General features: G+C 65.4%; 36 protein-coding genes and 1 pseudogene (1 of these 37 only partly in view). 29 read left to right on the forward strand and 8 right to left on the reverse strand.

Going from position 1 to position 42857, the window contains the following annotated elements; genetic code table 11:
• The 3 genes in view from BVH03_RS02910 to pcaC are tightly spaced (at most 57 nt apart) and all read left to right on the forward strand, a layout consistent with a single transcriptional unit that may run on beyond the window.
• Window positions 1–659 carry the 3' portion of a 3-carboxy-cis,cis-muconate cycloisomerase gene (locus BVH03_RS02910; RefSeq protein WP_075959802.1) on the forward strand. It extends 706 nt beyond the left edge of the window, so the window shows 659 of its 1365 coding nt (coding positions 707–1365); the start codon falls outside the window, past its left edge; the stop codon is at window positions 657–659.
• A 25-nt stretch (window positions 660–684) separates the two neighbouring features.
• A complete protein-coding gene (gene pcaD, locus BVH03_RS02915) occupies window positions 685–1476 on the forward strand; it encodes a 3-oxoadipate enol-lactonase (RefSeq protein WP_075959803.1) in 792 nt (263 codons plus the stop codon).
• Window positions 1477–1533: 57 nt separating this feature from the next.
• Window positions 1534–1932 (forward strand): 4-carboxymuconolactone decarboxylase, encoded by a 399-nt coding sequence (gene pcaC, locus BVH03_RS02920; RefSeq protein ID WP_075959804.1) that lies wholly within the window; start codon window positions 1534–1536, stop codon window positions 1930–1932.
• Window positions 1933–1986: 54 nt separating this feature from the next.
• Here the strand turns inward: pcaC and BVH03_RS02925 are convergent, their stop codons facing one another.
• Entirely contained in the window at window positions 1987–3708 is a 1722-nt protein-coding gene (locus BVH03_RS02925) for an FAD-dependent oxidoreductase (RefSeq protein WP_075959805.1), read from the reverse strand.
• 157 nt (window positions 3709–3865) lie between these two features.
• Between BVH03_RS02925 and BVH03_RS02930 the strand changes: the two genes are divergently transcribed.
• Window positions 3866–5632, forward strand: a complete 1767-nt coding sequence (locus BVH03_RS02930) for an ABC transporter transmembrane domain-containing protein (RefSeq protein ID WP_075959806.1) — start codon at window positions 3866–3868, stop codon at window positions 5630–5632.
• A 141-nt stretch (window positions 5633–5773) separates the two neighbouring features.
• Here the strand turns inward: BVH03_RS02930 and folE are convergent, their stop codons facing one another.
• On the reverse strand, window positions 5774–6334 hold the full coding sequence (gene folE, locus BVH03_RS02935; RefSeq protein WP_075959807.1) for a GTP cyclohydrolase I FolE: 561 nt from the start codon (window positions 6332–6334) through the stop codon (window positions 5774–5776).
• A gap of 349 nt (window positions 6335–6683) precedes the next feature.
• Window positions 6684–7685, reverse strand: coding sequence for a type I glyceraldehyde-3-phosphate dehydrogenase (gene gap / locus BVH03_RS02940; protein ID WP_075959808.1), 1002 nt, complete (start codon window positions 7683–7685; stop codon window positions 6684–6686).
• Window positions 7686–7816: 131 nt separating this feature from the next.
• Here gap and edd point away from each other — a divergent pair, with 131 nt between their 5' ends.
• From edd to BVH03_RS02990, 10 genes are all read left to right on the forward strand, one after another.
• Entirely contained in the window at window positions 7817–9646 is a 1830-nt protein-coding gene (gene edd / locus BVH03_RS02945; protein WP_075959809.1) for a phosphogluconate dehydratase, read from the forward strand.
• A complete protein-coding gene (locus BVH03_RS02950; RefSeq protein ID WP_075959810.1) occupies window positions 9643–10608 on the forward strand; it encodes a glucokinase in 966 nt (321 codons plus the stop codon). Before edd ends, BVH03_RS02950 begins: the two co-directional genes overlap by 4 nt.
• A gap of 44 nt (window positions 10609–10652) precedes the next feature.
• On the forward strand, window positions 10653–11387 hold the full coding sequence (locus tag BVH03_RS02955) for a response regulator (protein ID WP_075959811.1): 735 nt from the start codon (window positions 10653–10655) through the stop codon (window positions 11385–11387).
• The gene (locus BVH03_RS02960) at window positions 11377–12834 is read left to right on the forward strand and encodes an ATP-binding protein (RefSeq protein WP_075959812.1); all 1458 of its coding nucleotides are present in this window, start codon (window positions 11377–11379) and stop codon (window positions 12832–12834) included. The genes BVH03_RS02955 and BVH03_RS02960 overlap by 11 nt, the downstream gene beginning before the upstream one ends.
• Before the next feature lie 232 nt (window positions 12835–13066).
• Window positions 13067–14302, forward strand: coding sequence for an AGE family epimerase/isomerase (locus tag BVH03_RS02965; RefSeq protein ID WP_075959813.1), 1236 nt, complete (start codon window positions 13067–13069; stop codon window positions 14300–14302).
• Between the two features lie 113 nt (window positions 14303–14415).
• Entirely contained in the window at window positions 14416–15684 is a 1269-nt protein-coding gene (locus BVH03_RS02970) for an ABC transporter substrate-binding protein (protein ID WP_075959814.1), read from the forward strand.
• Window positions 15685–15800: 116 nt separating this feature from the next.
• On the forward strand, window positions 15801–16709 hold the full coding sequence (locus tag BVH03_RS02975) for a carbohydrate ABC transporter permease (protein ID WP_075959815.1): 909 nt from the start codon (window positions 15801–15803) through the stop codon (window positions 16707–16709).
• Complete coding sequence (locus tag BVH03_RS02980; RefSeq protein ID WP_075930537.1) at window positions 16702–17532, forward strand: carbohydrate ABC transporter permease; 831 nt, start codon at window positions 16702–16704, stop codon at window positions 17530–17532. The genes BVH03_RS02975 and BVH03_RS02980 overlap by 8 nt, the downstream gene beginning before the upstream one ends.
• 46 nt (window positions 17533–17578) lie before the next feature.
• Complete coding sequence (locus BVH03_RS02985; RefSeq protein WP_075959816.1) at window positions 17579–18694, forward strand: ABC transporter ATP-binding protein; 1116 nt, start codon at window positions 17579–17581, stop codon at window positions 18692–18694.
• Window positions 18695–18831: 137 nt separating this feature from the next.
• Window positions 18832–20034 carry a maltoporin gene (locus tag BVH03_RS02990; protein WP_371915335.1) on the forward strand — a complete coding sequence of 401 codons (1203 nt, stop codon included), beginning with the start codon at window positions 18832–18834 and terminating at the stop codon, window positions 20032–20034.
• A gap of 170 nt (window positions 20035–20204) precedes the next feature.
• Here BVH03_RS02990 and BVH03_RS02995 read toward each other — a convergent pair whose 3' ends face one another.
• On the reverse strand, window positions 20205–21065 hold the full coding sequence (locus BVH03_RS02995; protein ID WP_177344885.1) for a MurR/RpiR family transcriptional regulator: 861 nt from the start codon (window positions 21063–21065) through the stop codon (window positions 20205–20207).
• 177 nt (window positions 21066–21242) lie between these two features.
• On the opposite strand from BVH03_RS02995, the gene zwf reads away from it, so the two are divergent.
• The 11 genes and pseudogenes from zwf (at window position 21243) to BVH03_RS27145 (ending at window position 33844) form a co-directional block, all read left to right on the forward strand.
• Complete coding sequence (gene zwf / locus BVH03_RS03000; RefSeq protein ID WP_075959819.1) at window positions 21243–22712, forward strand: glucose-6-phosphate dehydrogenase; 1470 nt, start codon at window positions 21243–21245, stop codon at window positions 22710–22712.
• Window positions 22699–23412 carry a 6-phosphogluconolactonase gene (pgl, locus tag BVH03_RS03005; RefSeq protein ID WP_075959820.1) on the forward strand — a complete coding sequence of 238 codons (714 nt, stop codon included), beginning with the start codon at window positions 22699–22701 and terminating at the stop codon, window positions 23410–23412. Before zwf ends, pgl begins: the two co-directional genes overlap by 14 nt.
• A 19-nt stretch (window positions 23413–23431) precedes the next feature.
• Window positions 23432–24091, forward strand: coding sequence for a bifunctional 4-hydroxy-2-oxoglutarate aldolase/2-dehydro-3-deoxy-phosphogluconate aldolase (locus BVH03_RS03010; RefSeq protein WP_075959821.1), 660 nt, complete (start codon window positions 23432–23434; stop codon window positions 24089–24091).
• Window positions 24092–24184: 93 nt separating this feature from the next.
• Window positions 24185–25003: a shikimate 5-dehydrogenase gene (locus BVH03_RS03015; RefSeq protein ID WP_075959822.1), complete on the forward strand. Its 819-nt coding sequence runs from the start codon at window positions 24185–24187 to the stop codon at window positions 25001–25003.
• Between the two features lie 401 nt (window positions 25004–25404).
• A complete protein-coding gene (locus tag BVH03_RS03020) occupies window positions 25405–25563 on the forward strand; it encodes a DUF3309 family protein (protein WP_004373322.1) in 159 nt (52 codons plus the stop codon).
• A gap of 108 nt (window positions 25564–25671) precedes the next feature.
• A complete protein-coding gene (locus BVH03_RS03025; RefSeq protein WP_075959823.1) occupies window positions 25672–26685 on the forward strand; it encodes a ligase-associated DNA damage response exonuclease in 1014 nt (337 codons plus the stop codon).
• A complete protein-coding gene (locus tag BVH03_RS03030) occupies window positions 26682–28421 on the forward strand; it encodes an ATP-dependent DNA ligase (RefSeq protein ID WP_075959824.1) in 1740 nt (579 codons plus the stop codon). Before BVH03_RS03025 ends, BVH03_RS03030 begins: the two co-directional genes overlap by 4 nt.
• Entirely contained in the window at window positions 28418–30994 is a 2577-nt protein-coding gene (locus BVH03_RS03035) for a ligase-associated DNA damage response DEXH box helicase (RefSeq protein ID WP_075959825.1), read from the forward strand. The genes BVH03_RS03030 and BVH03_RS03035 overlap by 4 nt, the downstream gene beginning before the upstream one ends.
• Complete coding sequence (pdeM, locus tag BVH03_RS03040) at window positions 30991–31650, forward strand: ligase-associated DNA damage response endonuclease PdeM (protein ID WP_075959826.1); 660 nt, start codon at window positions 30991–30993, stop codon at window positions 31648–31650. The genes BVH03_RS03035 and pdeM overlap by 4 nt, the downstream gene beginning before the upstream one ends.
• Before the next feature lie 376 nt (window positions 31651–32026).
• A pseudogene (locus tag BVH03_RS27140) lies at window positions 32027–32941 on the forward strand (methyl-accepting chemotaxis protein); the annotation flags it as partial.
• Between the two features lie 198 nt (window positions 32942–33139).
• A complete protein-coding gene (locus BVH03_RS27145; protein ID WP_371915336.1) occupies window positions 33140–33844 on the forward strand; it encodes a methyl-accepting chemotaxis protein in 705 nt (234 codons plus the stop codon).
• Between the two features lie 302 nt (window positions 33845–34146).
• Here BVH03_RS27145 and BVH03_RS03050 read toward each other — a convergent pair whose 3' ends face one another.
• Both BVH03_RS03050 and BVH03_RS03055 read right to left on the reverse strand, forming a co-directional pair.
• Window positions 34147–34929: a hypothetical protein gene (locus BVH03_RS03050; protein WP_075959828.1), complete on the reverse strand. Its 783-nt coding sequence runs from the start codon at window positions 34927–34929 to the stop codon at window positions 34147–34149.
• Window positions 34930–35034: 105 nt separating this feature from the next.
• On the reverse strand, window positions 35035–36015 hold the full coding sequence (locus BVH03_RS03055) for a S9 family peptidase (protein ID WP_075959829.1): 981 nt from the start codon (window positions 36013–36015) through the stop codon (window positions 35035–35037).
• A gap of 164 nt (window positions 36016–36179) precedes the next feature.
• Here BVH03_RS03055 and aroC point away from each other — a divergent pair, with 164 nt between their 5' ends.
• The 3 genes from aroC to BVH03_RS03070 all read left to right on the forward strand — a co-directional run bounded on the left by aroC (window position 36180) and on the right by BVH03_RS03070 (window position 39078).
• Window positions 36180–37271 (forward strand): chorismate synthase, encoded by a 1092-nt coding sequence (gene aroC, locus BVH03_RS03060; RefSeq protein WP_075959830.1) that lies wholly within the window; start codon window positions 36180–36182, stop codon window positions 37269–37271.
• Window positions 37272–37339: 68 nt separating this feature from the next.
• The gene (locus tag BVH03_RS03065) at window positions 37340–38485 is read left to right on the forward strand and encodes an MFS transporter (protein ID WP_075959831.1); all 1146 of its coding nucleotides are present in this window, start codon (window positions 37340–37342) and stop codon (window positions 38483–38485) included.
• A 47-nt stretch (window positions 38486–38532) separates the two neighbouring features.
• Complete coding sequence (locus tag BVH03_RS03070) at window positions 38533–39078, forward strand: hypothetical protein (RefSeq protein ID WP_075959832.1); 546 nt, start codon at window positions 38533–38535, stop codon at window positions 39076–39078.
• Here BVH03_RS03070 and BVH03_RS03075 read toward each other — a convergent pair.
• Window positions 39075–39572, reverse strand: coding sequence for a methylated-DNA--[protein]-cysteine S-methyltransferase (locus tag BVH03_RS03075; RefSeq protein ID WP_075959833.1), 498 nt, complete (start codon window positions 39570–39572; stop codon window positions 39075–39077). The two genes, BVH03_RS03070 and BVH03_RS03075, sit on opposite strands and share 4 nt — an antisense overlap.
• 2 nt (window positions 39573–39574) lie before the next feature.
• The gene (locus BVH03_RS03080) at window positions 39575–40453 is read right to left on the reverse strand and encodes a DNA-3-methyladenine glycosylase (protein ID WP_075959834.1); all 879 of its coding nucleotides are present in this window, start codon (window positions 40451–40453) and stop codon (window positions 39575–39577) included.
• Between the two features lie 184 nt (window positions 40454–40637).
• On the opposite strand from BVH03_RS03080, the gene BVH03_RS03085 reads away from it, so the two are divergent.
• A complete protein-coding gene (locus BVH03_RS03085; RefSeq protein WP_075959835.1) occupies window positions 40638–42716 on the forward strand; it encodes an LTA synthase family protein in 2079 nt (692 codons plus the stop codon).
• Window positions 42717–42857 lie beyond the last annotated feature (141 nt).

Raw genomic sequence — 42857 nt, forward strand, 5'->3', positions numbered from 1 at the left:
GCCTGGTCGAGTTCGCCAGCCTGCTCGGCCTGATCGCCGGCAGCCTGGGCAAGCTGGGCCGCGACCTCAGCCTGCTGATGCAGACCGAAGCCGGCGAGCTGTTCGAGCCCTCGGCGCCGGGCAAGGGCGGCTCCTCGACCATGCCGCACAAGCGCAACCCGGTGGGCGCAGCGGTGTTGATCGGTGCTGCCACCCGTGCGCCTGGGCTGGTTGCCACCATGTTCGCGGCCATGCCCCAGGAGCACGAGCGCAGCCTGGGGCTGTGGCATGCCGAGTGGGAAACGCTGCCGGAGCTTTGCTGCCTGGTCTCTGGCGCCCTGCAACAGGCGCTGATCCTGGTGCCGGGCCTGGAAGTGGACGCCGAGCGCATGGCTGCCAACCTGGAACTGACCCGCGGCCTGGTGCTGGCCGAAGCGGTAAGCATCGCCCTGGCGCAACGCATCGGTCGCGATGCTGCCCACCATCTGGTCGAGCAATGCTGCAGGCAGGCAGTGAAGGAGGGCGCGCACCTGCGCGACGTGCTCGGCGCCAATGCCGAGGTCAGCGCGCAACTGTCCGCCGAAGTACTGGACCGCCTGCTCGACCCCGCCCATTACCTCGGCCAGGCGCAGCGCTGGGTCGACCGCGCCGTGGCCCTGCATCGCAGCGCGAATCACTGAACCGTTTTCCCGTTAGGAGATTGTCATGCCTGTCGTTTCCCTCGCTGATGGCGACCTGAATTACCTGCTCGAAGGCCCGGCCGACGCGCCGGTGCTGGTGCTGTCCAATTCCCTGGGCACCAACCTGCACATGTGGGATGCGCAGATCCCTGCGTTCACCGAGCACTTGCGGGTGCTGCGTTATGACACCCGTGGCCATGGCCAGTCGCTGGTCACGCCGGGTTTCTACAGCATCGAGCAGAACGGCCGCGACGTGCTGGCACTGCTCGATGCCCTGAACATCGACAAGGTGCACTTCTGCGGCCTGTCCATGGGCGGGCTGATCGGCCAGTGGCTGGCGATCAACGCCGCCTCGCGTCTGGATCGCCTGGTGCTGTGCAACACCGGCGCCAAGATCGGCACCGACGAGGTGTGGAACACCCGCATCGACACCGTGCTCAAGGGCGGCGAGAAGGCCATGCGCGACCTGCGTGATGCCTCCATCGAGCGCTGGTTCACCGCGCCGTTCGCCAAGGCCCAGCCGGAGAAGGTCGAGCCGATCGTCACCATGCTGGCGCAGACCTCGCCCCAGGGCTACGCCGGCAACTGTGCAGCGGTGCGCGACGCCGACTACCGCGAGCAGATCGCCACGATCGACGTGCCGACCCTGATCGTGTGCGGCACCGGTGATGCGGTGACCACCCCCGAACACGGTCGCTTCATGCAAGCGCGTATTCCGGGCGCCGAGCTGGTCGAGTTCGATGCTGCGCATCTGTCCAACGTGCAGGCTGGTGAGCTATTCACCAGGCGCGTGCTGAGCTTTCTGCAAACCAATTGAGCTGCAGTGCGTGGGCGTCGTCGCACGCCCACGCTATCAAGAGAAATGGAGCTAACCATGGACGAGAAACAACGCTACGAGGCCGGCATGCAGGTGCGCCGGGCGGTGCTGGGCGATGCCCACGTCGACCGCAGCCTGGAAAAACTGACGCCGTTCAACCAAGAATTCCAGGAGATGATCACCCGCCACGCCTGGGGCGACATCTGGACGCGCCCGGGGCTGCCGCGCCACACCCGCAGCCTGATCACCATCGCCATGCTGATCGGCATGAACCGTGAGGGTGAGTTGAGGCTGCACCTCAAGGCCGCCAAGAACAACGGCGTGACCCGCGAGGAGATCAAGGAAGTGATCATGCAGAGCGCGATCTACTGCGGCATTCCGGCTGCCAACGCCACCTTCCACCTGGCCGAGGAGCTGTGGGACGAAGTCGGCGTCGAGTCGCTGAACAAGGCCTGACGTCGTAGCGATCTGCAGAGCCCCGCCCAAGCGGGGCTTTTTGTTGTCCGGCGATTACTCGTACTCACTGACGCCCCCCGCATGCCGGGCCGCGACGTAGCCGAAGGTCAGTGCCGGGCCCAGGTTGATGCCGCCTGAGGGATAGTGACCGCCGAACACGCTGGCCATGTCGCTGCCGGCAGCGTAGAGGCCGGGGATTGGCTGGCCATCGGCATCCAGCACCCGGGCGCTGCCGTCGGTCTTGAGCCCGGCGAAGGTGCCGAAGCAGCCGGGCTGCACCTTCACCGCGTAGAACGGGCCATGCTCGATAGGCGCCACGCAGGGGTTGGCGCCAGGGTGCAGCGGGTCGCCTTGTTTGCGGTTGAAGGCGGTGCTGCCGCGGCCGAACTGCGGGTCTTCGCCATTGCGGGCATGTCGATTGAAGGCAGCCACCGTGGTCGCCAGGCCCACCGGGTCGATGCCACAGTCGAGCGCCAACTGCTCGATGGTCGCCGCACGTTGCAGGTAGCCGCTGCGCAGCATGGGCCACAGCGGTACGGGTGCCGGGCGGGCGAAGCCCAGGCCATAAAGGCGCTGGAAGCGGTGATCGCAGATCAGCCAGGAACACACCGGCTGGTCCTCGGGCACCTGTTCGATCATCGCCGCCACGTAGTCGTAATAGCCGTTAGCTTCGTTGACGAAGCGCTCGCCGCTGGCCAGCACGCCGATGATGCCGGGCTTGCCGCGCTCGATGATGTGCGGGAAGTGGCCGATGCTGCCGTCGCGGTGCGGCACCCGGGACACCGGTGCCCAGGCGACCGGCGATTGCAGCCGGGTATCGACCTGGGCACCCAGCGCTTCGCCCAGGCGCAGGCCATCGCCCGAGCATGACATTGGTGGCAGGGCCAGATTGTCGACGCCGCTGGCATCGCGGGGAAACAGCTGCTGACGGCGCAGCGGATCGTTGGCAAAACCGCCGGCCGCCAGCACCACGGCACGGGCACCGATGAAGTGCTCGCCGTCCGCACGGCGCAGGGTGGCGCCGCTGATTCGGCCATCCTCCTGATGCAGGCTGATCACCGCTGCCGACTCGATCATCGTCACGCCCAGGTCGGCGGCCGAGCGGGCCAGGCGGGCGACCAGCGCGACGCCGTTGACCAGGTGCATGGCGCGGCCATAGCGGGCCAGGTGATAGAGGTGGGTGGCGAAACGACGGGCCACGTGCCACAGCGCTCTCGGTGAGCGGGTCATGCTCAGAAAGGCGGCCAGGTCGGCGCCGGCCATGATCGGCATGCCCATGAACGAGGTTTCGCGCAGCGTCCTGCGCAGGCGCGGCAGCAGGTCGAGCACTTCACGACCGTCATAGGGCGCGGCGATCACCTGATGGCCACCGGTGGCGGCGCCGGGCGTGTCGCCATGCATGTCGGGAATGCCGTTACCATCGACGAATTGCAGGGCGGTGTGCCGCTCGAAGAACGCCACCATCTGCGGGCAGGCGTCGAGAAAGGCCCTGGCTCGCGCTTCGTCGAAATGCTCGCCCAGCTCGTGGCGCAGGTAGGTGAACGGCTGCTCGATGTCTTCCTGGATGCCGGCCCGCTGCGCCAGCGGGTTGCGCGGAACCCAGGCCCAGCCACCGGACCAGGCGGTGGCGCCGCCGAACACGGCGTCCTTTTCCACCAGCACCACGCGCTGGCCATGCCACGCTGCAGTCACCGCGGCGGCCAGCCCGGCGGCGCCCGAGCCGACCACCAGCAGGTCGCAGTGTTGAGGAAGTGGAGTTGTGGCGGCGGCGGGCATAGGCGCTCCTGGCGGCTTATGATTTTTTTGGAATCGGGTTCCATATATTAAATGGAGCGCTGATCGCCGCCAAGCGCAGGGCCCCCGCTTGATGTTTGCGCTGATAGACCCCATTTGATGGGCTGTAACCCTCTTGCTATCAGCCTTCGAGCCCGCCATGAAATCGCTTTTGTCCGGTCGCCAGCGCGGTGCCCTGCGCACATCCTGGGCGTTTATCGCCCCTTATCGCGGGCGCGTGGTCGGTGCGCTGCTGGCGCTGCTGTTCACTGCCGCCATTACCTTGTCCATGGGGCAGGGCATCAAGCTGCTGGTCGATCAGGGCCTGGCCACTCAGTCGCCGGAAGCGCTGCGCCATTCGATACTGCTGTTCTTCGTGCTCGTGCTGGCCCTGGCGGTGGGTACCTACACGCGCTTCTACCTGGTTTCCTGGCTGGGCGAGCGGGTGGTGGCAGACATCCGCAAGCGCGTGTTCGATCACCTGGTCGGCCTGCACCCCGGCTTTTACGCCCACAACCGCGCCTCGGAGATCCAGTCGCGGCTGACCGCCGATACCACCTTGCTGCAGTCGGTGATCGGCTCGTCGCTGTCGATGGCGCTGCGCAACCTGATCATGCTGGTCGGCGGCATGATCCTGCTGGTGGTCACCAATCCCAAGCTCAGCGCCATCGTGTTCGCCGCACTGCCGCTGGTGGTCGCGCCGATCCTGCTGTTCGGCCGCCGTGTGCGTGAGTTGTCGCGGCAGAGCCAGGATCGCATCGCCGATGTCGGCAGCTACGTCAGCGAAGTGCTCGGGCAGATCAAGACGGTGCAGGCCTACAACCATCAGGCCGAAGACCGCCGGCGCTTCGGCCTGTCCGCCGAGGCGGCGTTCGACACTGCCCGCAAGCGCGTCGCCCAGCGCGCCTGGCTGATCACCGTGGTGATCGTGCTGGTGCTCGGCGCCGTGGGCGTGATGCTCTGGGTCGGTGGCATGGACGTGATCGCCGGGCGAATCAGTGGCGGCGAGCTGGCGGCATTCGTGTTCTACAGCCTGATCGTCGGCTCGTCGTTCGGCACCCTCAGCGAGGTGATCGGCGAGTTGCAACGCGCCGCTGGCGCCGCCGAGCGCATCAGCGAACTGCTCAGTGCGCGCAACGAGATCCATGCGCCGCTCGACGGTGCACTGATTCCGGCCCGGCCAGCGGAGGGCCGTATCGAGGTGCAAGGCCTGTCCTTCGCCTACCCGACGCGCCCCGACAGCCTGGCGCTGCAAGACATCACACTGGCGGTGGAGCCAGGCGAAACCCTGGCCATCGTCGGCCCGTCCGGAGCGGGCAAGTCGACGCTGTTCGACCTGCTGCTGCGCTTCTACGACCCGCTGCAGGGGCGCGTTCTGATCGACGGCCTACCTATCGAGCGCCTCGACCCGCACACGCTGCGCGAGAACTTCGCGCTGGTCTCCCAGCACCCGGCGCTGTTCTTCGGCAGCGTGGCCGACAACATCCGCTACGGTCACCCGGACGCCAGCGATGCGGACGTGGAAGCCGCCGCCCGCGCGGCCCATGCCCACGAATTCATCGAGCGTTTGCCCCAGGGTTATCAGACCCATCTGGGCGATGCCGGCCTGGGGCTTTCCGGCGGCCAGCGGCAGCGCCTGGCGATTGCCCGCGCCTTGCTGGTGGATGCACCGATCCTGCTGCTCGACGAAGCCACCAGTGCGCTGGACGCCGAGAGCGAGCACCTGATCCAGCAGGCGCTGCCCGAGCTGATGCGCGGCCGCACCACTCTGGTGATCGCCCATCGCCTGGCCACGGTAAAGAGCGCCGACCGCATCGCGGTCTTCGATCAGGGGCGGTTGGTGGCACTGGGTAAACACGCCGAACTGGTCGCCAGCAACCCGCTCTATGCGCGTTTGGCCGAGTTGCAGTTCGTGGAAAAGACGTAGGGGCAGGCCTTCTGTGGGAACGGGCCATGCCCGTGAATCGCGCGCATGGCGCGCTCCCACATGCCGGTCGGGCGGGAGCATCTGCCTAGCCCCGCTATTGCGAGGTGTGGGGCAAGACGCTCTCCGTGCGAGCAAGGCGCTTCAGCTAACCAGGCTCAGGAACTCGCTGCGGGTCGCCGCGTTCTCGCGGAATTCGCCGAGCATCACCGAGGTGACCATAGAGGAGTTCTGCTTCTCCACGCCGCGCATCATCATGCACATGTGCTTGGCCTCGATGACCACCGCCACGCCCAGGGCGCCGGTGACCTGCTGGAGGGCCTCGGCGATCTGCCGGCTCAGGCTTTCCTGGATCTGCAGGCGGCGGGCGTACATGTCGACGATGCGCGCGACCTTGGACAGGCCCAGCACCTTGCCGCTGGGAATATAGGCGACGTGGGCCTTGCCGATGAAGGGCAGCAGGTGGTGCTCGCACAGCGAATACAGCTCGATATCCTTGACCACTACCATTTCGCTGGCGTCGGAGCTGAACAGCGCGCCGTTGGTGACTTCTTCCAGGGTCTTCTGGTAGCCATTGCACAGGTACTGCATGGCCTTGGCGGCGCGCTTGGGCGTGTCGAGCAGGCCTTCACGGGAAGCGTCTTCGCCGAGCTGGCCGAGAATGGCGGTGTAATGCTGTTCGAGGGTGTTGCGGCTAGAGTCCATGCGGCTTCCAGTGGTTTGCGGATATCGATTGGCGGCTGCCTGGCGCCAACGCCAGCGCGTTTACCGCGGCATCAAGCTCGGCCTAGTGGGCGAGGCGGGCAGCAATTGTAATCCGCTCGCAGCGATTTACCGAGCCTTTATGCCACTCGGTGCATCGCTGCGTCTGTCAGAACCTGTTCAAAGTCTCGCGAGCTAGAGCAATGCAAGGCGAAAACAGGCGAGGACCGGTCGGAGTCGCGCTCGACTTTACGAGCTGTAAATGAGCAGTCCGACTGGGCTGGCAATCCAGCCTGTTTTTAACGCCGCAGTGCCGACGCGCAGCAGGCTTTGAACAGGTTCTCAGCGCAGGTTATTTGGCGGCGTTAGCTGCCAGGCAGGTGTCGAGCATGCGGTTGGAGAAACCCCACTCGTTGTCGTACCAGGCCAGTACCTTCACCAGCCGGCCGTTCACCTTGGTGTGGTTGGCATCGAAGATCGAAGACAGCGGATTGTGGTTGAAATCGCACGACACCAGCGGCAGCGCGTTGTAGCCCAGCACCGGGGATTTTTGCGCCGCCGCCTTGAGCAGGGCGTTGATTTCCTCGACGCTGGTGTCGCGCTGCACCTGAATGGTCAGGTCGACCAGCGACACGTTGATCACCGGCACGCGCACCGCCATGCCGGTCAGGCGCCCGGCCAGCTCCGGCAGCACCAGGCCGACCGCTTCGGCAGCGCCGGTCTTGGTGGGAATCATCGACTGAGTGGCCGAGCGCGCGCGGAACAGGTCGCTGTGGTACACGTCGGAGAGATTCTGGTCGTTGGTGTAGGCGTGGATGGTGGTCATCAGCCCACTTTCGATGCCCAGCTCGCGCTGCAGCACCTGTGCCACCGGCGCCAGGCAGTTGGTGGTGCACGACGCATTGGAGATGATCTGCTGGTCGGCGCGCAGGCTGCCTTCGTTGACGCCGTAGACGACGGTCGCATCCGCGCCTTTGGCCGGCGCGGAGATGATCACCTTGCGGGCGCCGGCGGCCAGGTGGGCAGCGGCCTTGTCGCGATCGGTGAACAGGCCGGTGCATTCGAACACCACGTCGACGTCCAGATCCTTCCAGGGCAGTTCGGCAGGGTTACGGAGCGTGCTGACGGCGATGCGGTCCCCGTTGATAAGCAGATCTTGCCCGTCGACCTCGACGGATGCGTCGAAAATGCCGTGTACGCTGTCGTATTTGAGCAGATGAGCGTTGATGGCGCTGTCGCCCAGGTCATTGATGGCGACGACTTGCAGCTTCTCGCGATAGTTCTGGGTATAGAGTGCTCGGAGCACGTTACGGCCGATGCGACCGAAACCATTGATGGCAATTCGCAATGTCATGAGCGTCGATCCTTATATGTTGTTTTAAAAACAAGATTATTCTCATGAAAGTAGAAATCAAGCGTTTTATCTGTCAAGATTTTGATAAAAATACAATTCTAAGTGCTACCCGCTAGCCTGGAGTCGACACCATGCACCCCCGCATCCTCGAGGTAACCGACCGCCTGATCACCCGCAGCCGTGCCACCCGCGAGCGTTACCTGGCGCAGATGGCTGCTGCCGACAGCCAGGGCCCGCACCGCGGCGCGCTGCAATGCGCCAACTTCGCCCACGGCGTGGCCGGTTGCGGCTCGGCCGAAGACAAGCAGCGCCTGCGGCTGATGAACGAGGCCAACGTCGGCATCGTCACCGCCTACAACGACATGCTGTCCGCCCACCAGCCCTACGAACACTATCCGGAACTGATCAGGCAGGCCTTGCGCCAAATCGGCTCGGTGGGCCAGGTGGCCGGCGGCGTGCCGGCGATGTGCGACGGCGTGACCCAAGGTGAACCGGGTATGGAACTGAGCCTGGCCAGCCGCGAAGTGATCGCCATGTCCACCGCCGTGGCGCTGTCGCACAACATGTTCGATGCGGCGATGCTGCTGGGCATCTGCGACAAGATCATCCCGGGGCTGATGATCGGCGCCCTGCGCTTCGGTCACCTGCCGATGATCTTCGTGCCGGGCGGGCCGATGCCTTCGGGCATTCCCAACAAGGAAAAGGCCGAGGTTCGCCAGCTCTATGCCGAAGGCAAGGCGACCCGCGAGCAGCTTCTCGAATCGGAGATGAAGTCCTATCACAGCCCCGGCACCTGCACCTTCTACGGCACCGCCAACACCAATCAGGTGGTGATGGAGATCATGGGCCTGCACTTGCCGGGTTCGTCCTTCGTCAACCCCTACACACCCCTGCGTGACGCGTTGACGGCCGAGGCCGCCCACCAGGTGGTACGCCTGACGCGCCAGGGCGGCGAGTACACGCCGCTGTGCCGGATCATCGACGAGAAGGCCATCGTCAACTCGGTGGTGGCCCTCAATGCCACTGGTGGTTCGACCAACCACACCCTGCATATCCCGGCCTTCGCCCGCGCTGCCGGCATCCAGCTGACCTGGCAGGACATGGCCGATCTGTCCGCCGTCACGCCGACGCTGGCCAAGGTCTATCCCAATGGCCAGGCCGATGTGAACCACTTTCATGCCTGCGGCGGCGTGCCTTTCATGGTGCGCACGCTACTCGAAGCCGGCCTGCTGCACGAAGACGTCTACACCGTTGCCGGCCAGGGCCTGTCGCGCTACACCCAGGAGCCGTTCCTCGATGGCGAGCGTCTGGTCTGGCGCCAGGGCCCGGAGCAGAGTCTGGATCGCAACATCCTGCGCAGCGTGCCGGAGGCCTTCTCACCCGAGGGCGGGCTGCGGGTGCTGACCGGCAACCTCGGCAACGGCGTGGCCAAGGTATCGGCCGTGGCGCCGGAGCATCAGGTGGTCGAAGCGCCGGCCCGGGTGTTCGACACCCAAGCCGAGCTGGCGGAAGCCTTCAAGGCCGGTGAGCTGGAGCGCGACTTTGTCGCCGTGGTGCGCTTCCAGGGGCCCAAGGCCAACGGCATGCCCGAATTGCACAAGCTCACGCCATACCTGGGCATCCTCCAGGATCGCGGCTTCAAGGTGGCGCTGGTCACCGATGGGCGGATGTCCGGCGCGTCGGGCAAGGTGCCGGCGGCCATTCACGTCAGCCCCGAAGCCTGGGATGGAGGTCCGCTGGCACGGGTGCGTGACGGCGATCTGATTCGCGTCGATGGCGTGACCGGGCACCTGCAGATGCTGGTCGACGACATCGCCTGGAATGCCCGCGAGATCGCGCCGCGCCCACAAGGCACCGGCGTCGGTTGTGGCCGCGAGCTGTTCGCCTTCATGCGCGCCGCGTTCAGCCCGGCGGAAGAGGGCGCCAGCGCCTTCACCGCCGAACTGGACTCGCTGCGATGAGCCTGGCGCTGGTTGGTGACATCGGTGGCACCAATGCACGTTTCGCCCTGTGGCGTGACGGCGGCCTGCATGGCGTGCGGGTATCGGCGACTGCCGATCACGCCACCGTCGAGCAGGCCATCGTCGCTTACCTGGACGCCGAAGGTCTGGCCCTTGGTGAGGTGCAAACCATCTGTCTGGCCTGCGCCGGGCCGGTGGAAATCGACCCGTTCCGCTTCACCAACAACGCCTGGCGTATCGACCGTCAGGCGTTCTGCGCCGCGCTGCAGATACGCGAGCTGCTGCTGCTCAACGACTTTTCCGCCATGGCCCTGGGTATGACCTGCCTGCAGGACGACGAGTACATCACCGTTTGTCCAGGTGAGGCGCAACCAGGGCGCCCGGCGGTAGTGATCGGCGCCGGCACGGGCTTGGGCGTCGGCACCTTGCTGAGTTTGCCCGATGGCAGCTGGCACGCGTTGCCGGGCGAGGGTGGCCATGTCGACCTGCCGGTGGGCAGTAACCGCGAGGCGTTGATCTGGCAGGCACTGCACCGCCAGCTCGGCCACGTCAGCGCCGAGGCCGGGGCGCTCAGCGGCAACGGGCTGCTGGCCTTGTATCGCGCGACCTGTGCGGTGGATGGTCAGCCGGCATCCCTGCAGAGCGCCGCCGAGGTCACCCGTGCGGCGCTGGACGGGGAGCCATTGGCAGTCACAGTGCTGGAATCGTTCTGCTGCCTGCTCGGCCGTGTGGCGGGCAACAACGTGCTGACCGTGGGTGGGCGAGGCGGCGTGTTCATCGCCGGTGGTATGGTGCCGCGCTTCGCCGACTTCTTCATGGCCAGCGGGTTCTCGCGCAGCCTGCGCGACAAGGGCTGCATGAGCGACTACTTTGATGGCCTGCCGGTATGGCTGGTCACCGCGCCTTACCCGGGCCTGGTCGGCGCGGGCGTGGCGGTGGAGCAGCACCTGCGAAGGAACTAGCAACTCGTCTAGCATCGCCCATAACAAAAACAAGGATCATCGATGTGAGCCCAACTGGAAAATCCATCCTGCTGGTCGACGACGACCAGGATATTCGGGAACTGCTGCAAACCTACCTCGGGCGTGCCGGCCTGCAGGTGCGCACCGTGGCCGATGGCGCCGGGTTTCGTGGGGCGCTCTGCGAAGGCGGTGCCGATCTGGTCATTCTCGATGTGATGTTGCCCGACGAGGACGGCTTCAGCCTGTGCCGCTGGACCCGCGAGCACCAGCGTTTCGCCCAGGTGCCGATCATCATGCTGACCGCCAGCTCCGACGAGGCCGACCGGGTCATCGGCCTCGAGCTGGGCGCCGATGACTACCTCGGCAAACCGTTCAGCCCCCGCGAGTTGCTTGCGCGTATCAAGGCGCTGCTGCGACGAGCGAATTTCGCCCAGGAACGCGGCGCAGACGTGCTGGCGTTCGACGAGTGGCGCCTTGACATGGTCAGCCATCGGCTGTTTCACCTCGACGGCGAAGAAGTGCTGTTGTCCGGCGCCGACTTCGCGCTGCTCAAGCTGTTTCTCGATCACCCGCAGCAGATTCTCGACCGCGACACCATCGGCAATGCCACCCGCGGCCGCGAGATGATGCCGCTCGAACGCATCGTCGACATGGCCGTGAGTCGCCTGCGCCAGCGCCTGCGAGACACCGGCAAACCGCCGCGGCTGATCCGCACCGTACGTGGCAGCGGCTACCAGCTGGCCGCCGCCGTCAGTGCGCAGGCCGGCAATGCGCGCTGACTGGCGTCGGCTGCTGCCGATTCCACGTTCACTGCTCGGCCGCATGCTGCTCCTGACCCTGCTCTCGGTGCTGGCGGCGCAGACGTTGTCCAGCGCCATCTGGCTGTCGCAGTTGCGCGCCACCCAGCTCGAAGGGCTGATCACCACGGCACGCAGCCTGGCCCATTCGATGTCGGCCAGCGTGCGTTACTTCCGTTCGCTGCCGGTGGCCTACCGGCCGATGGTGCTCGACCAGTTGCGCAGCATGGGCGGCACCCGCTTCGTGGTCAGCCTCAACGACCGCCCCTTGAGCATGCACCTGCTGCCCGAAACGCCGCGCAAGCTGGCGGTGACCGAGGCGGTCAGCGAGGTGCTGCGCGCCTCGTTGGGCAACCAGGCGGACATTTCCGTGACCTTCGTCAGCCCTGATGACCTGCGCATCTTCAATGGCGGCCTGAAACTCGACGAATTGCCGCGCTCCTGGGCCCATTACGCCCTGACCCTGGAGCCGGTCAATCCGCCGGTGCTGGTCACCCAGATCCAGCTGGCGCCCGGCGAATGGCTGTATATCGCCTCGCTCTTGCCCGAGCCCTACACCAGCCTGGAGGAGCCTGTGCTGCCTACTCAGCAGCTGTGGTTCATCCTGCTCAGCAGCGGCTTCCTGCTGTTGTTCATCGGCATTCTGGTGCGCTGGCAGAGCCGGCCGCTCAAGCGCCTGGCGCGGGCCGCGCGGCACATGTCGCTGGGCGCCGACATCGAGCCGGTGGAGGAGGCCGGCGGGCGTGAAGTGGTGGAGGTGGCGCGGGCCTTCAACGCCATGCGCGAGCGCATCAGCCGCTACCTGACCGAGCGTGCCCAGCTGTTCAGCGCCATTTCCCATGACCTGCGCACGCCGATCACCCGCCTGCGCCTGCGCGTCGAGCTGCTCGACGACGAAACCCTGCAGACCAAGTTCGGCCGCGATCTCGACGAGCTGGAGCTGCTGGTCAAGGGTGCGTTGCAGTGCGTCAAGGACACCGACATCCACGAGAACATCGAGTCGGTGGACCTCAACCAGCTGCTGCACTGTCTGGTCGAGCCGTACCTGGCACCGACCGGCAATGGCCGCGTGACCCTGCATGGCGAGGCGGGGGCGGATTACCTCGGCAAGCCCCTGGCGTTGCGGCGCTGTATCGGCAACCTGGTGGACAACGCCCTCAAGTACGGCCACCGCGCCCACCTGCACGTCGAGGACGACGACGAGGCCTATGTGCTGCACGTCGACGATGAGGGGCCGGGGGTGCCCGAGCAGCGCCTCGAACAGGTATTCGAGCCGCATTTCCGCCTGGCTGGCCAGCAGCAGGGTTATGGCCTGGGCCTCGGCATTGCGCGCAACATCGCCCATAGCCATGGCGGCGAGGTGAGCCTGCAGAACCTGCGCGAAGGCGGACTGCGGGTAACCCTGCGCCTGCCGCGAATGCCGGATTGAATGTCACCGCTCCGTGACAAAGCAGCCGGCCTTCGTTACTTGGCGGTAGGTAGCCGCCAGTAGACTCGTCATGCGCCTTTCGCCGATTCGTATCCGCCGGTGCCTGCACAGCTTCTCGTAGCCTGGGTTGGCCAAAGGCGTAACCCAGGTTTTTGACGGAGCCGGTTATCGCTGCGCTCGAGCCGGGCTATCGACTGATGCGGCCATTTTCCGTCTGTATGGAACAACAACAATGACGATCACACCCGTACTCCCCGCCGACAGCTGGCTGGTGAAGCCCGCCCACCAAGCCTGGCTGAATGCCGAAGGTTTGCGCCTGCTGCCGTTCGCACGCGCGGCGAAAGTCGAGCATGGTTTCGCCGCCCTCGATGCAAGGGGCGCGCTGGCGCCCGATGCCATCGCTGAGTTGATCCACACCACACGCATGACCCACTGCTTCGCCCTGGCCCATCTGCAAGGCATTGTCGGCTACGGCGAGCTGGTCGATCACGGCGTCACTGCGCTGCAGGGCCGGCTGCGTGACGAGGTGGCCGGCGGCTGGTTCGCCGACGTCACCCGCGAGGGCGACAAGAGCGCCTACCTGCACGCCTTCGTGGCCCTGGCCGCCAGTTCCGCTCGAGCGGCCGGCAGACCAGGGGCCGAGGCGCTGCTGGCCGAGGCGATCAGGATTCTGGAAGCGCATTTCTGGAGCGAGGAGGAGGGCGCGCTACGGGAGAGCTTCAGCCGCGACTGGTCGCAGGAAGAGGCCTACCGCGGCGCCAACAGCAACATGCATGGCGTGGAAGCCTTTCTCGCCCTGGCCGACGTTACCGGCGACAGCGTCTGGCTGCAGCGCGCGCTGCGTGTCGCCGAGCGATTGATCCACCGACATGCCGCCTCCCGCGGGCACGTGGTGGTCGAGCATTTCGACCACCAGTGGCAGGCGCTGCCCGACTACAACACCGACAACCGCGCCGATCCGTTTCGCCCCTATGGCAGCACGCCCGGCCACAGTTTCGAATGGGCGCGCCTGCTGCTGCATCTGGAGGCCGCCCTCACCTGCGCCGGGCTGGAAGCGCCCGCCTGGCTGCTGGACGATGCACGCGGTCTGTTCACCAGTGCCTGTGGCGATGCCTGGTTGGCCGATGGCGCGCCAGGGCTGGTCTACACCCTCGACTGGCAGGCGCGGCCCGTGGTGCGTGCACGGCTGCACTGGGTGCAGGCCGAGGCCAGCGCGGCGGCAGCGGCGCTGCTGCGGCGCACCGGCGAGCCGGACTACGAGGCCTGGTACCGGCGCTTCTGGGAGTTCACCGCCAGCCATTTCATCGATCTGCAAGAGGGCAGCTGGCACCATGAGCTCGATACCGGCAACCGGCCGGCCGCCAGCATCTGGCCGGGAAAGCCTGATCTGTATCACGCCTACCAGGCCGTGCTGCTGCCGCGCGTGGCGCTGGCGCCGAGCCTGGCCACGGCGTTGGCCGCCATGTAACGGCATTGTGACATTCGCGCATCGCTTCGTTACCTGGTGGCCCGCCAACCCTGATTACACTCCCTGCAACGCAAGCGCCATGACTTGCCGCTAACAACAAGAAAGGTACTTCGATGAACGCGATCACCCGTCTCGCTACTGCCGTTTCTCTCGCCTCCCTGTTCCCCCTCACCGCGCTGGCGGCCGACTCCAAAGGTACGGTCGAAGTCGTGCATTGGTGGACGTCCGGTGGCGAAGCGGCAGCCGTGAAGGTCCTGCGTGAGCTGGTCGAGAAGGACGGCTACACCTGGAAGGACAGTGCCGTGGCCGGTGGTGCCGGCTCGGCCGCCATGACCGTGCTGAAGACCCGCGTGGTCTCCGGCAACCCGCCAGGCGCCGCACAGATCAAGGGGCCGGATCTGCAGGAGTGGGGCGCGCTGGATCTGCTCGCACCGCTGGACGACGTGGCCAAGGCCAACAATTGGGATGGCCTGCTGTCGAAAACCGTCGCCAATACCATGAAGTACGACGGCCATTACGTGGCCGTGCCGGTGAACATCCATCGCGTCAACTGGTTGTGGATCAACCCGGCAGTCTTCAAGAAGGCCGGCATCGACAAAGCGCCGACCACCCTGGACGAACTCTACGCCGCCGGCGACAAGCTCAAGGCCGCCGGTTTCACGCCACTGGCCCATGGCGGCCAGCCATGGCAGGACAGCACCGTATTCGAAGGCCTGGTGCTCAGCATCATGGGCGCCGAGGGCTACCACAAGGCGTTCGTCGAGAACGACGAAGCGACCCTGACCAGCCCGCAGATGGCCGAAGTGTTCACCGCACTAAAAAAACTCTCCACCTACATGGACGACAACCGTGCCGGGCGTGACTGGAACCTGGCCACCGCCGAGGTCATCGACGGCAAGGCCGGCATGCAGATCATGGGCGACTGGGCCAAGAGCGAATGGACCGCCGCCGGCAAGGTCGCCGGCAAGGACTACCAGTGCGTTCCTATGCCGGGCACCGCGGGCAGCTACACCTACAACATCGACTCCATGGCCATGTTCAGGCTGAAGAAAGAGGGCGACATCGCCGCCCAGCATGCCCTGGCGCGCATCGCCCTGGAGCCCGAGTTCCAGTACGTGTTCAACGAGAACAAGGGCTCGATCCCGGTGCGCTCGGACCTGGACATGAGCAAGTTCGACAGTTGCGCCCAGGCCTCCATGAAGGATTTCCAGGAGGCCGACAAGAACGGCAAGCTGGAACCGAGCATGGCCCACAGCATGGCCACCAACCTGGCGGTGCAGGGGGCGATCTTCGATGTGGTCACCAACTTCATGGCCGACAAGAACGCCGACCCGAGCAAGGCCGGCGCGCAGATGGCCGCGGCGATCAAGTCCGCGCAATAGCGTGAAGCGGGCCGCTACCCGGCGGCCCGCCTGATTTCACCATCCGTTCGTGCGACGGGCTCCGCGCCTGTCGCCGGCGGAGTTCGTCCCGAATTTCTCTACACACGGTAGGTCCGATGAGTGTCACGACGGTAATCGGCAAGGCTTCACCCTTCGATGCGCTGCAGCGCTGGCTGCCCAAGCTGGTGCTGGCGCCCACCATGCTGGTGGTGCTGGTGGGGTTCTACGGCTACATCCTGTGGACGGCGGTGCTGTCGTTCACCAATTCCAGCTTCATGCCCAGCTACAAGTGGGTGGGCCTGCAGCAGTACATGCGCTTGATGGACAACGACCGCTGGTGGGTCGCCAGCAAGAACCTGATGGTGTTCGGCGGCCTGTTCATCGCCATCAGCCTGGTCATCGGCGTGTTGCTGGCGGTGCTGCTGGATCAGCGCATTCGCCGTGAAGGCGTTATCCGCACCATCTACCTGTACCCCATGGCGCTGTCGATGATCGTCACCGGTACCGCCTGGAAGTGGCTGCTCAATCCCGGCCTGGGCCTGGACAAGCTGCTGCGCGATTGGGGCTGGGAAGGCTTTCGCCTGGACTGGCTGGTGGACCCGGAGCGGGTCATCTACTGCCTGGTGATCGCGGCCGTGTGGCAGGCCTCGGGCTTCGTCATGGCGCTGTTCCTGGCTGGGCTGCGCGGCGTCGATCAGTCGATCATCCGCGCCGCCCAGGTCGATGGGGCGAATCTTCCGACCATCTACCTGCGCATCGTGCTGCCGAGCTTGCGCCCGGTGTTCTTCAGTGCGGTGATGATCCTCGCGCACATTGCCATCAAGAGCTTCGACCTGGTCGCGGCGATGACCGCGGGCGGGCCTGGCTACGCCTCCGATCTGCCAGCGATGTTCATGTACAACTTCACCTTCAGCCGCGGCCAGATGGGCATCGGCTCGGCCAGCGCGATGCTGATGCTCGGCGCGATCCTGGCGATCCTGGTGCCGTACCTCTACTCGGAATTGCGAGGCAAGCGCCATGACTAAGGCTTTCAGTCCAAGCCGCCTGGCGATTCACGCCACCCTGTTGTTCGCCGCCGCGCTGTACCTGGTGCCGCTGGTGGTGATGCTGCTGACCAGCTTCAAGACCCCCGAGGACGTGCGCGCCGGCAACCTGCTGTCGCTGCCGGACGCTTTCACCCTGATCGGCTGGGTCAAGGCCTGGGACGTGGTCGGTGGGCACTTCTGGAACTCGGCGAAGATGGCCATTCCGGCGGTGCTGATTTCCACGGCCATCGGCGCGCTCAACGGCTACGTGCTGTCGATGTGGCGCTTCCGCGGCTCGCAGCTGTTCTTCGGCCTGCTGTTGTTCGGCTGCTTCCTGCCGTTCCAGACCATCCTGCTGCCGGCCTCGTTCACCCTCGGCAAGTTCGGCCTGGCCAATACCACCACCGGCCTGGTGCTGGTGCACGTGGTCTACGGCATCGCCTTCACCACGCTGTTCTTCCGCAACTTCTACGTCAGCGTGCCGGATGCCCTGGTCAAGGCCGCGCGTCTGGATGGCGCGGGGTTCTTCACCATCTTCGGGCGCATCCTTCTGCCCATGTCAGTGCCGATCATCATGGTCTGCCTGATCTGGCAGTTCACCCAGATCTGGAACGATTTCCTGTTCGGCGTGGTGTTCGCCAGTGGCGATGCCCAGCCGATCACCGTGGCCCTCAACAACCTGGTGAACACCAGCACCGGGGCCAAGGAATACAACGTGGACATGGCCGCGGCGATGATCGCCGGGCTGCCGACCCTGCTGGTGTACATCCTGGCGGGCAAGTATTTCCTGCGCGGCCTCACAGCTGGCGCGGTAAAGGGTTGAAAGCTGCTGCGCTCGCTCGCGGCACTTTCGAAGTGGAGAGAAGTAAATGGCAACGCTCGAACTGCGCAACGTCAACAAATCCTACGGCAGCGGCCTGACGGATACGCTGAAAAGCATCGATCTGAAAATCGACGATGGCGAATTCCTGATCCTGGTCGGCCCGTCGGGCTGCGGCAAATCCACCCTGATGAACTGCATCGCCGGGCTGGAGAGCATCAGCAACGGTGCCATCCTGGTCGACGGTGCCGACATCAGCGGCATGAGCCCCAAGGATCGTGACATCGCCATGGTTTTCCAGTCCTACGCGCTGTACCCGACCATGAACGTGCGCGACAACATCGCCTTCGGCCTGAAGATGCGCAAGCTGGCTCCGGCGGCCATCGACGAGGAAGTGGCGCGCGTCGCCAAGCTGCTGCAGATCGAGCACCTGCTGGGGCGCAAGCCCGGCCAACTCTCCGGCGGCCAGCAACAGCGCGTGGCCATGGGCCGGGCCCTGGCGCGGCGCCCGAAGATCTACCTGTTCGACGAGCCGCTCTCCAACCTCGACGCCAAGCTACGGGTGGAGATGCGTACCGAAATCAAGCTGATGCACCAGCGCCTGAAGACCACCACGGTCTACGTCACCCACGACCAGATCGAGGCCATGACCCTGGGCGACAAGGTGGCGGTGATGAAGGACGGCGTGATTCAGCAATTCGGCACCCCGCAGCAGATCTACAACGATCCTTCCAACCTGTTCGTGGCGAGCTTCATCGGCTCGCCACCGATGAATTTCATTCCCGTGCAGGTGCAGCGTCGCGACGGGCAGGCCTGGGCCGTGCTGGCGTCGGCCGAGGGTCGTTGCGAGCTGCCCCTGGGCGAGCTGCCCGAGGGCGCGGAGCAGGGCGAACTGCTGCTCGGCGTGCGCCCCGAGCAGGTGCAACTGGCGAGCGGCCTGGCGCAGGCCAATACGCTGGCTGCCCAGGTGGAAGTCACCGAGCCCACCGGGCCGGACACCCTGGTATTCGTCACCGCCAATGACAGCAAGCTGTGCTGCCGCCTGGCGCCCGATCAGGCGCCGCCGGTGGGCCAGCGCCTGGAGCTGCATATCGATGCGGCGCGGGCACTGCTGTTCGATGCCAAGAGCGGCGAGCGCGTAAGGCCCCTGGCCCGTACGGCGTAACCGGGCAACGTCACCTCTTTAGCGAATCGTTGAAAAGGAGTCGGCCTCGTAGTCCTGATGCCGGCATTGCAAAGCGGTAACAACAATAAAAAACTGCAGGAGAGGATATGAAACGATCAACGGGTTTCGGCCTGGTCATGGCGCTGGGTTCCCTGACGCTGCCGGTTACGGGTATGGCGCTGGAGTTCAGCGGTTACGTGCGCAGTGGTGCCGGCACGGCCGACGGCAACGGCAGGCAGTCGTGCTTCCAACTGCCGGGCGCGCGCTCCAAGTACCGTTTGGGTAACGAGTGCGAGCAGTACGCCGAGCTGGACCTGCGTCAGGATCTGTTCACGCTCGACGATGGCTCGGTACTGAGCATCGAGGGCATGGCACAGCTGTTCAACGAGTACGGCCACACGCCGAAATTCACCGGTGACCACGGTACCGCGCGGATGAACCAGATGTACGCCGAGTGGAGCAACATGCCGGCGCTTAACGGCGGCTCGCTGTGGGCCGGGCGGCGGTTCTACAAGCGTAACGACATCCACATCTCCGACTTCTACTACTGGAACCAGAGCGCCACCGGTTTCGGTATCGACGAGATGAAGATCGGTGATTACAAGTACAGCTACGTGTTCTCGCGCAAGGACAGCTACGACCAGAAGGAATACATCAACCGCCACGACTTCAACGTCGGCGGTTTCGTGACCAACCCGGGTGGCGAGGTCGAGGTGGGCGTCAGCTACGTCGACAAGCCATCGTCCGTGGACGACTCGCACAGTGGCTGGGCGGTGACCGGCCAGCACGTGCAGAAGAACTTCCTCGGCCTCGGCGGCGACAACAAGTTTGCCCTGCAGTACGGCCAGGGGCCGGGCACCGGTCTGGGCTACACCGGCGACCCGACCCTGGATCGCAGCGCCAAGAGTTGGCGGGTGGTCGAGTTCTTCGACTTCCAGATGACCCCGCGCCTGGGCGGCCAGGTGCAGGCCGTATACCAGAAGGACAAGCGTGACGACGGTGGCGATCAGGACTGGTGGTCGGTGGGCGGGCGCACCAGCTACGCCTTCACCCAGCAGTTCAAGCTGGTCGGCGAGATCGGCCATGACCAGGTGGACGCCTCCGGGGGCACCCGCAAGCTGAGCAAGTTCACCATCGCGCCGACCTGGTCGCCGAACGGCCCCGGCTTTTTCGAGCGCCCGGAAATTCGCCTGTATTACACCTATGCCACCTGGAACAAAGCAGCGCAGGAAGCGGCGAATCTGCTGGCCGAGGGTTCGGCGCTGTCCGACACTGGCGCCTTTGGCAGTGCGCGTAATGGCTCCAACTTCGGCGTGCAGGTGGAGTACTGGTGGAAGTAGGGCGCACCTTAAGGTTGTGGCCGTAGCGCTTGCTCCCGGGTATCGCGTTGCTCAACCCAGGCTACCCATCTAACCGTAGCCTGGGTTGAGCGCAGCGATACCCGGGAATGCTTGCGCGCAGCTAAAGCATCGCCCTCAAACTGCGGCAGAGCCCATCATCGGACTGTCGATCAAATCGGCTTTTCGCCGGCCGGGTAACGGCTGGCGTTGAGGCTTTCCTTGATCTTGCGCAGGTGCGGCTGGAAATCCGCGCCGCGGCGCAGGGTCATGCCGGTTGCCAGGACGTCCAGCACCGTCAATTGGATGATGCGCGAAGTCATCGGCATGTAGATGTCGGTGTCCTCGGGCAACGGAATGTGCACGCTGAGGCTGCAGGCCTGGTCCAACGGCGAGCCGGCGGCGGTCAGGCCGAGCACCGAGGCGCCATTTCCCCGCGCCAGGCGAGCCACCTCGACCAGCTCACGGGTACGCCCGGTGTAAGAGATGATCACGAACAGATCACCGGTGTGCGCCACCGAGGCGAGCATGCGCTGCATCAGCACGTCGGCGTGGGCGGATACCGCCAGGTTGAAGCGAAAGAACTTGTGCTGGGCATCCAGAGCTACCGGCGCCGAGGCGCCAAGGCCGAAGAAGTGGATCTGCCTGGCCTGGATCAACAGGTCGACGGCGCGGCTGATCAAATTGGCGTCGAGGCTCTGCCAGGCGCTGTCCAGCGAGGCGATGGCGCTACCGAAGATCTTGCGCGTATAGGCCTCGGGGCCGTCGTCAGCCTCCACCGCGCGGCTCACGTACGCCGCGCCACTGGCCAGGCTCTGCGCCAGCTGCATCTTCAATTCCGGGTAACCGTTGACGCCGAACGAGCGGCAGAAACGGTTGACCGTCGGCTCGCTGACCTGAGCGGCCTGGGCGAGGGCGGCGATGCTCAGGCGGGTGGCCTGCTGCGGATTGAGCAGTATCACTTCGGCGACCTTGCGTTCGGCCTTGTTGAGGCTCTCGAGGCGGCCCTGGATCTGTTCGAGAAGGTTGCGCACGCGATCCATTGTTGTCCTTGTCCGATGAAATGCCGGGTCAATCCTAAGCTGGGGCTGCTCTACTGGCTACTAGTACTATGCATTTCACGAATATGTTGTGTTTATTACTACATTTCTGGTTGCGCGATAGCGGGTTACCCGCTATCAATAGGGCAACTTGATAGAAGAACAAAGATCATGTCGATGACTCCCGTTGAGCCTTGTACCCTCGCTCTGTTCGGCGCCCTGGGCGACCTGGCATTGCGCAAGCTGTTCCCCGCCCTCTACCAGCTCGACCGCGCTGGCTTGCTGCACGAGGATACCCAGTTGCTCGCGCTGGCGCGCGATGGCGGTGACCCCGGCAAGCACCTGAGCACCATCGATGCGCATTTGCGTCGCTACCTGCCGGCCACCGAGTTGGACGAGGCGGCGATGCAGCGTTTCCAGGCGCGCCTGCGCTACCTGAGCATGGAATTCCTGCCGCCGGACACCTACCCGCAGCTGGCCGAGATGGTCGGCAGCGGTCGCCAGCTGATCGCCTATTTCGCCACGCCAGCCTCGGTGTACGGCGGCATCTGCGCCAACCTGGCAGCGGTCGGCCTGGCCGAGAACACCCGGGTAGTGCTGGAGAAACCCATAGGCCATGACCTCGACTCGTCGCGCGCGGTCAACGATGCGGTGGCGGCCTATTTCCCGGAAAGCCAGGTCTACCGGATCGACCACTACCTGGGCAAGGAAACGGTGCAGAATCTCATCGCCCTGCGTTTTGCCAACAGCCTGTTCGAAACCCAGTGGAACCAGAACCACATCACCCACGTGGAAATCACCGTGGCGGAAAAGGTCGGTATCGAAGGGCGCTGGGGCTACTTCGACAAGGCCGGTCAGCTGCGTGACATGATCCAGAACCACCTGCTGCAACTGCTCTGTCTGATCGCCATGGACCCGCCAGGCGACCTGTCCGCCGACGCCATCCGTGACGAGAAGGTCAAGGTGCTCAAGGCCCTCGAGCCGATGACCGCCGAACAGCTGTCGCGTCATGTGGTGCGCGGTCAATACGTGGCCGGCACCAGCGATGGCAAGCCGGTTCCCGGCTACCTGGAAGAAGAGAACTCCAACGCCCAGAGCGACACCGAAACCTTCGTCGCCCTGCGCGCCGACATCCGTAACTGGCGTTGGGCCGGCGTGCCGTTCTACCTGCGTACCGGCAAGCGCATGGCGCAGAAGCTGTCGCAGATCGTCATCCACTTCAAGGAACCGCCGCACTACATCTTCGCGCCGGAGCAACGCCAGCTGATCGGCAACAAGCTGATCATCCGCCTGCAGCCGGACGAGAGTATTTCCCTGCAGGTGATGACCAAGGACCAGGGACTGGACAAGGGCATGCAGCTACGCAGCGGGCCGCTGCAGCTGAACTTTTCCACTGCCTACAAGAGCGCGCGGATTCCCGACGCCTACGAGCGTCTGCTGCTGGAAGTGATGCGCGGCAATCAGAACCTGTTCGTGCGCAAGGACGAGATCGAGCACGCCTGGCAGTGGTGCGATCAGCTGATCGCCGGCTGGAAGAAACTCGGCGACCCGCCCAAGCCGTACGTCGCCGGCACCTGGGGGCCGATGAGTTCCATCGCCCTGATCACTCGCGACGGGAGGGCCTGGTATGGCGATCTCTGACCTCGAATTTCCCGCGGGCGTGGTCGCCCGCAGTCACAGCGACGCGCAGCATCTGGCGAACGCGCTGGCCGAGAACGTGGCCGGCGCGCTGCGCGCTGCCATCGACAGCCGCGGCCAGGCGACCCTGGTGGTGTCCGGTGGGCGCAGCCCGATCGCTTTTTTCAAGGCGCTCGCGCAGCAGCCGTTGCCCTGGGCCAAGGTGCTGGTGAGCCTGGCCGACGAGCGCTGGGTACCAACCAGCCACGAGGACAGCAACGAGGCGCTGGTGCGTCGTCATCTGCTGCAGGGGCCGGCTGCCGAGGCCCGCTTACTGGGGTTGTATCAACGTGCTGGCAGCCTCGAGGAGGCCGCTGAACTTGCCGAGCAGACGCTGCGTGACCTGCCGGGCATCGATGTGCTGGTACTGGGCATGGGCACCGACGGGCATACTGCCTCGCTGTTTCCGGACAGCCCGAACCTGGAGCAGGCGCTTGGCGATCAATGCCCGCGCCGTTGTCTGCCGATGCTGGCGCCGAACGTGCCGCACCAACGGCTGACCCTGACCCTGCCGCTACTCGGGGCGGCCCGCCTGCCGCTGCTGGCGATCGAGGGGCCGGGCAAGCTCGCGGTACTCGAGCAGGCCTTGCAGCAAGACAATCAAAAGAACATGCCGATCAGCGCGTTTTTGCGCGCGCCGCTCGAAATCTACTGGTGCCCTTAGGCCCGAAAGGAACACGACCATGACACAAGCCATCAGCCGTCCAGCCCCGACCATGGCGGAAAAGATCGAAAGTATCGACGCGCTCTGCGCCCGTGCGCGAATCATGCCGGTGATCACCATTGCCCGTGAAGAAGACATTCTGCCGCTGGCCGACGCCCTGGATGCCGGCGGTCTGCAAGTGCTGGAAATCACCCTGCGCTCGCCCCATGGCCTGACCGCCATCCGCCGCCTGCGCAAAGAACGCCCGCACCTGTGCGTGGGGGCCGGCACGGTGCTCGATCGCCATATGCTCGAAGCGGTGGAGGAGGCCGGTGCCCAGTTCATCGTCAGCCCCGGCTCCACCGACGAACTGCTGCGCGCTGCACTGCAAAGCCCGGTGCCGATGCTCCCTGGCGTGGCCAGTGCCTCGGAGATCATGGTCGGCTATGCCCTGGGCTATCGCCGCTTCAAGCTGTTCCCGGCCGAGGTCTGCGGCGGTACTGCCGCGCTCAAGGCGCTGGGCGGTCCATTTGGCGATATCCGCTTCTGCCCGACCGGCGGCGTCGGCCCGGCCAACGTGCAAAACTACATGGCGCTGCCCAATGTGATGTGCGTGGGCGGCAGCTGGATGCTCGACAGCAGCAAAGGCTGGGACGCCGTGCGCCAAGCCAGTGCCGACGCCCTGGCGCTGCTGGGCTGAGTCTCGGCCCGCGACACGCGGGCCTGCTTGAACATTTCCGTCGCCGGCTCGATGCCTCTGTCGCGCCGGCGTCTCTATTTTCGAGGTTCGCGAATGACCCTGCGCATCAGCAAAGACACTCGCTTGTGCATGTCGCTCTCCGGGCGGCCCGGTAACTTCGGCACGCGCTTTCAGAACTATCTGTACCGCGAGCTGGAGCTGGATTACCTGTACAAGGCCTTCACCACCACCGATCTGCCGGCGGCCATTGGCGGCATTCGCGCCCTTGGCGTGCGCGGCTGCGCGGTGTCGATGCCGTTCAAGGAGGCCTGCATCGAACACCTCGATGGCTTGCACGACTCGGCGGCGACGCTGCAGTCGGTCAACACCATCGTAGCCGATGATGGCCGCCTGACCGGCTACAACACCGACTACAGCGCGGTGGTGAAACTGTTGCAGAAACACGGCGTGCCTGCGGCCAGTCGCTATGCCCTGCGCGGCAGCGGCGGCATGGCCAAGGCCGTGGCCTGCGCACTGCGCGACAGCGGCTTCGCCGACGGTAGCATCATCGCCCGCAACGAGACGGCGGGCAGGGCGCTGGCCGAGCAATGCGGCGTGCACTGGAGCGAGGCGCTGGACGCCGAGCCGGCACAGCTGCTGGTCAACGTCACGCCCCTTGGCATGCGCGGCGCCGAGGCCGGCCAGCTGGCCTTCAGCGAGCAGGCGGTGGCAGCAGCGCAGTGGGTTTTCGATGTGGTCGCCGTGCCGGTGGAAACTCCGCTGATTCGTCTGGCACGTTCCCTGGGCAAGCCGGTGATCACCGGTGGCGAAGTGATCGTGCTGCAAGCCGTCGAGCAATTCGTGCTGTACACCGGCGTGCGCCCCGATGCCGAGCTGATCGAACGGGCGGCGCGCTGCGCTCTGGCCGAGTAAGGCGCTCAGGTCGCCGTCTCGGCCCGCGCGAATTCGGTGGCGGCCTTGCCGTGAAACTGGCGGCGCAAGCACCATTCGCCGCAGGTCGCGGCTCCTTCACGACTGCAGATTCAGCACCAATCGTGTAGGCGCGTCGCCCCGACGCGAACGCTCTCGCGCGCTGAGGACCCCGGGTGCCCTTACCGGCAATTTGTAAGACGGTGTCATTAAAAGTTTGCACTTTCCGTTTCCCAGCCAAGTCGTAAAAGGTGTAGGGCATGGCGCTGCGTCGAGCGCTCTGCCAGACGCTGGCTTCGCCGTAGCGCCATGCCCTGCAATCCGAACGGAACGCCTTACCCAGGCTTCCGAAGCCAGGTGCGTCGCTAATCGGCGGCCGCCGACAGACGAGCAAGGAGATAGCCATGGGCTTGGGAACCATACTGCTGATCATTCTGATCCTGATGCTGATTGGTGCCATACCGGCATGGCCGCACAGCCGCAGCTGGGGCTACGGGCCTACCGGCGGCCTTGGACTGGTGCTGGTCATCGTGCTGGTACTGCTGCTACTGGGCTACATATGAGCCAGCGCCTGCATCGCTGATGCAGGCGTCGCCGTCGGCGGTTCTCGCCGCTGACGGTGGCCCAGCCCCGCAACATCCCCCTCATCTCTCACCCCGGAGGTCGCCTGCTTGGATCTGGTGATTGCACGGCCCGAAGGCCTGTATTGTCCTCCCGGAGATTTCTACATCGACCCCTGGCGTCCCGTCGAGCGCGCCGTTATCACCCATGGCCATGGCGACCATGCGCGCACCGGCAGCGCCCATTACCTGGCCGCAGCGCCGGGCGAGGGTATTCTGCGTACGCGCCTGGGCCGCGACATAAACCTGCAGACCCTGGCCTACGGCGAAATCATCGACCACCACGGCGTCACCCTGAGCTTCCACCCTGCCGGGCACGTGCTGGGATCGGCTCAGGTGCGCCTGGAGTACCGGGGCGAAGTCTGGGTCGCGTCAGGCGACTACAAGGTCGAGCCGGACGGCACCTGCGACCCTTTTGAGCCGGTGCGATGCCACACCTTCATCACCGAATCGACCTTCGGTCTGCCGATCTACCGTTGGCAGCCCCAGGCGCAGATCTTCGCGGGCATCAACGACTGGTGGCGGCAGAACCAGCAAGCCGGTCGCGCCAGCGTGCTGTTCTGCTACGCCTTCGGCAAGGCGCAGCGCATCCTCCACGGCATCGATGAAAGCATTGGGCCGATCCTTGGCCATGGCTCCATGGAACCGCTGCATCAGGTGTATCGCGATGCCGGTGTCTACCTGCCCGAAACACGCTACGCCGGCGATGTGCCCAAGGGTGATCCGCTGCTGCGCCAGGCGCTGGTGCTGGCGCCGCCATCGGCTGGCGGCAGCACCTGGATCCGCCGCTTCGGCGACTATAGCGATGCCTTCGCCAGCGGCTGGATGCTGCTGCGCGGCACGCGTCGGCGCCGCGGCGTGGACCGCGGTTTCGTGCTGTCCGACCATGCCGACTGGCCGGGCTTGCTGTGGGCCATCGAGCAGACCGGCGCCGAGCGGGTGATGGTCACCCACGGCTCGGTGAACATCCTCGTTCGCCATCTGCGCGAGCAGGGCCTGGACGCCCAGGCCTTCGCCACCGAATACGGTGAGGAAGAAGACGCCGCGGTCGAGGCGAGTTCATGATCGCTTTCGCGCAGCTTTATGCGCGCCTCGATGCCACTACCTCGAGCAACGCCAAGCTCGCTGCCCTGCAGGATTACCTGCGCGATGCCGAGCCCGCTGATGCCGCCTGGGCCGTGTACTTTCTGGCCGGCGGCCGACCACGGCAATTGGTGCCTTCGCGGCAACTGCGCGAACTGGCGATGCAGCGTGCGGGCCTGTCCGACTGGTTGTTCGAGGAGAGCTATTCGGCGGTGGGCGACCTGGCGGAAACCATCGCGCTGTTGTTGCCCGAGGCCACCTCGACCTCCGGAGACGGCCTGGCGGTGTGGGTCGAGCAGAAACTGCTGCCGTTGCGCGGTCTGCCGCCTGATGAACTGGCGATGCGTCTGGACGCCCTGTGGGCGCAGCTCGACCGGCAATCGTTGATGGTCAGCATCAAGCTGATCACCGGCGCGTTCCGGGTCGGGGTTTCCAAGCTGTTGGTCACCCGCGCCCTGGCGGCCATCGCCGAGGTGGACGCCAAGCGTGTTGCCCAGCGCCTGGTCGGCTATACCGACCTGTCGAATCGGCCCACGGCGGCGTCCTATGAACGGCTCATCGCCGCTGAATCAGAAGACGAGCACGCCCAGCGCGGTGGCCAGCCTTATCCATTCTTTCTCGCCCATCCGCTGCAGCGCCCGCTGGAGGAGTTCGACGCCAGCCTGGGGGCACCCGGCGACTGGCTGATCGAATGGAAGTGGGATGGCATTCGCGCGCAGCTGGTCAAGCGCGATGGCCAGTTGTGGGTCTGGTCGCGTGGCGAAGAATTGATCAGCGAGCGCTTTCCCGAGCTGCAGGAGTTGGCGCCGCTGTTGCCCGACGGCACGGTGATCGATGGCGAGCTGGTGGTCTGGCGGCATGCGCCGGATGCGACCGCCAGGCAGGGCGAGTTGATGGCCGCAGCGGCGTCCGTGCCTGCCGAGCGCCTCAACGATCAGGTCGAGGAGCAGCTCGAACGATTCGGCATCCAGCCGTTCGCTCTCTTGCAGCAGCGCATCGGCCGCAAGACCCTCAGCCGCAAACTGCTCGAGGAAGTGCCGGTGGCGGTGCTCGCTTACGACCTGCTGGAATGGCAGGGCGAGGACTGGCGCAGCCACCCGCAGCACCAGCGCCGTGCGCAGATGGAACAGGTGGTGGCCAACTGCGCCAGCCCCCGGCTGATGCCGTCGCCGCTGCTGCATGGCGACACTTGGCAGACTCTCGCCGAGCAGCGCGAAGCCTCACGCTCGCTGGGCGTCGAGGGCATGATGCTCAAGGCCCGTGAGTCGGCCTATGGCGTGGGGCGCAGCAAGGACGTTGGGGTGTGGTGGAAATGGAAGATCGACCCGTTGAGCGTCGACGCCGTGCTGATCTACGCCCAGCGCGGTCATGGCCGCCGCGCCAGTTTGTACAGCGATTACACCTTTGCCGTGTGGGACGGCGCGCCGGGTGATCCCGAACGGCGTCTGGTGCCCTTCGCCAAGGCCTACTCGGGGCTTACCGACGAGGAAATGCGCAAGGTGGATGCCATCGTGCGCAAGACCACGGTGGAGAAATTCGGCCCGGTGCGCAGCGTCACCCCTAGCCTGGTGTTCGAGCTGGGCTTCGAGGGCATCGCCCGTTCGCCCCGGCACAAGAGCGGCATCGCCGTGCGCTTTCCGCGGATGCTGCGCTGGCGTCATGACAAAGGCGTGGAGGAGGCCGACACTCTGGAGCTGCTGCAGGAATTGCTGCCATGAGCCTGGCCAGCACCTGGCTGCGGCGTAACGGCTGGAAGGCCTTCGATTTCCAGAAGGAGGTCTGGCAGGCGGTCGCCGATGGTCATAGCGGCTTGCTGCATGCCTCCACCGGCGCCGGCAAGACCTACGCGGTATGGCTGGCCGCGCTCAATCTTTTCGCCGGTAAGGCGCTGCCGAAGAAGGCCGCAGGCAGCAAACGAGCGCCGACAGCGGCTCCCCTGACGGTGCTGTGGATCACCCCGATGCGCGCCCTGGCTGCCGATACGCAGCGCGCCTTGCAGGCACCGATCGACGGCCTGGAGTTGCCCTGGACGGTGGGCATGCGCACCGGCGACACCGGCAGCGCGGAACGTCAGCGCCAGGCGCGGCGCCTGCCCACGGCATTGGTGACCACCCCCGAAAGCCTGACCCTGCTGCTGACCGGTGCCGACGCAAAAAACCAGTTCGCCCGTGTCGGCATGCTGGTGGTGGACGAGTGGCACGAGCTACTCGGCAACAAGCGCGGCGTGCAGTTGCAGCTGGCCCTGGCGCGGCTGCGCCTGTGGAATCCGCAACTGATCGTCTGGGGGCTGTCGGCAACCCTGGGCAATCAGCCTCACGCGCTGGAGGTCCTACTGCCCGACGGCAACGGGCGTCTGGTGCGTGGCGAGCAGGGCGGCAGGCCGCTGATCGACACCCTGTTGCCGCCAGCGGTGGAGCGCTTTCCCTGGGCCGGTCACCTGGGCTTGCGGTTACTGCCCCAGGTGGTCGAGGAACTGGATAAGAGCAGCGTCAGCCTGGTGTTCACCAACACCCGCTCGCAGTCGGAACTCTGGTATCAGGCGTTGCTCGAGGCACGGCCGGACTGGGCCGGGCTGATCGCCTTGCATCACGGCTCGCTGGCCCGGGAAGTGCGCGACTGGGTCGAGAACGGCCTCAAACAAGGCAAGCTCAAGGCGGTGGTGTGCACCTCCAGCCTGGATCTGGGGGTCGATTTCCTGCCGGTCGAGCGGGTGCTGCAGATCGGCTCGGCCAAGGGCGTCGCACGTTTGTTGCAGCGCGCCGGGCGCTCCGGCCATGCGCCCGGGCGCACCTCACGCGCGACGTTGGTGCCGACCCATGCCGTGGAACTGCTCGAGGCGGCTGCCCTGCAGGATACGGTGGCGGCCGGGCGGATCGAGGCCCGTGAGTCGCCCCGTCAGCCGCTGGACGTGCTGGTCCAGCATCTGGTCAGCATGGCCCTTGGTGGTGGCTTTCGGCCTGACGAACTGCTGCGCGAAATACGCAGCACCTGGGCCTATCGCGACCTCGACGACGCGCAGTGGCGCTGGGCGCTGGCCTTCGTACGCCAGGGCGGTGAGTCCCTGAGTGCCTACCCTGACTACCAGCGGGTGGAGCCGGACGCAGAGGGCATCTGGCGGGTACCCAGCCCGCGCCTGGCGCGGCGCCACCGGATGAGCGTGGGCACCATCGTCAGCGATGCCAGCCTGACCGTGAAGTGGTGGAGCAAGGGCGGCGGCGGTTCCCTGGGCAGCGTGGAGGAGGGCTTCATTGCCCGCTTGCGGCCCGGCGACGTGTTCCTGTTCGGCGGTCGCCCACTGGAGCTGGTGCGGGTCGAGAACATGACCGCCTACGTAAAGCGCAGCGCTGCCGGCAAAGCCAGCGTACCGCGCTGGAATGGCGGGCGCATGCCACTTTCCAACACCCTCGCCGAAGCATTGGTGGCGCGCTTTGGCGAGGCCGCTCAGGGTCGTTTCGAGGGCCCGGAAATGCGCCTGCTGCAGCCGCTGCTCGAGGTGCAGGCCAATTGGTCGGCATTGCCGGCACCCGGCACGCTGCTGGCCGAAACCCTGCATTCGCGCGAAGGCTGGCATCTGTTTCTCTATCCCTTCGCCGGGCGCAACGTGCACCTCGGGCTGGCCAGCCTGCTGGCCTGGCGCCTTGGGCAGCGGCGGCCGCTGAGTTTTTCCATCGCCGTCAACGACTACGGCCTGGAGCTGCTGTGCGCCAGTGAAGTGGAATGGCGGCAACTGCTCGACGGCGAGCTGTTCGACGAGCGCGATCTGTTGCATGACGTGCTCGCCAGCCTCAATGCCGGAGAGCTGGCACAGCGGCGCTTTCGCGAGATCGCGCGGATTGCCGGGCTGGTGTTCGACGGCTATCCCGGAGCGGGTAAGAGCCTGCGCCAGGTACAGGCTTCCAGCGGCCTGTTCTTCGACGTGTTCCGCCAGTACGACCCCGGCAACCTGTTGCTCGCCCAGGCCCATGACGAAGTGCTGAGCCAGGAGCTGGACGTGCAGTTGCTGCGCCATACCCTGGCCGACATGCGTGCCGCACGGCTGAACCTGCACGCCTTGCGCCGCGCCACGCCGCTGGCGTTCCCGTTGATGGTCGAGCGCTTTCGCGAGCGGCTCAGTTCGGAAAAGCTCGCTGACCGCATCGCCCGTATGCTCGGCGAACTGGAGCGTGCCGCCGGGCCTGGCCCGCAGGTGGTGGGCGCACCGCTGGTCGAGGTCGAACCGGCAAGCCGCCGCCGCGAACGCAAGCGCAAGGATGGACGCCCGCGAGGCAAGGCCAAGGCCGGATCTGCATGAGTGCAGCTCATCTGGCAGTGGAGCTGGCCGGGGAAACCCTCTGGCTGCTGGCCGACAAGGCGCTGTACTGGCCGGCCCGCCAGGCGCTGCTGATCGCCGATGCGCATTTCGGCAAGGCGGCCACCTACCGCGTACTTGGTCAGCCGGTACCCCAGGGCACCACGGCGCGCAACCTGCAACGCCTCGACCGGATGCTGCAGGACTATCCCACCCGGCAACTGATCTTTCTCGGCGACTTCCTGCATGCCAGGCCGGCGCGCGGTGGCAGCACCCTGGCCGCCTTGCAGGCCTGGCGAGCCCGTAATCCCGCTCTGCAGATCCTGCTGATACGTGGCAACCATGATCGCAGTGCCGGTGATCCCCCGGCCGAGCTGGGTATCGAGGTGGTGAGCGAGCCTTGGCCGATGGGGCCGTTCGCCTTGTGTCATGAGCTGACGAGCTGCCCGGGCCGCCACGTGCTCGCCGGGCACCTGCATCCGGTGTTCGTGCTGCGTGGGCGAGGGCGGGACCGGTTGCGCATGCCGTGCTTCTGCATCGAGCCGGCGGCGACCCTGCTACCGGCGTTCGGTGAGTTCACTGGCGGCTTGGCCATCGAGGCTACCATTCAGCGGGCCATTTATGGGGCGCTGGATGGTTCGGTGTGGCGCTTGGCCTGATTTTTCGTGCGACAGATCGTCACGTCTCGGGTGGTCGGAATACTGGCGATTTGCCGTTTGTCGGCGATACATCGTTGAACAATCGTGATTTATCTCCCACTACGAGCGTCAACTTTTCGCCCGCATGTTCACCTGTCAGATGAAACGATTCACCTGCCTCTAGTTATTTATCGGCCTGCCGATAGAATGCGTGCCGCTCAAAAAATCAGCCTGGTCCAACAATAACTCTCCAGCTGCTCTAACTCGGTTATAAAAGTCGGAGAACGATTGAATGAACAGCTGGTTTTCGAACATCAGCGTTACCTTGAAACTTGCCTTGGGCTTCGGCCTCGTGCTCGCCCTCACCTGCATACTCGCGCTGACCGGCTGGACCAGCATGGGCAGCCTCATCCAGCGCAGTGACTGGACGGCCGACATCGCGCGCCTGAACGACACGCTGACCGACCTGCGCATCACTCGCCTGCAATACATGCTGGCCAACGGCGACGAGCAAATCGCCGAAACCGTGCAGAAGTCCCTCGATGGCTTCAAGGCTCAACACGGCCAGGTTCTTTCCAGCTTCAAGAGCCCGGAAAACGTGCGCCTGCTGCAGGCCCAGGGGGCGCAGATCGACGCGTACCAGCTGTCGCTGAACAAGATGCGCAGTGGCTACCGTGCCAGTAACGACGCCCGCCAGGAAATGACCCGCAACGCGGTGAGCGCTGGCGAGGCGATCGACGAGATCAACACGGCGGTGATGAACCTGCCGCCCTACGATGACAGCCGCGCTGCGCAGTTCCAGGCCATTACCAAGGCTAAGGAAGACTGGCAACTGGTGCGTTATCAGGTGCGTGGCTACACCGGCACGCCAAACGCCGACGCCGAGCGCGCGGCCATCGCCCAGATCGATGCCACCATCAAGGATATGGATGCGTTCCGCCAGGCATTCGCTGCCGAGCATCCGCAGCGCGTCAGCCAGGTCACCAGTGCGCTGGACAACTATCGCAACGCCGTCATGGCCTTCAAGAACGCCACCGAAACCATCGCCGTGGCGCGCAAGGAACTGACCGACGAAGGCTACGAGATCGTGCGCATCAGCAAGGAGCTGACCGCCATCCAGCTTGAGCGCCGCAACAGCGAAACGGCCTCGGCCCGCACCCTGCAGCTGAGCACCACGTTGATCGCCTTGCTGGTCGGCATCCTGGCGGCCTGGCTGATCACCCGCCAGATCACCCGCCCGCTGCAGGAAACCCTGGTCGCCGTGGAGCGCATCGCCGGTGGCGACCTGAGCCAGACCCTGCAGGTGACCCGTCGCGACGAAATGGGCGTGCTGCAGCAGGGCATCCAGCGCATGGGCAGCACCCTGCGGGACCTGATTGGCGGCATCCGCGATGGCGTCACCCAGATCGCCAGCGCTGCCGAAGAGCTGTCGGCCGTGACCGAGCAGACCAGCGCCGGGGTCAACAGCCAGAAGGTGGAAACCGATCAGGTGGCCACCGCCATGCACGAGATGTCCGCCACCGTGCAGGAAGTCGCGCGCAACGCCGCCGACGCCTCGCGCGCCGCCTCCGATGCCGACCGTGAAGCCAACCAGGGCGATCGCGTGGTCAGCGAGGCCATCGCGCAGATCGAGCGCCTGGCTGCCGAAGTGACACGCTCCACCGAGGCGATGAGCCACCTGCAGCAGGAAAGCAACAAGATCGGCAGCGTGATGGACGTGATCAAGGCCGTGGCCGAGCAGACCAACCTGCTGGCCCTTAACGCCGCCATCGAAGCCGCCCGTGCCGGTGAAGCCGGCCGTGGTTTTGCCGTGGTCGCCGACGAGGTACGCGGCCTGGCCCAGCGCACGCAGAAATCCACCGAGGAGATCGAGGAACTGGTCGCCGGCCTGCAGCATGGCACCCAGCAGGTCGCCAACATCATGCACAGCAGCCGCGAACTGACCGACAGCACCGTGGAGCTGACGCGCAAGGCCGGTGGTTCGCTGGAAAGCATCACCCGCACGGTGTCCAACATCCAGTCGATGAACCAGCAGATCGCGGCTGCCGCCGAGCAGCAGAGCGCGGTCGCCGAAGAGATCAGCCGCAGCGTGATCAACGTGCGCGACATCTCCGAGCAGACCGCGGCCGCCAGCGAGGAAACCGCCGCCTCCAGCGTCGAACTGGCCCGCCTGGGCAGCCAGCTGCAGCAGATGGTCAGCCACTTCCGCGTCTGATCGGGACGGTGAGCTGAAACGAAAAGGCCGTAGCTCCCAAGAGCTACGGCCTTTTTCGTTTTGACAGCAGCGACGTGGCGGTGGCTTAGAACCTGTTCACGATCTTTTCAGGTGGCATAAACAGGCTGCTAAAAGGCAGAAGCGGACATCAGCGCAGTATCTGTGGGAGCGGGCGGGGACGCCTAGTCCATGCCCGCGATTTTCGCGCGCATGGCGCGCTCCCACAGTGGATCGGGGAACGGCCGCTACCGCCACTTTGCAGGCAAAAGAATGAAGCCGAGCCGAAGGTCGTGAAGGAGTGTTTAGTGCGTGGCTATCCAGATCAGCAATCCCGCCTGGAACAAACAGAAGGCCACCAGGCAGGCAATGGTGAAACGCAGGCCGCCGTCTTCACGCTTGAGCTGCTCCAGGCGCTCATGCTGCTTGCGTAGCTGGGCGTCCTGTTCCAGCAGGTTCTGGTCGGCCTGTTGCAGCATCTGCGCGGCGTCGAGCTGTTCGATGAACCTGACCTTCTCGTTGTTCCAGTCGCTATGCAGGGCGCTGAGCCGCGGGGCGCCGTATTGCGCCTTGAGTTGATTCTCCTGGTAGTCGACGCTGAGGCCCTGTGCCTTTAGGCAATGATCTCGCCGCGCGCGAGCTTCGTCGTTGAGCGCATCGCGGCTGGGCAGGGGGCCGCTTTCCAGGGTGTAATGGGCACAGTGCTGCTTCGCCCAGGCCGCGGCCTGGGCCAGTAGAAAACGGCCCAGGCCTCGGTTCTGCGGCTCCAGGCTCAGGCCGCTGTCGGGGCCGAAGCGGGCTTCTTTGGCGCGGTGGTCGAGCCATAGTTCCAGCACGTTCTGCTCCTTGCGTACCTTCTGGCCGGGCAGCTGCAGGCTCAGGCGCAGCAGGCTGTGCTCCTTGCTATGTCGCTCGACGCGGCCGAACTGCAGGAAACGCAGCGGGCGGGCGCCGGTGTGGCGGTCGACCGGCAGAGGCGCCAGGCGCAGCAGGCGAAAATGTTCCGCGGCCAGGCCGGCCCAAGGGTGGGACGGCTCGGGCTGTTCGCCTTCCGGCGTGGCGACGGCGGTGGTTTCGCTGTCGGTCATCTGGCGTTCCTCGACAAGCCGCGCTGCACCAGGCAGGGCGGTCTGGACGGACTCATGATCCCGAGGGGCAACCAGCGGTCGCTGCGCAGCAGGTCATGAGCGGTTCTAAGGGTTATCGGCAGCTTTGGCCGTCTCTGCAGGGGGCAACGCCTTGATAAAGCTGGCCAGGCGTGTGGTCAGGCCCCGGGCCAGGGGCAGGTCAGGGTTGTTATAGGAGGCCAGTTGCGCCTCCATGTCCAGCGGCACGATGCGCAGCACATGGTTCATGCCGGTGACGATCTGCAGCTCGGCACGCGGGTTGGCAGCGTGCAGCGCTTCGGCGTCCTGCACGCTGACCTGGATGTCGTGATCGCCCTGCAGGATCAGCGCCGGCACCTTGACCTGGGCAAAGGCGGCAGCCGGGTCCTGGCGGAACAGGGAAATCAGGTAGGGCTGCACGCTGGTGCGGAACAGCACGGTCAGCTCGTCCGACACCTGCGGCACTTGGCGGCCCTCTTGCAGGGCTTCGAGCAGCGCCTCGGCTTCGCTACGCAGGCGCGGCGGCAGGCGGTTGCGCAGTTGTTCGCGCAGCAGTTGATCGATGGGGCGTGCGCTACCGGCGATCGATACGAGCGCATCCGCGTCTGTCTGGTTGGCTGCCAGGGCGGCGATCAGTGCGCCTTCGCTGTGGCCGACCAGAATCACCTGGCTGAAGCGTTTGTCCTGGCGCAATTGATGCACCCAGGCCACCACGTCGGCCACATAGCGCTCCACGCTGAGGTCGCGCTCATGCGGCGTGGCGGCAAAGCTGGCGGCGATGCCGCGCTTGTCGTAACGCATACTGGCGATGCCTTGCTGGGCCAGGGCCTGGGCCAGTTTGCGGTGCGCATCGTTATGCCCGCCACCGGGATTGTTGCCATTGCGGTCGGTCGGCCCGGAGCCGGCCACCAGCAGTACCACGGGCACCGCTTCGCTGCGCTGCGGCAGCACCAATGAGCCGTTAAGCACGCCCTGGCCTGTATCCAGGCTGGCCGGCTCACGCAGGATGGAGGCGGCCTGAACCAGGCCAGTGAAGAGGGATAGGGTCAAAAGCAAGGCTCGCAGCATGATGGAAACGGGTCTTTGATGGGCTCTGTTGGACGCTGGCAAATGGCCAAAGGTTCGCGCGCGGGTGATCTCGGCGCTTGGCTGGGAGTATACTCAGCGGCTTTCTTCATGGGCCTGCCTTTTCGCCGCAGGCTGCGGATCGAACTTCTCTGGAGCCTCGTGCAATGTCCGGCAATACCTTCGGCAAGCTGTTCACCGTCACCACGGCAGGCGAGAGCCATGGCCCGGCGCTGGTCGCCATCGTCGACGGCTGCCCGCCCGGCCTGGAGATTTCCCTGGACGACCTGCAGCGTGACCTGGACCGCCGCAAGCCCGGCACCAGCCGCCATACCACCCAGCGCCAGGAAGCTGACGAGGTGGAAATCCTCTCCGGGGTATTCGAAGGCAAGACCACTGGCTGTGCCATCGGCCTGCTGATCCGCAACACCGACCAGAAGTCCAAGGACTATTCGGCAATCAAGGACCTGTTCCGCCCGGCTCACGCCGACTACACCTACCACCACAAGTACGGCATCCGCGACTACCGTGGCGGCGGCCGCAGCTCGGCCCGCGAAACCGCCATGCGCGTGGCGGCTGGCGCCATCGCCAAGAAGTACCTGGCCAGCCAGGGCATCGTCGTTCGCGGCTACATGAGCCAGTTGGGTCCTATCGAGATCCCGTTCAAGACCTGGGATTCGGTGGAAGAGAACGCCTTCTTCAGCCCTGATCCTGCCAAGGTGCCAGAGCTGGAGGCCTACATGGACCAACTGCGCCGCGACCAGGATTCGGTGGGCGCGAAGATCACCGTGGTCGCCGAAGGCGTGATGCCGGGCCTCGGCGAGCCCATCTTCGACCGCCTGGATGCCGAGCTGGCCCATGCGCTGATGAGCATCAACGCGGTCAAGGGCGTGGAAATCGGTGATGGTTTCGCGGCCGTCGCCCAGCGCGGCACCGAGCACCGCGACGAGCTGACCCCGGCGGGCTTCGTGTCCAACCATGCCGGCGGCATTCTCGGCGGTATTTCCAGCGGCCAGCCGATCGTTGCTCACCTGGCGCTCAAACCGACTTCCAGCATCACCACGCCGGGCCGCTCCATCGATGTCGATGGCAACCCGGCGGACATGATCACCAAAGGCCGCCACGACCCCTGCGTCGGCATCCGCGCTACGCCGATCGCCGAAGCGATGATGGCCATGGTGCTGATGGATCACCTGCTGCGTCACCGTGGACAGAACGCCGACGTGCGCGTGACCACGCCGGTGCTGGCGCAACTGTGAGCATACCGGTGTGCGCCGGTAGCGGGGCCGGCGCTCTGTTCGCGCCTGCAGCCTGAGGCTTGCCGCCCATGGCTACACTGCCGTACTGGCGGCTGTCCGGTTTCTACCTCTTCTACTTCGCCCTGCTGGGCGCCACGGCGCCGTTTCTCGGCCTGTACTTCGCTCACTTGGGGTTCTCGCCGGCACGCATCGGCGAGCTGGTGGCCATTCCCATGCTGATGCGCTGCATCGCGCCGAACCTGTGGGGCTGGCTGGGCGATTACAGCGGCCGGCGCCTGCTGATCGTGCGGTTGGGCGCCTTGAGCACGTTGCTCAGCCTGAGCCTGATCTTCGTCAGCCAGAGTTACGCCTGGCTGGCGCTGGTGATGGCGTTGCATGCCTTCTTCTGGCATGCGGTGCTGCCGCAGTTCGAAGTCATCACCCTGGCGCACCTGCGCGAGCAGTCGGCGCGCTATGCGCAGATCCGTCTGTGGGGCTCGATCGGTTTCATTCTCAGCGTGGTCGGCCTGGGCAAGGCGTTCGATCTGCTGAGCCTGGAGGTCTATCCCTGGGCACTGTTGCTGATCATCACCGGCATCGCCCTGAGCAGCTTCTGGGTACCGGATGCGCAGCCGTTGGCGTCCTCGCAATCACCGGATCAGGGTGGTTTCCTGAGGCAGCTCAGGCGGCCCGGGGTGCTGGCCTTCTACCTGTGCGTGGCGCTGATGCAGCTGTCCCACGGGCCGTATTACACCTTTCTGAGCATCCACCTGGAGCAGCTCGGTTACAGCCGTGGGCTGATCGGTATGCTGTGGGCGCTGGGGGTGGTCGCCGAGGTGCTGGTGTTCATGGCCATGGCGCGCCTGCTGCAACGCTTCAGCCTGCGCCAGGTGCTGATCGCCAGTTTCGCCATCGCGGCACTGCGTTGGGTGCTGATGGGCTTTCTGGCCGATCACCTGAGCGTGCTGCTGTTCGCCCAGGTGCTGCATGCCGCTACTTTCGGCAGTTTCCATGCTGCATCCATCGCCTTCGTGCAGCGCAGCTTCGGCGCGCGCCAGCAGGGCCAGGGGCAGGCGCTCTACGCCTCGCTGGCCGGCATCGGCGGCGCGCTGGGTGCCCTGTACGCCGGCTATAGCTGGAACGGCCTTGGCCCGCCGTGGACATTCGCCCTGGCGGGACTGGCCGCGTTGGTCGCAGCCGTTATCATGGCCCGACGCACGGCCGAGCCGACATGACCCAATCAGGTCGCCGCGAGGTGGCCGACACCAGACAGGAATTACCCATGAGTCGCCTGAGCGTTCATCACCAGTCCAGCCCGCAGATTCCCGACAAGGTGCTGGGCCATGCCGAGGACATCGCCAGCACGCTGGCGGCCGTCGGTATCGAGTATCGCGAGTTGCCGCTCCAGGCACGGGTGCAGGCTGGGGATGCCAGCGAGGCCATTTTCGCCGCCCTGGGCGAGTCGCTGGAGCCGCTCAGGCGTGACGGCGACCTGAGCCAGGCCGAGGTGATCAGCATCGACCAGCGCCGCTGGCCCCGCGAGGGCGAAAAGCCGCCTCAGGCGCTGGTCGAAGTGCTGGCCGATGGCGCGCAGCTATACCTGTTTCTGGCCGGGCAGGGCCTGCTGAGCCTGCATGTCGATGACTACGTCTACGCCTTGGTCGGTGAACGCAATGCGCTGATCAGCGTACCGGCGGGCACGCGTCACTGGTTCGATCTGGGCGAATTTCCCCACTGCGCGGCGGTTCGTCTGTTTGCTGCAAACGCCGTGGCGGCGTGGCCAAGCGGTGATGCCATCGCTGCCGACTTCCCGCGCCTGGAAGATTAGTCGAACAGGCTGGCCTGGGGCCTCGGCACCGCGCCTTCGAGTTCCAGCAGCAGCTGTTTACGCGGCAGGCCGCCGGCAAAGCCGGTGAGGCTGCCGTCGCGGCCAATCACCCGGTGGCAGGGAATGATGATGCAGATCGGGTTGGCGCCATTGGCCGCACCCACGGCGCGCACGGCGTTGGGCCGCTCGATGCGTTGGGCGAGGGCGCTGTAGCTGTCGATCTTGCCGAAGGGAATCTGCTGCAGCGCCTGCCACACCGCCTGCTGGAAGGGTGTGCCCTGCGGGTTGAGGCGCAGCTCGAAGCGTTGCCGGCGGCCTTCGAAGTATTCATCGAGCTGGCGGCTGGCGTCATCGAGCTGTGAACCGGCTTCGCGCCAGCCATCACCGATCTGCCAGGGCGTGCGCTCCACGTCCATCAGCAACTGCTGCAGGCCGCGCTCGTCGCCAACCATGAACAGGCAGCCGATAGGGCTTTGCTGGTAGCGATAGAACATCCTCAGCCTCCCGAATAGTTATGCCACAGATGTGCGGCGGCGTAGGCACGCCACGGTCGCCAGGCTTCGGCGTGCAACTGCAGCTGCCGGGCGCTGATGCCGGTCGGGCCCCAGATCGGCGCTTTGAGCAGGCCCAGGTCACTGGCGGGGAAGGCGTCGGCGTCACCAAAGGCACGCAGGGCGATGTATTCGGCCGTCCACGGGCCGATGCCGGGCAGGGCGCACAGGCGCTGGATCAGCTCGTCGGCGCCCTGGCTGATATCCAGACGCAACGCGCCGCTGGCCACCTGGGCGGCGAAATGCTGCAGGGTCTGCACCCGTTTGCCGGGCATGCCGATGCCGTCGAGCGTGGCCTCGGCGATGGCCGCCGGGGTTGGGAACAGCCGGTCGATACCGGCCGGGGCGCCCGCCAGTGGATCGCTGAGCCGGGCCAAGAGCCGGCCGGTGATGGTTACCGCCGCCTTGACCGTGACCTGCTGACCAACGATGGCGCGCACCGCCTGTTCGAATGCATCGAAGGCGGTGGGCAGACGCAGGCCGGGGTGGCGCGCGAGCATCGCGGCCAGATGCGGGTCGCCGGCAAAATGCGCGGCGATCAGCGCCGGGTCGGCATCCAGGTCGAACATGCGCCGTACTCGCTGTGTGAGTTCCGGCAGGCAAGCGCGGGCCGAGGCGCTGTGCACCAGTTTCAGGGCCTGTGTGTCGGGCAGGGCGGTGACGCGAAACCAGCCAATGGTTTCGCCAAGGCGAAAGCTGCGGCAGTAGTCGCGCTCGCCCAGGCATTCCTGCCCGCCGATGGCGCGCAGCCTGAAGTGGGCGTGGAACTGCTGCCAGTCCCAGGGCGCCCGATACGGCAGGAAGATGGATTCGGTAGTTGTCATGGCGTGAAGATAACGCCGGGGTGGCGCCTTGTCAGCGTGGAAAGTGACTTTCAAACCTGCTCTCGTCCAACTTGTCGAGAACCGCTATCGACAAATTTTTCACATCCCAACGTACAGACTGCCGCCGCGCCGCTCGCCGACACAGGCCGAGCCTGCAGTAAACGTTTCTTGCGGATGATCGAACATGACCCCTACAGCAGTTCAGGGCACCCCGTCCAACTCCTTGCAGCCGATACGCAGCCAGTTGCTCTTCACCCTGTTCAGTGGTCTGGCCCTGCTGGTGATGTACACGCTGCTGCGCGTCGCCTTGCTGGGCTACAACCGCGAACTGATCGGCGACACCCCGAGCGCCGCCTTCGTCGAAGCCTTCTACAACGGTCTGCGCTTCGACCTGCGCGTGGTGGTCTACGCCTGCGCGCCACTGCTGATCGCCTTGCTCAGCACCCGCGCCATGCTGGCCCGCGGCTGGCAGCGCCTGTGGCTGACGGTCTTCGCCAGCATCACGCTGTTTCTCGGCCTGGCCGAGCTGGATTTCTACAAGGAATTCCACCAGCGCCTCAACAGCCTGGTGTTCCAGTACCTGCAGGAAGACCAGGCCACCGTGATGAGCATGCTCTGGAATGGTTTTCCGGTGGCGCGCTATCTGATCGCCTGGTTCGTCATCACCGGCCTGTTGTGGTGGATGTTCAGCCGCTTCGATCGGGCCAGCCGCACCGAGCTGCCGGCTGGCACGGGCACCGCTCGGCCGAAGGTCGCCTGGTACTGGCGGGTGTCGGTGTTCTTTGTGTGCCTGCTGATCGCCGTGATCGCCGCTCGCGGCCACCTGCGCCAGGGCCCGCCGCTGCGCTGGGGCGATGCCTACACGACCGAATCGATGTTCGCCAACCAGCTGGGTCTCAATGGCACGCTGACGCTGTTCACCGCCGCCCAGGCAACCTTCGGCCCGCACCGTGACAACACCTGGCAGTCGACCCTGGAAGACGCCCAGGCCCGGCAGATCACCCGCGACATGCTGCTCACTCCGGACGATCAGTTGATCGATGCCGACAGCGCTGCCGTGCGCCGCGTCTACACGCCACCGAGCGACAAGACCCTGCCGATCCGCAACGTGGTGGTCATCCTGATGGAAAGCTTTGCCGGGCATTCGGTCGGCGCCCTCGGTGCGCCCGGCAACATCACCCCGTATTTCGACAAGTTGAGCCAGGAGGGGCTGCTGTTCGACCGCTTCTTCTCCAACGGCACTCACACCCACCAAGGCATGTTCGCCACCATGGCGTGCTTTCCGAACCTGCCAGGTTTCGAGTACCTGATGCGCACGCCGGAGGGCTCCCACAAGTTCTCTGGCCTGCCGCAGCTGCTCGGCGCCCGTGGCTACGACAACCTGTACGTCTATAACGGCAACTTCCAGTGGGATAACCAGTCGGGCTTCTTCAGCAACCAGGGCATGACCCATTTCATCGGTCGCGAGGATTTCGTCGACCCGGTGTTCATGGACCCGACCTGGGGCGTGTCCGACCAGGACATGTTCGACCGCGGCGCTCTGGAGCTGAGGACCAATTATGGCCAAAAGCCTTTCTATGCACTGCTGCAAACGCTTTCCAACCATACGCCGTACGCGCTGCCGGAGGATCTGCCGGTCGAACCGGTGATGATCGATGGCAAGCAAGACCTGCACCGCACCGCCATGCGCTATTCGGACTGGGCGTTGGGGCAGTTCTTCGAAAAGGCACGCAAGGAACCGTATTTCAACGAGACGCTGTTCGTGATGGTTGGCGATCACGGTTTCGGTGGTTTCGACCAGGTTACCGAGATGGACCTGCAGCGCTTCAACGTGCCGCTGCTGTTGATCGCGCCCGGTATCCAGGAGAAGTTCGGCAAGGTCAGCCACACCGTCGGCACCCAGGTGGATATCGTGCCGACCATCATGGGTCGCCTTGGCGGCGAGACGCGTCATCAATGCTGGGGTCGCGATCTGCTCAACCTGCCAGAGGGCGACGGCGGTGTCGGTGTGATCAAACCCTCTGGCGGTGATCAGACCGTGGCCATCGTCACTGCCGACCAGGTGCTGGTGCAGCCCAAGGATTTCGAGCCGCGCTTGTACCGTTACCAATTGGGTGCCAAGCCGACCGCCGCGCGCATCGAAGGCCCGGTCGATGAGGAGCTGAAGAAACGCCTTGAAGGCTTCCTGCAGACCGCCACCAAAAGCTTGCTGGACAATACGGCTGGCGTGGTGAACGGCATGCCTGACAAGCCAAAGCCCTGAGGCAGAAATGAAAACCGGCGCCTAGCAGACTGTGTGAAAACCTAGCAGTCCGAGGGTGAGTTGAAGACAATGCCTCTATCGGTTGATAGGGGCATTGTCGTTTATGGGTTATATCCAGGGCGAAGGTCGCGGGCAAAGCAG

The sequence above is a fragment of the Pseudomonas sp. PA15(2017) genome (genome assembly GCF_001945395.1).
Classification (GTDB): domain Bacteria; phylum Pseudomonadota; class Gammaproteobacteria; order Pseudomonadales; family Pseudomonadaceae; genus Aquipseudomonas.

Coding starts and splice junctions, on each gene's coding strand:
- gap (WP_075959808.1), bottom strand. CDS start 7,685: ATGACATTGCGAATTGCCATCAATGGTTTCGGTCGCATCGGCCGTAAC.
- BVH03_RS27145 (WP_371915336.1), top strand. CDS start 33,140: ATGTCCGCCACCGTGCAGGAAGTCGCGCGCAACGCCGCCGACGCCTCG.
- BVH03_RS03015 (WP_075959822.1), top strand. CDS start 24,185: ATGACCCTGCGCATCAGCAAAGACACTCGCTTGTGCATGTCGCTCTCC.
- BVH03_RS02930 (WP_075959806.1), top strand. CDS start 3,866: ATGAAATCGCTTTTGTCCGGTCGCCAGCGCGGTGCCCTGCGCACATCC.
- BVH03_RS02960 (WP_075959812.1), top strand. CDS start 11,377: ATGCGCGCTGACTGGCGTCGGCTGCTGCCGATTCCACGTTCACTGCTC.
- BVH03_RS03070 (WP_075959832.1), top strand. CDS start 38,533: ATGAGTCGCCTGAGCGTTCATCACCAGTCCAGCCCGCAGATTCCCGAC.
- zwf (WP_075959819.1), top strand. CDS start 21,243: ATGTCGATGACTCCCGTTGAGCCTTGTACCCTCGCTCTGTTCGGCGCC.
- BVH03_RS03035 (WP_075959825.1), top strand. CDS start 28,418: ATGAGCCTGGCCAGCACCTGGCTGCGGCGTAACGGCTGGAAGGCCTTC.
- BVH03_RS03030 (WP_075959824.1), top strand. CDS start 26,682: ATGATCGCTTTCGCGCAGCTTTATGCGCGCCTCGATGCCACTACCTCG.
- pgl (WP_075959820.1), top strand. CDS start 22,699: ATGGCGATCTCTGACCTCGAATTTCCCGCGGGCGTGGTCGCCCGCAGT.
- BVH03_RS02970 (WP_075959814.1), top strand. CDS start 14,416: ATGAACGCGATCACCCGTCTCGCTACTGCCGTTTCTCTCGCCTCCCTG.
- BVH03_RS03055 (WP_075959829.1), bottom strand. CDS start 36,015: ATGCTGCGAGCCTTGCTTTTGACCCTATCCCTCTTCACTGGCCTGGTT.
- pcaD (WP_075959803.1), top strand. CDS start 685: ATGCCTGTCGTTTCCCTCGCTGATGGCGACCTGAATTACCTGCTCGAA.
- edd (WP_075959809.1), top strand. CDS start 7,817: ATGCACCCCCGCATCCTCGAGGTAACCGACCGCCTGATCACCCGCAGC.
- folE (WP_075959807.1), bottom strand. CDS start 6,334: ATGGACTCTAGCCGCAACACCCTCGAACAGCATTACACCGCCATTCTC.
- BVH03_RS03020 (WP_004373322.1), top strand. CDS start 25,405: ATGGGCTTGGGAACCATACTGCTGATCATTCTGATCCTGATGCTGATT.
- aroC (WP_075959830.1), top strand. CDS start 36,180: ATGTCCGGCAATACCTTCGGCAAGCTGTTCACCGTCACCACGGCAGGC.
- pcaC (WP_075959804.1), top strand. CDS start 1,534: ATGGACGAGAAACAACGCTACGAGGCCGGCATGCAGGTGCGCCGGGCG.
- BVH03_RS03010 (WP_075959821.1), top strand. CDS start 23,432: ATGACACAAGCCATCAGCCGTCCAGCCCCGACCATGGCGGAAAAGATC.
- BVH03_RS02925 (WP_075959805.1), bottom strand. CDS start 3,708: ATGCCCGCCGCCGCCACAACTCCACTTCCTCAACACTGCGACCTGCTG.
- BVH03_RS03080 (WP_075959834.1), bottom strand. CDS start 40,453: ATGACAACTACCGAATCCATCTTCCTGCCGTATCGGGCGCCCTGGGAC.
- pdeM (WP_075959826.1), top strand. CDS start 30,991: ATGAGTGCAGCTCATCTGGCAGTGGAGCTGGCCGGGGAAACCCTCTGG.
- BVH03_RS02990 (WP_371915335.1), top strand. CDS start 18,832: ATGGCGCTGGGTTCCCTGACGCTGCCGGTTACGGGTATGGCGCTGGAG.
- BVH03_RS03085 (WP_075959835.1), top strand. CDS start 40,638: ATGACCCCTACAGCAGTTCAGGGCACCCCGTCCAACTCCTTGCAGCCG.
- BVH03_RS02950 (WP_075959810.1), top strand. CDS start 9,643: ATGAGCCTGGCGCTGGTTGGTGACATCGGTGGCACCAATGCACGTTTC.
- BVH03_RS02965 (WP_075959813.1), top strand. CDS start 13,067: ATGACGATCACACCCGTACTCCCCGCCGACAGCTGGCTGGTGAAGCCC.
- BVH03_RS02985 (WP_075959816.1), top strand. CDS start 17,579: ATGGCAACGCTCGAACTGCGCAACGTCAACAAATCCTACGGCAGCGGC.
- BVH03_RS02975 (WP_075959815.1), top strand. CDS start 15,801: ATGAGTGTCACGACGGTAATCGGCAAGGCTTCACCCTTCGATGCGCTG.
- BVH03_RS03065 (WP_075959831.1), top strand. CDS start 37,340: ATGGCTACACTGCCGTACTGGCGGCTGTCCGGTTTCTACCTCTTCTAC.
- BVH03_RS03050 (WP_075959828.1), bottom strand. CDS start 34,929: ATGACCGACAGCGAAACCACCGCCGTCGCCACGCCGGAAGGCGAACAG.
- BVH03_RS02980 (WP_075930537.1), top strand. CDS start 16,702: ATGACTAAGGCTTTCAGTCCAAGCCGCCTGGCGATTCACGCCACCCTG.
- BVH03_RS03075 (WP_075959833.1), bottom strand. CDS start 39,572: ATGTTCTATCGCTACCAGCAAAGCCCTATCGGCTGCCTGTTCATGGTT.